The 57431-nt window shown below is 72.2% G+C and carries 49 protein-coding genes, 1 tRNA gene and 2 pseudogenes (1 of these 52 running past the window's edge); 25 read left to right on the top strand and 27 right to left on the bottom strand.

Annotated features, from left to right (window positions below; genetic code table 11):
• Positions 1–68: 68 nt before the first annotated feature.
• Complete coding sequence (locus tag IF43_RS0112855; RefSeq protein ID WP_030198664.1) at positions 69–851, top strand: ECF transporter S component; 783 nt, start codon at positions 69–71, stop codon at positions 849–851.
• Positions 852–1351: 500 nt separating this feature from the next.
• Positions 1352–1759: a transglycosylase SLT domain-containing protein gene (locus tag IF43_RS0112860; RefSeq protein ID WP_030198668.1), complete on the top strand. Its 408-nt coding sequence runs from the start codon at positions 1352–1354 to the stop codon at positions 1757–1759.
• 185 nt (positions 1760–1944) lie between these two features.
• On the opposite strand, the gene IF43_RS0112865 is transcribed toward IF43_RS0112860, so the two are convergent.
• Positions 1945–3114 (bottom strand): steroid 3-ketoacyl-CoA thiolase, encoded by a 1170-nt coding sequence (locus IF43_RS0112865; RefSeq protein ID WP_030198673.1) that lies wholly within the window; start codon positions 3112–3114, stop codon positions 1945–1947.
• A gap of 323 nt (positions 3115–3437) precedes the next feature.
• Here IF43_RS0112865 and IF43_RS0112870 point away from each other — a divergent pair, with 323 nt between their 5' ends.
• The gene (locus IF43_RS0112870; protein WP_030198676.1) at positions 3438–4679 is read left to right on the top strand and encodes a cytochrome P450; all 1242 of its coding nucleotides are present in this window, start codon (positions 3438–3440) and stop codon (positions 4677–4679) included.
• 311 nt (positions 4680–4990) lie between these two features.
• Here IF43_RS0112870 and IF43_RS0112875 read toward each other — a convergent pair whose 3' ends face one another.
• The 3 genes from IF43_RS0112875 to IF43_RS0112885 form a co-directional block, all read right to left on the bottom strand.
• On the bottom strand, positions 4991–6985 hold the full coding sequence (locus tag IF43_RS0112875; RefSeq protein ID WP_051795248.1) for a phosphatase PAP2 family protein: 1995 nt from the start codon (positions 6983–6985) through the stop codon (positions 4991–4993).
• A 362-nt stretch (positions 6986–7347) separates the two neighbouring features.
• Positions 7348–7689 carry an antibiotic biosynthesis monooxygenase gene (locus tag IF43_RS0112880; protein WP_030198682.1) on the bottom strand — a complete coding sequence of 114 codons (342 nt, stop codon included), beginning with the start codon at positions 7687–7689 and terminating at the stop codon, positions 7348–7350.
• A 236-nt stretch (positions 7690–7925) separates the two neighbouring features.
• Positions 7926–8333 carry a nuclear transport factor 2 family protein gene (locus tag IF43_RS0112885; RefSeq protein WP_030198684.1) on the bottom strand — a complete coding sequence of 136 codons (408 nt, stop codon included), beginning with the start codon at positions 8331–8333 and terminating at the stop codon, positions 7926–7928.
• A 107-nt stretch (positions 8334–8440) separates the two neighbouring features.
• Between IF43_RS0112885 and IF43_RS0112890 the strand changes: the two genes are divergently transcribed.
• A complete protein-coding gene (locus IF43_RS0112890) occupies positions 8441–8950 on the top strand; it encodes a GNAT family N-acetyltransferase (RefSeq protein WP_199922720.1) in 510 nt (169 codons plus the stop codon).
• 142 nt (positions 8951–9092) lie between these two features.
• Here the strand turns inward: IF43_RS0112890 and IF43_RS0112895 are convergent, their stop codons facing one another.
• A complete protein-coding gene (locus tag IF43_RS0112895) occupies positions 9093–11147 on the bottom strand; it encodes an MFS transporter (RefSeq protein ID WP_030198690.1) in 2055 nt (684 codons plus the stop codon).
• A 130-nt stretch (positions 11148–11277) separates the two neighbouring features.
• Between IF43_RS0112895 and IF43_RS38000 the strand changes: the two genes are divergently transcribed.
• Both IF43_RS38000 and IF43_RS0112910 read left to right on the top strand, forming a co-directional pair.
• Positions 11278–12552 (top strand): peptidoglycan-binding protein, encoded by a 1275-nt coding sequence (locus IF43_RS38000; RefSeq protein WP_051795250.1) that lies wholly within the window; start codon positions 11278–11280, stop codon positions 12550–12552.
• 305 nt (positions 12553–12857) lie between these two features.
• Positions 12858–13577: an HAD-IA family hydrolase gene (locus IF43_RS0112910; RefSeq protein ID WP_030198692.1), complete on the top strand. Its 720-nt coding sequence runs from the start codon at positions 12858–12860 to the stop codon at positions 13575–13577.
• Between the two features lie 209 nt (positions 13578–13786).
• On the opposite strand, the gene IF43_RS0112915 is transcribed toward IF43_RS0112910, so the two are convergent.
• Positions 13787–14365 carry a TMEM165/GDT1 family protein gene (locus IF43_RS0112915; RefSeq protein WP_030198695.1) on the bottom strand — a complete coding sequence of 193 codons (579 nt, stop codon included), beginning with the start codon at positions 14363–14365 and terminating at the stop codon, positions 13787–13789.
• 643 nt (positions 14366–15008) lie between these two features.
• On the opposite strand from IF43_RS0112915, the gene IF43_RS0112920 reads away from it, so the two are divergent.
• The 5 genes from IF43_RS0112920 to IF43_RS0112940 all read left to right on the top strand — a co-directional run bounded on the left by IF43_RS0112920 (position 15009) and on the right by IF43_RS0112940 (position 20776).
• Positions 15009–15650 carry an HNH endonuclease family protein gene (locus tag IF43_RS0112920; protein ID WP_030198698.1) on the top strand — a complete coding sequence of 214 codons (642 nt, stop codon included), beginning with the start codon at positions 15009–15011 and terminating at the stop codon, positions 15648–15650.
• Between the two features lie 291 nt (positions 15651–15941).
• Entirely contained in the window at positions 15942–18134 is a 2193-nt protein-coding gene (locus tag IF43_RS36405; protein ID WP_158939293.1) for an alkaline phosphatase D family protein, read from the top strand.
• 233 nt (positions 18135–18367) lie between these two features.
• Positions 18368–19024 (top strand): DedA family protein, encoded by a 657-nt coding sequence (locus IF43_RS0112930; RefSeq protein ID WP_030198699.1) that lies wholly within the window; start codon positions 18368–18370, stop codon positions 19022–19024.
• Positions 19025–19465: 441 nt separating this feature from the next.
• On the top strand, positions 19466–20287 hold the full coding sequence (locus IF43_RS38005; protein WP_051795252.1) for a hypothetical protein: 822 nt from the start codon (positions 19466–19468) through the stop codon (positions 20285–20287).
• Positions 20288–20329: 42 nt separating this feature from the next.
• Positions 20330–20776 carry a hypothetical protein gene (locus IF43_RS0112940; protein WP_234332133.1) on the top strand — a complete coding sequence of 149 codons (447 nt, stop codon included), beginning with the start codon at positions 20330–20332 and terminating at the stop codon, positions 20774–20776.
• A 190-nt stretch (positions 20777–20966) separates the two neighbouring features.
• Here IF43_RS0112940 and IF43_RS0112945 read toward each other — a convergent pair whose 3' ends face one another.
• The 3 genes from IF43_RS0112945 to IF43_RS0112955 all read right to left on the bottom strand — a co-directional run bounded on the left by IF43_RS0112945 (position 20967) and on the right by IF43_RS0112955 (position 23576).
• Positions 20967–21254 (bottom strand): DUF2277 domain-containing protein, encoded by a 288-nt coding sequence (locus IF43_RS0112945; protein ID WP_078910119.1) that lies wholly within the window; start codon positions 21252–21254, stop codon positions 20967–20969.
• Positions 21255–21392: 138 nt separating this feature from the next.
• The gene (locus IF43_RS0112950; protein WP_051795253.1) at positions 21393–22025 is read right to left on the bottom strand and encodes a DUF4383 domain-containing protein; all 633 of its coding nucleotides are present in this window, start codon (positions 22023–22025) and stop codon (positions 21393–21395) included.
• A gap of 264 nt (positions 22026–22289) precedes the next feature.
• Positions 22290–23576 (bottom strand): hypothetical protein, encoded by a 1287-nt coding sequence (locus IF43_RS0112955; RefSeq protein WP_037888326.1) that lies wholly within the window; start codon positions 23574–23576, stop codon positions 22290–22292.
• Between the two features lie 76 nt (positions 23577–23652).
• Between IF43_RS0112955 and IF43_RS0112960 the strand changes: the two genes are divergently transcribed.
• Positions 23653–23727, top strand: a tRNA-Val gene (locus IF43_RS0112960).
• A gap of 69 nt (positions 23728–23796) precedes the next feature.
• Here IF43_RS0112960 and IF43_RS36415 read toward each other — a convergent pair.
• Both IF43_RS36415 and IF43_RS39345 read right to left on the bottom strand, forming a co-directional pair.
• Positions 23797–23979, bottom strand: a pseudogene (locus IF43_RS36415) (tyrosine-type recombinase/integrase); the annotation flags it as partial.
• An 82-nt stretch (positions 23980–24061) separates the two neighbouring features.
• Positions 24062–26278: an AAA family ATPase gene (locus IF43_RS39345; RefSeq protein WP_078910120.1), complete on the bottom strand. Its 2217-nt coding sequence runs from the start codon at positions 26276–26278 to the stop codon at positions 24062–24064.
• A 138-nt stretch (positions 26279–26416) separates the two neighbouring features.
• Here IF43_RS39345 and IF43_RS41595 point away from each other — a divergent pair, with 138 nt between their 5' ends.
• On the top strand, positions 26417–26572 hold the full coding sequence (locus tag IF43_RS41595) for a hypothetical protein (RefSeq protein WP_158939294.1): 156 nt from the start codon (positions 26417–26419) through the stop codon (positions 26570–26572).
• An 858-nt stretch (positions 26573–27430) separates the two neighbouring features.
• On the opposite strand, the gene IF43_RS0112980 is transcribed toward IF43_RS41595, so the two are convergent.
• A complete protein-coding gene (locus tag IF43_RS0112980; protein ID WP_030198719.1) occupies positions 27431–27778 on the bottom strand; it encodes a hypothetical protein in 348 nt (115 codons plus the stop codon).
• Positions 27779–27802: 24 nt separating this feature from the next.
• Here IF43_RS0112980 and IF43_RS36420 point away from each other — a divergent pair.
• Positions 27803–28352 (top strand): annotated as a pseudogene (locus tag IF43_RS36420) (UTRA domain-containing protein); the annotation flags it as partial.
• On the opposite strand, the gene IF43_RS36425 reads toward IF43_RS36420, so the two are convergent.
• On the bottom strand, positions 28342–28764 hold the full coding sequence (locus IF43_RS36425) for a DUF6193 family natural product biosynthesis protein (RefSeq protein ID WP_030198722.1): 423 nt from the start codon (positions 28762–28764) through the stop codon (positions 28342–28344). The pseudogene IF43_RS36420 and the gene IF43_RS36425 overlap by 11 nt on opposite strands.
• Positions 28765–29207: 443 nt before the next feature.
• Here IF43_RS36425 and IF43_RS0112995 point away from each other — a divergent pair, with 443 nt between their 5' ends.
• Entirely contained in the window at positions 29208–29429 is a 222-nt protein-coding gene (locus tag IF43_RS0112995; protein ID WP_030198723.1) for a hypothetical protein, read from the top strand.
• A gap of 224 nt (positions 29430–29653) precedes the next feature.
• On the opposite strand, the gene IF43_RS0113000 is transcribed toward IF43_RS0112995, so the two are convergent.
• Positions 29654–30133 carry an SRPBCC family protein gene (locus IF43_RS0113000; protein WP_030198724.1) on the bottom strand — a complete coding sequence of 160 codons (480 nt, stop codon included), beginning with the start codon at positions 30131–30133 and terminating at the stop codon, positions 29654–29656.
• A gap of 399 nt (positions 30134–30532) precedes the next feature.
• On the opposite strand from IF43_RS0113000, the gene IF43_RS43475 reads away from it, so the two are divergent.
• Both IF43_RS43475 and IF43_RS39355 read left to right on the top strand, forming a co-directional pair.
• The gene (locus IF43_RS43475; RefSeq protein WP_051795254.1) at positions 30533–32365 is read left to right on the top strand and encodes a serine/threonine-protein kinase; all 1833 of its coding nucleotides are present in this window, start codon (positions 30533–30535) and stop codon (positions 32363–32365) included.
• A gap of 32 nt (positions 32366–32397) precedes the next feature.
• Positions 32398–32601, top strand: coding sequence for a zinc ribbon domain-containing protein (locus IF43_RS39355; RefSeq protein WP_078910122.1), 204 nt, complete (start codon positions 32398–32400; stop codon positions 32599–32601).
• A gap of 147 nt (positions 32602–32748) precedes the next feature.
• Here IF43_RS39355 and IF43_RS0113010 read toward each other — a convergent pair whose 3' ends face one another.
• The 4 genes from IF43_RS0113010 to IF43_RS0113025 form a co-directional block, all read right to left on the bottom strand.
• On the bottom strand, positions 32749–33408 hold the full coding sequence (locus tag IF43_RS0113010; protein ID WP_030198730.1) for an O-methyltransferase: 660 nt from the start codon (positions 33406–33408) through the stop codon (positions 32749–32751).
• Between the two features lie 4 nt (positions 33409–33412).
• A complete protein-coding gene (locus IF43_RS0113015; protein ID WP_030198733.1) occupies positions 33413–34225 on the bottom strand; it encodes a hypothetical protein in 813 nt (270 codons plus the stop codon).
• Positions 34226–34413: 188 nt separating this feature from the next.
• Positions 34414–37050 carry a phosphoribosyltransferase gene (locus IF43_RS0113020; protein WP_063753323.1) on the bottom strand — a complete coding sequence of 879 codons (2637 nt, stop codon included), beginning with the start codon at positions 37048–37050 and terminating at the stop codon, positions 34414–34416.
• Between the two features lie 338 nt (positions 37051–37388).
• Complete coding sequence (locus IF43_RS0113025) at positions 37389–38564, bottom strand: HpcH/HpaI aldolase/citrate lyase family protein (protein ID WP_030198743.1); 1176 nt, start codon at positions 38562–38564, stop codon at positions 37389–37391.
• Between the two features lie 233 nt (positions 38565–38797).
• On the opposite strand from IF43_RS0113025, the gene IF43_RS0113030 reads away from it, so the two are divergent.
• Entirely contained in the window at positions 38798–39592 is a 795-nt protein-coding gene (locus IF43_RS0113030) for a TerD family protein (RefSeq protein WP_030198746.1), read from the top strand.
• A gap of 19 nt (positions 39593–39611) precedes the next feature.
• Here IF43_RS0113030 and IF43_RS0113035 read toward each other — a convergent pair whose 3' ends face one another.
• The 6 genes from IF43_RS0113035 to IF43_RS0113060 all read right to left on the bottom strand — a co-directional run bounded on the left by IF43_RS0113035 (position 39612) and on the right by IF43_RS0113060 (position 44270).
• Positions 39612–40352, bottom strand: a complete 741-nt coding sequence (locus IF43_RS0113035) for a Tellurium resistance (RefSeq protein ID WP_030198750.1) — start codon at positions 40350–40352, stop codon at positions 39612–39614.
• A 123-nt stretch (positions 40353–40475) separates the two neighbouring features.
• Positions 40476–41618: a DUF475 domain-containing protein gene (locus IF43_RS0113040; RefSeq protein ID WP_030198751.1), complete on the bottom strand. Its 1143-nt coding sequence runs from the start codon at positions 41616–41618 to the stop codon at positions 40476–40478.
• Between the two features lie 23 nt (positions 41619–41641).
• A complete protein-coding gene (locus IF43_RS0113045) occupies positions 41642–42217 on the bottom strand; it encodes a TerD family protein (RefSeq protein ID WP_030198752.1) in 576 nt (191 codons plus the stop codon).
• A gap of 173 nt (positions 42218–42390) precedes the next feature.
• On the bottom strand, positions 42391–42966 hold the full coding sequence (locus tag IF43_RS0113050; protein WP_030198753.1) for a TerD family protein: 576 nt from the start codon (positions 42964–42966) through the stop codon (positions 42391–42393).
• A gap of 204 nt (positions 42967–43170) precedes the next feature.
• Positions 43171–43629, bottom strand: a complete 459-nt coding sequence (locus IF43_RS0113055; RefSeq protein WP_030198754.1) for a peroxiredoxin — start codon at positions 43627–43629, stop codon at positions 43171–43173.
• 206 nt (positions 43630–43835) lie between these two features.
• Complete coding sequence (locus tag IF43_RS0113060; RefSeq protein WP_030198757.1) at positions 43836–44270, bottom strand: DUF3052 domain-containing protein; 435 nt, start codon at positions 44268–44270, stop codon at positions 43836–43838.
• Positions 44271–44714: 444 nt separating this feature from the next.
• Between IF43_RS0113060 and aceE the strand changes: the two genes are divergently transcribed.
• The gene (aceE, locus tag IF43_RS0113065) at positions 44715–47447 is read left to right on the top strand and encodes a pyruvate dehydrogenase (acetyl-transferring), homodimeric type (RefSeq protein WP_030198759.1); all 2733 of its coding nucleotides are present in this window, start codon (positions 44715–44717) and stop codon (positions 47445–47447) included.
• A 174-nt stretch (positions 47448–47621) separates the two neighbouring features.
• Entirely contained in the window at positions 47622–48551 is a 930-nt protein-coding gene (locus IF43_RS0113070; protein ID WP_078910124.1) for a potassium channel family protein, read from the top strand.
• On the opposite strand, the gene IF43_RS0113075 is transcribed toward IF43_RS0113070, so the two are convergent.
• Entirely contained in the window at positions 48532–48924 is a 393-nt protein-coding gene (locus IF43_RS0113075) for a peptidase inhibitor family I36 protein (RefSeq protein ID WP_030198766.1), read from the bottom strand. The genes IF43_RS0113070 and IF43_RS0113075 overlap by 20 nt on opposite strands.
• A 565-nt stretch (positions 48925–49489) precedes the next feature.
• Here IF43_RS0113075 and IF43_RS0113080 point away from each other — a divergent pair.
• The 3 genes from IF43_RS0113080 to IF43_RS0113090 all read left to right on the top strand — a co-directional run bounded on the left by IF43_RS0113080 (position 49490) and on the right by IF43_RS0113090 (position 52520).
• The gene (locus tag IF43_RS0113080) at positions 49490–50140 is read left to right on the top strand and encodes a TetR family transcriptional regulator (protein ID WP_030198768.1); all 651 of its coding nucleotides are present in this window, start codon (positions 49490–49492) and stop codon (positions 50138–50140) included.
• Between the two features lie 225 nt (positions 50141–50365).
• A complete protein-coding gene (locus IF43_RS0113085; RefSeq protein ID WP_030198771.1) occupies positions 50366–51580 on the top strand; it encodes an alpha/beta hydrolase in 1215 nt (404 codons plus the stop codon).
• Positions 51581–51653: 73 nt separating this feature from the next.
• Entirely contained in the window at positions 51654–52520 is an 867-nt protein-coding gene (locus IF43_RS0113090; RefSeq protein WP_030198773.1) for a DUF4429 domain-containing protein, read from the top strand.
• Between the two features lie 43 nt (positions 52521–52563).
• Here IF43_RS0113090 and IF43_RS0113095 read toward each other — a convergent pair whose 3' ends face one another.
• Both IF43_RS0113095 and IF43_RS0113100 read right to left on the bottom strand, forming a co-directional pair.
• Complete coding sequence (locus IF43_RS0113095) at positions 52564–53586, bottom strand: aldo/keto reductase (protein WP_030198775.1); 1023 nt, start codon at positions 53584–53586, stop codon at positions 52564–52566.
• 26 nt (positions 53587–53612) lie between these two features.
• Positions 53613–54053: a MerR family transcriptional regulator gene (locus IF43_RS0113100; protein WP_030198777.1), complete on the bottom strand. Its 441-nt coding sequence runs from the start codon at positions 54051–54053 to the stop codon at positions 53613–53615.
• Between the two features lie 100 nt (positions 54054–54153).
• Here IF43_RS0113100 and IF43_RS0113105 point away from each other — a divergent pair, with 100 nt between their 5' ends.
• Positions 54154–54978: a serine hydrolase gene (locus IF43_RS0113105; RefSeq protein ID WP_030198780.1), complete on the top strand. Its 825-nt coding sequence runs from the start codon at positions 54154–54156 to the stop codon at positions 54976–54978.
• A 178-nt stretch (positions 54979–55156) separates the two neighbouring features.
• Positions 55157–57431, top strand: partial view of a peptidoglycan recognition protein gene (locus tag IF43_RS0113110; RefSeq protein WP_078910125.1) — the 5' portion only. 8 nt of this gene lie beyond the right edge of the window; only the first 2275 of its 2283 coding nucleotides appear in the window; it begins with the start codon at positions 55157–55159; its stop codon lies beyond the right edge, outside the window.

Genomic DNA, 57431 nt, shown 5'->3' on the forward strand with positions numbered 1-57431 from the left:
CCACCGCACCCCCCACCGCCCCCACCCCGAAGCTCCCGGGCCCCGGCTCCCGGGCCCGGCCGCTCCGCATCGGCCCCCGCGGTGCCGCCGCCCTGGTCCTGGTCAGCCTCGTCGGCATCGCCGCCTTCGGCTGGCCGCTGCTCGCCGACGCGCAGTCCGGCCTGAGCCACTCCCGGGACGCGCCCTGGCTCTTCGCCGCGCTGCTCCCCCTCCTCGTCGGCGTCGTCGTCGCGACCCTGTCCGACGGCGGGGTGGACGCCAAGGCCGTGGCCATGCTCGGCGTCCTGGCGGCGGTCGGCGCGGCCCTGCGGCCGCTGGGCGCGGGCACGGCCGGCCTGGAGCCGATGTTCTTCCTGATGGTGCTCAGCGGCCGCGTCCTCGGACCCGGCTTCGGCTTCGTGCTGGGGGCCGTCACGATGTTCGCCTCCGCCCTGCTGACGGGCGGGGTGGGGCCGTGGATGCCGTTCCAGATGCTCGCCATGGGCTGGTTCTCCCTGGGTGCCGGCCTCCTGCCCGCCCCCGACCGACTGCGCGGGCGCGGCGAGCTCGCGCTGCTCGCGGCGTACGGCTTCGCGGGCTCCTTCGCGTACGGCACGGCCATGAACCTGCAGGGCTGGGTGCTGCTCCAGGGCATGTCCTCCGGCATCTCCTTCCACCCCGGCGACCCGCTCGGCTCGAACCTGGCGCGCTTCCTCGCCTACTGCGCCGCCACCTCCCTCGGCTGGGACCTCGGACGGGCCGCGCTGACGGTGGTCCTGACGCTGGCCCTGGGCGGCACGCTGCTGCGCGCCCTGCGCCGGGCCACGCGAAAGGCCTCCTTCGTCGCCCCCACCACCTTCGAATCACCCTAAATCGGACATTTAGAGCACCTCAAAAACAGGTCCATCCCGTGACGGAACGCGACATCCGAGGCCTCCGCCGGTGAGGCGGCCCACAGGACGTACGTCACATACGAAGCGGGTTCGTAGGGCTCCACCCGGGGTCATATGTCCTTTATGCCCCCCATGCTTGCGCCCTGACCTGTACGGATGCGCGTCACGCAGCTCCCTGGGCCTGATCCCCCGGCTCCTACCGGGGCTAGTAGGAGGGGTCGTTGCCAACCCCCGCGGGGCCGCCGTAGAACTGGATGCGTCGCCACGGCGGCCCGGGGCTCAACCCCGGGATCCCGGATCCGCAAGGGTCCACCAGGATCACCCCGCTGTAAGGCAGCCGGCCGGACCGGCCCCCCTGGGAACCCAGGGCCGGGCCCGTCCGGTAACCGGACCGCACGGCCCCCCGTCACCCGACGTGAGCGGCCCCCGCGCGTCCCCGGCCTGCCGCGACCGCCCTGCCCCCTACGGAAGGCCCCTCCGTGTCCTACGCCATCATCCGCCGCATCGCCGCCTCCAAGAAGACCCTCGCGGGCACCGTGGTCGGCCTTGCCGCCGCCGGTTCCCTGCTCGCCACCGTGCCGGCGCAGGCCGCCGCCCCGACGAGCGCCAAGGCGATCGCCCAGCAGATGATCAAGGACCCGGCGCAGTTCGCGGCCTTCAGCAACATCGTCGAGCACGAGAGCGGCTGGGACTACACCGCCACCAACGCCTCCTCCGGCGCCTACGGCCTGGTCCAGGCCCTGCCGGCCTCGAAGATGGCCTCGGCCGGCGCGGACTGGAAGACCAACCCGGCCACCCAGATCAAGTGGGGCCTGGACTACATGAACTCCCGCTACGGCTCCCCGGTCGGCGCCTGGAACTTCTGGCAGGCCAACCACTGGTACTAAGCCACCAGCGGCGAAAGACCCACGAAGGCCCCGGTGGCCGGCCTCCCCAGGCCGGCCACCGGGGCCTTCCCCCATCCCCAGGGGCCCAGAAGGGTCTCGAGGGCGCCACGGACCGCGTCACCCCGCCACGCGACCGCGGCGACGGGGCGGCGCTCGCGCCTCAGAGGCGCTGGATGATCGTCGTCTCAGAGGCGCTGGATGATCGTCCCGGTCGCCAGCGCGCCGCCCGCGCACATCGTGATCAGCGCGAACTCCTTGTCCCGCCGCTCCAGCTCGTGCAGCGCGGTGGTGATCAGCCGGGCGCCGGTGGCCCCGACGGGGTGGCCGAGGGCGATGGCGCCACCGTTCACGTTGACCTTCTCCAGGTCCTGGCCGAAGACCTTGGCCCAGCTCAGCACCACCGACGCGAACGCCTCGTTGATCTCCACCAGGTCGATGTCCTTCAGGGACATCCCGGCCTTGCCCAGCACCGCGCGCGTCGCGTCGATCGGCCCGTCGAGGTGGTAGTGCGGGTCGGCCCCCACCAGGGCCTGGGCCACGATCCGGGCCCGCGGTTTCAGCTTCAGGGCCCGCGCCATCTTCCGTGAGGCCCACATCACGGCCGCCGCCCCGTCCGAGATCTGCGAGGAGTTGCCGGCCGTGTGGATCGCGGTCGGCATCACCGGCTTCAGCCCGGCCAGCGCCTCCATGCTGGTGTCCCGCAGGCCCTCGTCCCGGTCGACCAGCCGCCACATGCCCTGGCCGGCCCGCTGCTCGTCCTCGGTGGTGGGCACCTGCACCGCGAACGTCTCGCGCTTGAAGCGCTCCTCCGCCCAGGCCTGCGCGGCCCGCTGCTGCGACAGCACCCCGAGGGCGTCCACGTCCTGCCTGGTCAGCCCCCGGTTGCGGCCGATGCGCTCGGCCGCCTCGAACTGGTTGGGCAGGTCGACGTTCCACTCGTCCGGGAACGGCTTGCCCGGCCCGTGCTTGGACCCCGAGCCGAGCGGCACCCGGCTCATCGCCTCGACCCCGCACGCGATGCCGATGTCCATGACCCCGCCCGAGATCATGTTGGCGACCATGTGGTTGGCCTGCTGCGAGGAGCCGCACTGGCAGTCCACGGTCGTCGCCGCGGTCTCGTACGGCAGGCCCATGGCCAGCCACGCGGTGCGCGCCGGGTTCATGGACTGCTCGCCGGCGTGGGTGACCGTACCGCCGACGATCTGCTCGACGCAGTCGGCGTGGATGCCGGTGCGGGCGAGCAGCTCGCGGTAGGTCTCGCCCAGCAGGTAGGCGGGGTGCAGGTTGGCGAGCGCGCCTCCGCGCTTGCCGATGGGGGTGCGTACGGCTTCGACGATGACGGGTTCCGCGGCCATGAGCTCGTCCTCTCTGCCTCTCTGCGCGGCAGCGGGCCGTCCCGGCGACCCCTGCCTTCAAACTAGTACGCGTTCTAGTTCTCCCCGCAGTCTTATGACCGGAACCCCCGCTCCGCAAGGGTCTTGCGCGGGACTCGCACAGATTCCGCACGCGCACGCGCCTGGCGTGACCCCTCGCGCGGCGCAACAGTTGACGCCGGAGGCCTTGTCACTTCTAGAACTCGTTACTACCTTTCGAGCCAACTTCTGATGGACCGTCAGAATGAAGGCAGCGACCGTACGGACTGCACGGATCCATGACGAGTCGGACTTTGGAGTTGCCGATGCCCTGCCCCGCGCTTCCCGAGGGGTTCGACGCCACCGACCCCGACCTGCTCCGAGCCCGCGTCCCGTACCCCGAGTTCGCGCTGCTGCGGCGGACCGCTCCCGTCTGGTGGTGCCCGCAGTCCCGCGGCGTCACCGGCTTCGACGACGAGGGCTACTGGGCCGTCACCCGGCACGCGGACGTCAAGTACGTCTCCACGCACCCGGAGCTCTTCTCCTCCCGCACCAACACCGCGATCATCCGCTTCAACGAGCACATCCAGCGCGAGGCGATCGACGCGCAGCGGCTGATCATGCTGAACATGGACCCGCCCGAGCACACCCGGGTCCGCCAGATCGTCCAGCGGGGCTTCACCCCGCGCGCCATCCGCGGCCTGGAGGACGCGCTGCGCGAGCGGGCCCGCCGGATCGTCGCGGGGGCGCGCGCCGCGGCCGGGGACGGCGACTTCGACTTCGTCACCCGGGTCGCGTGCGAGCTGCCGCTGCAGGCCATCGCCGAACTCATCGGCGTACCGCAGGAGGACCGCTCCCGGATCTTCCACTGGTCGAACCAGATGGTCGCGTACGACGACCCCGAGTACGCCATCACCGAGGAGGCCGGCTCCAACGCGGCCGTCGAGCTGATCGGTTACGCGATGAACATGTCCGCCGAGCGCAAGCAGTGCCCGGCCAAGGACATCGTCACGCAGCTCGTGGCCGCCGAGGGCCAGGGCAACCTCAGCTCCGACGAGTTCGGCTTCTTCGTCCTGCTGCTGGCCGTCGCGGGCAACGAGACCACCCGGAACGCCATCAGCCACGGCATGCACGCCTTCCTCACCCACCCCGACCAGTGGGAGCTGTTCAAGCGCGAGCGCCCGGCCACCGCGGCCGAGGAGATCGTCCGCTGGGCCACACCCGTGGTCTCCTTCCAGCGCACCGCGACCCAGGACACCGAGCTGGGCGGCCAGAAGATCCGGGCCGGCGACCGGGTCGGACTGTTCTACTCCTCCGCCAACCACGACCCCGAGGTCTTCGCGGACCCCGACGCCTTCGACATCACCCGCGACCCCAACCCGCACCTGGGCTTCGGGGGCGGCGGACCGCACTTCTGCCTCGGCAAGTCGCTGGCGGTCCTGGAGATCGAGCTGATCTTCAACGCCGTCGCGGACACCCTGCCGGACCTGCGCCTGACCGGCGACCCGCGGCGGCTGCGGGCCGCCTGGCTCAACGGCATCAAGGAGCTGCGGGTCAGCCACGGGTAGCGACGCCCGGCACGTCGGGGTCGGCCGGCGCGGGCCGACCTCCGTGTCCCCCAGGTGTCCGGGTCGGACCGCGCTCCAGGGCAGCCGGCCGGCCCGGGTCCCGGGCGGCAGGGGCCGCTCTCCTCCCACGCTCCGGCCCCTGCCGCCCATCCGGGTGGCGGCCCGCCCCGATCGGGGCCATCCTGACTGGACGCGGCGATCCACCCGAAAGGGCGCCGGGGGCACCTGTGGTGCACCCCGGCGCCCTTTCGGCCGCGAGCCCGTGCCGCTGCGCGGCGGGGGGCCGGCCGCTCCTCGGCGGCCCCGGCGGGCTACTTCGTGAGCGCGCGCTCGGGGCGGCCGGCGTCCCGCTGGGCGGGCGGCTTGGGGCCGCCGGCCGACTCCCGCAGGGCCTCGTCCCGGGGGCCCGCACTCCGTACGTCCGCACCCCGTGCGGGCGCAACGCGTCCGTCCGCACCGCGTTCGTCAGCACCCCGTAAGGCCGCACCCCGTACGGCCGCAGCGCGTTCGTCCGCGCCGCGTTCGTCCGCACCCTGCACGCCCGCGCTCCGCGGCCCCGACAGGACGTGCACGAGCCCGAAGCCCGCGGCGACGACGGCCGCGCCGCCGACCGCGTCCAGCACCCAGTGGTTGGCGGTGGCGACGATCGCGCACACCGTGACCAGCGGGTGCACCAGCCCCACCGCCTTCTGCCACCGCCGGCGGGCCAGGACGAAGACGACCACCCCGCACCACAGCGACCAGCCGAAGTGCAGCGAGGGCATCGCCGCGTACTGGTTGGAGATCGCGGTCATGGCGCCGTACTGCGGGTTCGCCAGGTCCTGCGGCCCGTGGACGGTGTCCACGAAGCCGAGCCCGGGCATCAGCCGCGGCGGCGCCAGCGGGTAGAGCCAGAAGCCCACCAGCGCGATGACGGTGGCCAGGCCCAGGGAGGCGCGCGCCCAGCGGTAGTCGGCGGGGCGGCGCCAGTACAGCAGGGCCAGGATCGTCAGCGGCACCACGAAGTGGAAGGAGGTGTAGTAGAAGCCGAAACCCCCCTTCAGCCAGGGGTGGCCCACCACCCACCGGTTGACGCCGTGTTCGATGTCGAGGCCGAGCGCACCCTCCAGGGCGTGGATCTGCCGGCCGTGGCCCTCGGCGAGGGCCCGGCCGTTCGGGACGGCCGCCCGGATCAGCGAGTAGATCGAGTAGCCGACCCGGATGAGCAGCAGCTCCAGCAGGAGGTTCGGGCGGCTGAGCGCCCGGCGCCAGAAGGGCGGCAGCGGTATTCGCGACCACCTCGCGGGGGTGGCGGCGGGGACGGCGTACCGGGTGGGGACGGGGCGGCGCCAGTGCGGGGACGTGCGCCTGACGAACGGCACGGCGCAGGCGGCGGCGAGGGCGGCGACGAGCAGGGTGTTGTCGCGTACGGGGGCCAGGGCGTCGAGCTGGGGCAGCAGCATGTCGCCGGGCAGGGTCACGACCAGCGCGACGGCCACCGGCCACACCGCGCGGTCGGCGGCCCGGGTGCCGACCTTGCCGACGGCGGCGAGGAGCACCCACAGCAGCTGGTGCTGCCAGCCGGTGGGCGCGACGGCCGCGGCGACGCAGCCGGTCAGGGCGACGGCCAACAGGTGCTGGCCGTCCTGGGCGTACCGCACGGCCCGGCGCAGGCCGAGCCCGCAGACGACCGCGGCCGCCACCGCGAACAGCGCGGCCGCCGCCGGGCCGGTCAGCCCGAGGCGCAGCAGCGCGCCGTGCAGGGACGGGTCGGTGAGGGGGCCGGGGCGGCCGCCGGGACCGGTACCGGCGAGGTGCTGGATCCCGTACGCCCACGGCCCGTGCGTCCACGGCCCGTGCGTCCACGGCGCGTGCGTCCACGGCCCGTGCCTCCACGGCGCGTGCGTCCACGGCCCGTACGCCTGTGCCGCCCAGGCGAGGCCGGTGCCGGCGGCGAACGTGACGGCGGTCGCGCGGGCCGCGCCGCGGCGGCCGGTGGACCACAGGAGCGGGACGAAGAGCAGCAGGGCGGGCTGGAGGGCGGCGGCGCTGCCGACGAGGGCGCCGGAGCCGCGCTCGTCGGGCACGCACAGGCAGCCCAGGAGGACGAGGAGGACGAGGAACACCGGGACCGCGCCCGTCCGGTCCAGGAGGAAGGTCCCGGGGCCCGGCAGCACGACCAGCAGCAGGCTCGCGCCGGCGAGCCCGAGCAGGACGCGGGCGGCGGGCAGCCGGTCGGTGGTCGGGGAGCCCGTCGCACCCGCCCGTACGCCTATGACCCGGGCGCGTACGGTCGCCGCTTCGCTGTGCTCCGCCGCATTCGCCACGCGCCGTCGGCCTCCCGCCGTACGCCCGGCCCGCGTGCCTCCGGGCGCCGCGGACCACGGCAGCCGCGGTCCGCCCGGCTGCCGCTCCGGATCTACCCGGACGACGATAGTGCGGAGCCCGGGCGTCCCGGGCCAGGCTCTCTGCCGGGTCCGGACCGGTTCGCGGCGCGAGCGGACGCCCCCGTTCCGGGGCGGGTCCGGCCGGAGCGGGCGGAACGCCCCGTCACGGTGGGGCTGCGGCCCCCGGACGGGGCGGGGACGCGGGTGCGCCGGGCGCGGGGGCCGGCCCGGCGCGCGGGCCGGCGACGTCCTCGCGGACCATCCGTTCGGGTGCCCCGCGTTCCGGAACTCCCGCTGCCGCGCTACTGCTTCGGGGCGGCCTGCTGCACGACCTCGAACGACCAGAGGGTCGAGCCCGACGCGGCGGGCTTCGGCCGCTCGCCGCCGCCGTGGCCGCCCTCGCCGCCCGCCGCGCCCTGGTGCGCGGCCTTCATCGGCCCCTCCATCCAGGCCTGGAACGCGGCCTCGTCGCGCCAGCGCGTGTACACGAGGTACTGGTCGGTGCCCTCGACCGGCCGCAGCAGCTCGAACCACTCGAAGCCGTCGGAGTTCTCCACGGAGCCGGCGCGCGCGGAGAAGCGCTTCTCCAGCACCTCACGCTGCTCGGCCGGCACGGTCAGCACATTGATCTTCACGACGGACACGCAGGACACCTCTCGGGAGACACCGGCCGGGCCCGCCCGGGCCCGGCCTTGATCAGGTGCCAGCAGTCTCCTACATCTCCCGGTCAGGGCGCCGTGAGGACCGGCCCGCGCCGGCGGGCGGCGGGGCCTGCGGGGCCGACGGGGCCGTCAGGCGACGGCGGGGGCCGCCGGCGGAGGCCGCGGGTCGGGGGCCGCAGGCACGTGCGACACGTCGGGGCGGCGGGAGGCCGGGAGCGTCAGGCGGCGGCCGGGCCCCAGAAGGCGTTCTCCTCGTCGATGTCCTCCGTGCACTGGTCCATGTCCGTGATCTTGCCCCCGACGATCGTGAAGAAGATCCCTTCGCGGATCTCGATGCCGCGGTCGCCGCGGTCCGCGCGCACGGTGTGGAAGGCCATGACGTGCCCGCGCCCGTCGGCGAGCACCGACTCCAGCAGCACCTGCATGGTCCCGTTGGTCTCCTGGCCGAGCCGCCGGTAGAAGTCGAGCACGTGCTCGCGGCCCTTGTGGTGCCCGGAGAACTGGTTGTCGCCGGGGACGTGGTGGATGACGTCCGCGGTCATGAGCCGCGAGAGTTCGTCCATGTCCCCGTTGGAGAAGGCGAGGTACCCGCGGCGTACGAGGGCGGCGTCCGGATGCTCCGACATGGCGGTTCACACCCCTCAATCCCTGGAATTGACGGTTTTTCCTATCATCCGTCCGTGCCTGTGGATATTCCACGTGGCGGGTCGGCGAAAGTCGGCATCATGGCGGCATGACCGCACAGCACACCCAGAACACAACCCTGACCTGGACCGTTGCCCCCGAACCGCTGACGGGTCCCGACGCGGGCGCACTCGCCCGGGACTACCTCGCCGAGGTGGCCGGCCGCTACTGGAACCGGCCCGTCACGGAAGCGGAGCTGGACGAGTTCATCGCCGACGACCCCGGCTCGGAGCTCGTCCGCCCGACCGGCGAGTTCCTCGTCGGCCGGTACGGCGGCGAGCCCGGCGCGTGCGCGGGACTCCGGCTCCTCGACGCCCGGACCGCGGAGCTGACGCGCGTGTACGTACGCCCCGCCCTGCGCGGCACCGGCGGCGGCGCCGCCCTGATCACCGCCCTCGAAGAGGTCGCCAGGTCCCTGGGTGCCGAGCGGATACGCCTGGACACGCGCACGGACCTGGTGGAGGCCCGCAACCTGTATGCGAAGCACGGGTACGCCGAGATACCGGCGTACAACGACGGCCCGTACGCCCAGCACTGGTTCGAGAAGCGGCTCGTCTGACACCGCGGCGCACGCGGCCGTGACACCGCGGCCGCACGCGGCCCGTGACACCGCGGCGGCACGCCGGCCGGCCGTGCCCCGTGCAGGCGCCTGCACGGGGCACGGCGGGACCGGAGCCCGCCCGCGCCTCAGGGCGCGCGCCTCAGGGCGCGGCGTGGTCCCGGGCGGACAGGGCGTCGTACGGCTCCTCGGCGTCCGACCCGCACAGCTCCCGGTTCAGCTCCTCCACGAGCCGGATCAGGTCCGTCGGGCGGTCCGGGCCCCACCAGTCGCCCAGCAGCTCCGCGAGGGACTCCTGCCGGGCGGCGGCCAGCCGGTCGGCGGCCACCCGGCCGGCGTCGGTGAACACCAGGGGCAGGCCCTCGCGCACCGCGAGGCCGCGCTCCTCCAGCTGCCGGGCGGCGTCGGTGATCACCCGCAGGGGGACCGAGGTGCGCTCGGCGAGCACGGCGGGCTCCGCCGAGCCGTACTTCCGGATGCGTAGCAACAGCCAACTGGAGGCGGGCAGCAGGTCGTAGCCGGCCTTCGCGGTGACCTTCTCGTAGATGTGCTTGCGGCCCTGGTGGGTGCCCAGGACCGAGAGCGCCCGGGCCACCTCGTCGTGGGAGGAGCGCTGCACGGGATTGGAGGCGAGCGTCTCGCTGACGTCCGGGGCGGTCACCGAGGCCCGCAGCGTGTCCTCCTTCAGGAACCAGGACACGGCGAAGGCCACGAGCACCACCGGCACCGCGTAGAGGAACACGTCGGTGATGGCCGTGGAGTAGGCGTCGAGCACCTGTGGCTGCAGGTTCGGGGGGAGGAGGGAGATGGCTCGCGGGTCGGCCTCGAGCTGCGGGGTTCCGGTACCCGGCGGCAGTGTCTGGCCGGCCAGGGTGCGGGCGAGCGTGTCGTCGAGGCGGTTGGTGAAGACCGTTCCGAAGATCGCCACGCCGAAGGAGGCCCCGATCGACCGGAAGAAGGTGGCTCCCGAGGTGGCGACGCCGAGGTCGGCGTAGCTGACGGCGTTCTGCACGGCCAGTACCAGCACCTGCATGACCAGGCCGAGGCCCGCGCCGAAGACGAAGAAGTAGACGCTCATGGTCCAGGTCGAGCTGGTGCGCTCCAACTGGTGCAGGAGCAGCAGGCCGACGGCGGTGACGGCGGTGCCGGCGATGGGGAAGACCTTCCAGCGTCCGGTGCGGCTGACGATCTGTCCGGAGGCCGTGGACGTGATCAGCATGCCGAGCACCATCGGCAGCATGTGCACGCCGGACATGGTGGGCGAGACGCCCTGGACGATCTGGAGGAAGGTGGGGAGGTAGACCATCGCACCGAACATCGCGAAGCCGACGATGAAGCTGATGACCGAGCACAGGGTGAAGGTGCGGATACGGAACAGCTTCAGGGGGAGCACCGGTTCGGCGGCGCGGCGCTCGACGAGGACGAAGGCCACCAGCAGGAGCACGCCCACCACGGCCAGCGAGACGATCATCGGCGAGCCCCAGCCCCAGTTGCCGCCGAGGGAGGCGACGAGCACGAGGCAGGTGGCGACCGAGGCGATGAGGAACGTGCCCAGGTAGTCGATGGTGTGGCGTTCGGAGCGCACCGGGATGTGCAGCACCGCCGCGATGACGACGAGGGCGACGACCCCGATGGGGAGGTTGATGTAGAACACCCAGCGCCACGACAGGTGGTCCACGAACAACCCGCCCAGCAGCGGGCCGAGGACGCTGGTCGCGCCGAAGACCGCACCGAACAGGCCCTGGTACCGGCCGCGTTCGCGCGGCGGGACGATGTCGCCGACGATCGCCATCGAGAGCACCATCAGCCCGCCGCCGCCCAGGCCCTGGAGCGCGCGGAAGCCGATGAGCTCCGCCATGTTCTGGGCCAGTCCGCACAGCGCCGAGCCGATCAGGAAGAGCACGATCGCGCCCTGGAACAGCTTCTTGCGCCCGTACTGGTCGCCGAGTTTGCCCCAGAGCGGGGTGGCCGCGGTGGAGGCGAGCATGTACGCCGTCACGACCCAGGACAGATGGTCCATGCCGCCGAGGTCGCTGACGATGGTCGGCAGCGCCGTCGAGACGATGGTCTGGTCGAGCGCGGCGAGCAGCAGGCCGAGCAGCAGGGCTCCGATCGCGACCATCACACTGCGTCGGGTGTGCTCGGCCGCGGGTCCGTCGCCGGGGTCCAGGGTCGTGGGGGCCACTTCCTGAGCCATGGACTCCTCCTAGGGGCGCCGATGACATTTCCATCCTGGGGGGTCTGTCCGGTTATGGCCTGTCGGGCGGTTGGGCGGACCGCCGCGGGTCTGCATAATCGCTGGCAGTTCTCAGGGAGGGGATCCATCGGTGAGCGACGAGCGCTGTCCGGATTGCAACGCCGCACGGTCGGCGGGCTGCGCCTGCGCGCCGACGACCGGCTTCGACCCGCTGCGCATACGCCCGTACGTGACGCGCCCGAACCGCCCGGCCGGCGCCTCCGACTGGTCCCCCACCGGCACCGGCCGCACGGAGCACGGCTCGACGGGCCCCGCGGCCCCGGGTCCCGGCACCGCCGCGCCCGGCACCCCGGGCTTCGGCGCGACCGGACCGGGCCTCGCCGGCCCCCACGGCACGCCCGACGCGGGCCGGAGCGAGCCGCACCCGGTCCTGGGCGTGGTGCAGCCCCCGAACGCCATGACCCAGCCCTTCCCCGCCTACGGGACCCCGGAGCCGCCCCCGTACGACCCCGCACCCCTGCCGTCGGCGGACGTCCACCCCGCGGGCGCGCCCGGGAGCCGTCCGGAGCGGAGCCCCTACGACAGCCCCACACCCCCGCCGCACCCGGACGCCCAGGCCCGGCCGGCCGCGCCGGGCGAGGAGTACGCGACCCAGCCCCTGCCGGTCACGCCGGAGGCCACGGAGCACGACCCCGCGCACGAGCCCGGCGGGGACACGATGATGCTGCGCGCGGTGGCCCTCCCGCACGGCCCCCAGGGCGTCGACCCCCAGGCCCCCGGCCCGCGCGCCGCAGGCCGGGGTCAGGGCCGCGGGCGGCGGTCCGGCCGGGAGGGCCGGCCCGTTCCGCTGATGGCCGGCGCGGCGGTCGCGGTGCTCGCGGCGGCAGCCCTGGTGGCGTTCATGGTGCCGGGCGACGAGGACGGCGACCGGGCGGTGGCCCGCACGCTGCCTGGGCGGACCTCGGGGGCGAACGCCTCGACGGACGCCGACTCCCCCGGCGCCTCCGCCTCCGCCGCCGCCCCGTCCGCGGACCCGGAGGCCTCCACCTCGCCGGAGGCGTCCGCCACGCCCTCCCCGAGCGCGTCGGCGGCCCCGACGGAGAGCCCGTCGGCCGACCCGAGCACGCCGGCCACGACCCCCTCCCCGCGCCCGACGCGCTCCAAGGCCGAGGACCCGGGAGGGCCGACCCTCAGCACCGGCGACGCCGGCGCCGAGGTCACCGAGCTGCAGCGCCGGCTGGCGGAGTGGGGAACGTACCGGGGCCCCGTCAACGGCCACTACACGTCGAAGCTGAGGTCGGCGGTCGCCGACTTCCAGGACTCGGCCCACGTCTCCGGCGACCCCAGCGGCGTCTACGGCCCCGCCACCCGCCAGGTCCTCGAGAAGGTCACCCACGAGCCGTAGGAACCCCCGGAGGGGCCACGCCCCCGGAGGGCCACGCCCCCGGAGGGCCACGCCCCCGCACGCCCCGCCGCCACGCGCGGGGCGGGCGGGGGCGTTCGCATGCCGCCCCGACGACGCCCGCGGCGCACACTTCCCGCCCGGACGGCCGGCTGAGAACCCTGCCGGAGCCCGAAGAGGAGACCGACTGGCGCAACCCGACCCCGGTTTTGTATCGTGTGGGAACAAAGTGGTTCCGTCCGTACTCCCTGACCGGCGGACGGAACCGCTCTGTCCTCTTTCCGCGCCCCGGAGCCTGGAGCACACCGATGCCGGCCAGCACCACCGCCCCCGAAGCCGCCCCCGCCGAGCCGGTCGTCCTGACCGCCAAGGCCCTCCTCCTGGACATGGACGGCACCCTCGTGAACTCGGACGCGGTGGTGGAGCGCTGCTGGCGCGACTGGGCCGAGCGGCACGGCCTGGACCCCGACGAGGCCCTCGAGATCGTCCACGGCCGCCAGGGGTACGCCACGATGGCCATCCTGCTCCCGGACCGCCCCATGGAGCTCAACCACGCGGACAACGCCGCGATGCTCGCGCGCGAGACCGCCGACATGGACGGCGTCGTCCCGGTACCGGGCGCGCCCACCTTCATGACCGCGATCGCGGCCCTTCCGCACGCCCTCGTGACCTCGGCGGACGAGGCCCTCGCCACCGCCCGCATGGCCGCTTCGGAGCTGCGGATGCCCGAGGTGCGGGTGACCGCCGAGCACGTCGGGGCCAGCAAGCCGCACCCCGAGGGGTTCCTGAAGGGCGCCGCCGAACTGGGCGTCGACCCGGCGGACTGCGTCGTGTTCGAGGACTCCGCAGCCGGCATCGCCGCGGGCCGGGCGGCCGGCATGCGGGTGGTGGGCATCGGCCCCCGCGCGGGCGCCCACGGGCCCACCGTCCACGTCGCCGACCTCACCGAGGTCGAGGTCACGCCGACCGCCGACGGCACCATCCGCCTCACGGTCCGCCCGTCGCACACCGCACCCACCGCCGCCTGACACCTCAGCGGCCTGTGCCACGGCGGCGAGGCAGCCGCGCCCACCACTCTTCCGATCCGGGACCGGAGCCCCGGCGACCACCTCCGGAAACCGAGGGCTCGGCGGCGACGGGGTTCCGCCGCGACACCCACACCCACGCTCCGACGGACGCGCGCCACCGGATCAGCCGCGAACCGGCCGCGCGGCACGGCCCCGGGCGGCCGCGGGCGTCAGGCGACGGCCTCGTACAGGCTGAAGGCCGCCAGGGCGCCCATCACCACGGCCGCGACCTTCGTGACCAGCCGCAGCGGCACCCGCTTCATCAGCGTGCGGCCGCCCAGGATGCCCAGGCCCGCCACCGCCCACAGCGCCAGCACCGCACCGATGCCGACCGAGACCGGGTCGTCGTACCGGGCGGCCAGGTTGGCGGTCATGATCTGCGTCAGGTCGCCGAACTCGGCGACCAGGATGAGCATGAAGCCGGCCGCGGACACCTTCCAGAAGGACTGGTCCTTCGGCGCCCTGACGGCCTCCTCGCCCTCGCCCTTCTTCAGCAGCAGCATCGCCGCACCGATCAGGAAGAGCACACCGACGAACGCCTGCACCAGCCGGTGCGGCAGCAGGCTCAGCACGCTGCCCGCGGCGATGGCGAGGCCCACGTGCACGGCGAACGCTGCGGCGACACCGGCGAAGACGTACGAAGCGCGGTAGCGGGTGCCCAGCATGAGCCCGGCCAGCGCCGTCTTGTCGGGGAGCTCGGCGAGGAAGACGACGCCGAAGGCGATCGCCAGGATGCTGAAGCTGATCACGGAGTGGAACCTCAATCGGTCGGGGCGGGACGCCACCGGCCGAGAGACCGGACCTGCACTGTTCCAGGGGTCGCTTCGGCTCGACAGCGCCCCGTACGCAAGGACAGACGAAATACGTACGCGGAACTGTGGCCGAAGGTCTCGCTGGCCGACCCGGCACCCGTGCCGTGGCCTGCCTCCGGGCGCCGGCTGGGACTGGCCCAGCAGTATGTCGACGCTCCGGCGAAGAGCTACTCCCCTTCTGCTCCCCCCAGCATACGGGACGCCGAATCCCCACCCTCAGGGACTTTGGTCCCGAACCGGCCGCCCGTGCCCGACGCCCCCGCACCCGCCCACTCCCCGTCCGCCACGAACCGCCCCCACCCCGCGCGCCCACCGACGCGCACCCACCCCACCCACCGACTGCACCCACCCACCCCCACCCCACCCCACCCACACATCACCAGAACTCCATAAATCACCAAAAAGCACCAGACAGACCGTCACTTTCCGGCCAGCAGAAGCGTGTTCAGCATCTTGTTGTGACGTGGCCATGTCGCCACCCTGTTACCTGGCGCCCACCGCCGGGTAACCCCGCGGCGCCACCATGACCCGGGCCCCCGCAAGGGGCCGCCCGGCCATCCCCCCGCATCAAGGAGCTCTCATGTCCGGTGTCTACGCGCGTCGATTTGGCATGCTCGCGGCAGCAGCCACGGTCGCCGTCACCGCCCTCATCAACGCTCCGGCCGCCCAGGCCGCGCCCCCCGCCCCGATCAGCGCCGCCGCAGCCCGCGCCTACCTCGCCACCGTCACGCCGAAGGCGGACGGCTCGTCCAGCGGGTACAGCCGCGACCTGTTCCCGCACTGGAGCACCGTCTCCGGTACCTGCAACACCCGCGAGACCGTCCTCAAGCGCGACGGCGTGAACGTCGTCACCGACTCCAGCTGCGCCGCCACCAGCGGCTCCTGGTACTCCGCGTACGACGGCGCCACCTGGACCCTGGCCTCCGACCTCGACATCGACCACGTCGTGCCGCTCGCCGAGGCCTGGCGTTCCGGGGCGAGCTCCTGGACCACCACCAAGCGCCAGCAGTTCGCCAACGACCTGACCCGCCCGCAGCTCATCGCCGTCACCGACAACGTGAACCAGGCCAAGGGCGACCTCGACCCGGCCAAGTGGATGCCGTCCCTGGCCTCGTACCGCTGCACCTACGCCCGCATGTGGGTCAACGTGAAGCAGTACTGGGGCCTGAGCATGGACTCGGCCGAGAAGACCGCGCTCGTGAACACCCTCAACGGCTGCTGAGACGAACCGTTTCAGCTACGTCCGCCACGACCGGTCGTCGCGTTCCCGGATCCGGGACGCGCGCCCGGCCGCCCAGGACACCGGGGCCCGGGCACCAGGAAGCCCGGGCCCCGGCCCCTCCCGGCGCGCCGCGGCCGCACTCCCAGGGCCCGCCGGCCCCCACCTCCCCCGACACGCTCGCGTGCCGGATTCCGGTCACTGCGGCCGAGCCGGAACCACACTCCCCCTTCCGGTCGTAATTTCTCCGAGGGGCTTCGGAAGAGGGGGAGTTGCGTGACCGGGTTGACTGGGATGCCCGCATCCAACGACAGGACCGACACAGGGACGGGCACCGGGACCACGGCACGTCCCCGACCGGAAGCGGCAGCCGAACCGCCCGTCCCCACCACCACCGACGTCCCGACCACGGACGCCCCCACCCTGGACGTCCCCACCCCAGACCTCCCGGCCTCGGACGCCCCCACCCTGGACGTCCCGATCCTGGACGCCCCGACCCTGGACCTCCCCACCCCAGACGTCGGCACGCTGGACCTCCCCACCCCAGGCGCCAACGCCCCCGGCCTCCCCGCGCTGCGGCTGGGCCCGCTGCTGCGCCACGTCGACTGGGCCACCGGCACGACCGCCACCGTCTGGGTCGAGACGGACCGCCCCGGCGCCGTCGAAGTGCGGTGCGCCGACGGGCCGGCGACCGGCACCGAGCGGACGTTCACGATCGCCGGGCACCACTACGCCCTGATACCGGTGACCGGACTGAGGCCGGGGACCACGACGGCGTACGAGGTCCTGGTCGAGGGGCACCGGGTGTGGCCGCTGCCCGACAGCCCGTTCCCGCCGAGCACCATCACCACGCCCCGGCCCGCCGCCCCGGGTCGCCCGGCGCCGCCGGTGCGCGTGACGTTCGGCTCGTGCCGCCAAGCCGCCCCGCCCGTGGCCGACGCCCCCCGGCCGTCCCCGACCCCCCACGCCCGCGACCACGCAACACCCCACCCCCCTGCCGCACCCGACCACCACCAGCACCACCAGCACCACGAACACAACGAACACGACGAACACCGCCTGCAGCACCTCCACCGCGAGCGCGCCCAGGGCCAGGGCCCGCACGGCCCCGACGCGCTCGACGCGCTCGCCGCACGCCTCGTCGCCCGTCCCGACGCGCCACGCCCCGACGTGCTCGTGCTCCTCGGCGACCAGGTGTACGCCGACCAGGTCACTCCCGCGACCCGCGCCTGGCTGGCCGCCCGCCGGGACCTCGGCGTACCCCCGGGCGCGCAGGTGGCGGACTACGAGGAGTTCACGCACCTGTACTACGAGTCCTGGCTCGACCCCGAGGTCCGCTGGCTCCTCTCCACGGTCCCCAGCTGCATGATCTTCGACGACCACGACCTGATCGACGACTGGAACACCAGCGCCACCTGGCTGGCGGAGATGCGGGCCGCGCCGTGGTGGCGCGAGCGCGTCCTCAGCGGCCTGATGTCGTACTGGGTCCACCAGCACCTGGGGAACCTCTCCCCCGCCGAACTGTCCGCCGACCCCCTGTACGCGGCCGTACGGGCCGCCGACGACGCCACGGCGGAGCTCCGCCGGTTCGCCGCCCGCGCCGAATCGGCCCCGGGCGACGTGCGCTGGAGCTACCGCCGCGACTTCGGGCGCACCCGCCTCCTGATGGTGGACACCCGCGCCGGCCGCGTCCTCGACGAGCACGCCCGGGCCATGATCGGCCCGGCCGAACTCGCCTGGCTGCGCGAGAACGCCCTGGAGGGCCACGGCGGTTACGACCACCTCCTGTTCGGCGTCTCGCTGCCGTGGCTGCTGCCGCCGCTGATCCACGACGCGGAGGCGTGGGACGCGGCGCTGTGCCGCGGCGTACGGGGGCCGCGCTGGGCCCGGATCGGCGAGGACCTGCGGCGGCGCAGCGATCTGGAGCACTGGGCGGCGTTCCCGCAATCCTTCACCGCCCTCGGCGACCTGGTCGAACAGGTGGCGACGGGGCCGCGGGCACCCGCGACGGTGTGCGTCCTGTCCGGGGACGTCCACCACTCGTACGTGGCCGAGCCGCGGCTCGCGACCACGTCCGGGGTGTTCCAGCTGACCTGCTCCCCCGTGCACAACTCGGTGCACCGCCTGGTGAACCTCGGCTTCCGGTTCGGCTGGAGCCGGGCGGGACGGTCGCTCGGCCGGATGCTCAGCCGGCACGGCCGCACCGGCCGGCCGCCGCTGACGTGGCGTCGCACGGGCGGCCCGTGGTTCGGCAACCAGCTCATGACGCTGGTCCTGGAGGGGCGTACGGCCCACCTCACCCTGGACCGGGCCGCCGGCACCGGAAGGTGGCGGCGCCGCCGCCCGGAGGGCGCCGCCCGCCTGACCACGGTCGCGCAACGCTGGCTGGCGGCGTCCGGCCCGGACCCCGAGCCGCTGGTCCCGGCACAGACCCAGGGGACGGCCTCAAGGGGCCCGGTCCCGGACACGACCGGCCGCCCCGGCTGACGGACCCACCGGAGACCGCCCGAACCAGCTCCCCTCGAACCACCGCACCCCGACTGACGTGCGAGGGTGTCCCCGCAGGGGCGAAGCACCGCCCGGCTGACACGCGGGGACCCGGGCAGACGCCGGTCGAACTCCGGGCGTACGCTGTATGGCTGTCAAGCCGCCCCTGCCGCTCCCCCGCGACGTCGCGGCCTGTGGCCGAAGTACACGCGCCGGAGCCGGGGAGTCCCGTTTTGCTTGAGATGGTGGGGTCGTTGACCGCGTCCCCCTGGATCTACGCCCTCGTCGTCCTCTCCGTACTCCTGGACGTCTTCCTGCCCGTCCTGCCGAGCGGCGTCCTCGTCATCACCGCCGCGGCCGCGGCAGCCGCCGCCGGGGCAGCCGTGGGCGGCGCGGGGGCCGCCGTCGCGGGAGCCGGGACCCGGGTCGCGCCGCCGGGGCCCGACATCCTCCTCCTGCTCCTCTGCGCGGCCACCGCATCGGTCCTCGGCGACCTGGCGGCGTACCGGCTGGCCCGGCGCGGCGGGCCCCGCCTGGACCGCGCCATCGCGCGCTCGCGCCGCCTGACGAAGGCCCAGGAACGACTCGGCCTCGCCCTCAGCCGCGGCGGCGGTGCCCTGGTGGTGATCGCCCGCTTCGCACCGGCGGGTCGCTCGGTGGTGTCGCTGGGTGCGGGAGCGGCGCGACGCGAGATCCGGAAGTTCCTGCCGTGGTCGGCCCTGGCGGGGCTGGCGTGGGCCGGCTACAGCGTGGGGCTCGGCTACTTCGGCGCGCAGTGGCTGGGGGCGACCTGGCTCGGTACGGCCGTCTCCCTCGTGGCCCTTTTCGCGGCGGGCGGCCTGGCCGCGTACCTCATCCGCCGCCCCCGCCGCACGCCGGCGACCTCCTGAAGCGACGATCCGAGGGGACGCACCCGGCGGACCCGCGGACCTACGCCCCACCCGGCGACCCACAACCCGTGGACCACGGACCACGGGCCCCTCGCCCCCACGAAGCGCACGCCCGCCCACCCCCGCGCCCCACCAGCTCCCGCGACCCCCACCGCTGCCACCGCCGCCACCGCCGCCACCTCCCGCACCCCCGCCACCACCACCCGCACCCCCGCCACCACCACCACCCGCACCCCGCCCCCCACCTCCCCCACGACACACCGCCACCTCCCCCACCCGGCGTATCGCTCTCACCCGTTCACTCGACCCCGATCGCCGCGCGGCCCCGCCGCTCCTAGCGTCCAAAGCACGGTGCGCAACCGAATCCCGCGTCACATCCGTGCCCTGGCCGCACCGTTCCCGAGGAGTTCGGGGAGTACGAGGAGTGCGAGGAGTTCCGCCATGCGTCTCAAGAAGGCCGCGGCCGCCACCGTCCTGACCGCCGTCACCGTCATGCCCCTGGCCCTCGGCCTCGCGGGCCCGGCCGCCGCCGACGACCCCTTCGACCGGGGCGAGCAGAGCGACCCCTTCGACCGAGGTGAACGGGGCGACCCGGACCCCGGCCGGGACCCCTTCGACCCCGGCAACGGCCGCGACCCCGACAGCGGCCGGGACCCCGTCGACCGCGGCGAACAGGGTGACCGGAACGACTGGGACAACTGGAACAACTGGAACGACCCAGGCGACCGAGGTGACCGGGGAGACCGAGGGGATAGGGACGACCGCGGTGAACGTGGTGAACGGGACAACCGCGGTGAACGCGGTGACCGGGACGACCGCGGTGACCGGGACGACCGCGACAACGGCCGGAACGACAACCTCAGCCCCATCGCCAGCGTCTCCCCGAGCACCGCTGCCCCGGGCCAGCGCGTGACGCTCAACATCAACGGCTGCGGCACCCGCACCGGCACCGCCACGTCGAGCGCCTTCGGCACCTCGCGGCTGTCACCGGGCGGTCGCGGCGCCGACGACCTCACCGGCACCGCCACGGTCTTCGCCAACCTCACCCCCGGCTCGTACCCGGTGACGTTCCAGTGCGACGGCCTGGGCGGCCGCCGCGTCACGATCACCCTGCGCGTCGGCCCGGGCGCGGCCCGCGGCGGGCTCGGCGGCAGCATCGGCGAGCTCAGCCCCGGCCGGATCGCAGTCGGCGGCGCCCTCGTGGCCGGTGCGCTCGGCGCGGGCGTCTGGTACTTCCGCCGCCGCGCCGGCAGCACGTCGTAGCCGCGCGGGGCGGCACTCGGGGCGCCCCGTACGCTCGCGGGCATGCACACCACTCTGACGGAGCACGCCCGCTGCCTCTACGGCGACGAGTACGGCCCGAAGCCCGTCTGTGACGGCGAGCATGCCGAGTTCTACTTCGCCGAGGAGCTGACGTTCGCCGACGCGGACACGATCCTCGCGATGCTGGACGCCTTGTGCCCGCAGATGGTCGACGGATTCCTCCCGGTGTGGATCCGCAACCTCGCCTACCGACTGGTCCTGCTCCAGCGGCCCGACGAGCCGGCGCTCATGCGGCGGGCGGCGCTGAACCTGGAGCTGTACGGGCCGTCCTGGGACGACATCGCGGCGGACCTGTACGCCCGGGCCGACGCCGTCGAGGCCGCCGGCCACCCCGCGGCGGCCCCGCCCGCGAACCCTCCCGAAGCCCGAGCCCCGACCGGGGTACCCGACGGCCCCCGGACCGGGCAGCCCGGCGACGACCCCAGGTGATCGGCGGGCCCCCGGACCGGGCAGCCCGGCGACGACCCCAGGTGACCGGCCCGACACCCCCCGGAACCCCGGGCGCCGACCCACCCGCGGCAACATTCACCGCCCGGCCTGGCCGTAACAACAGCTCGATGCCCGGCCTGGCCGTACCCACAGCGCCGTCCCCCAGCCCGTCGCGTAACCCCAGGTCAAGCTAAGCCGACGCACTGGCGACAGCGGCTACGGAGGCGTCCCCGTGGGCGTGAGCATGCCCATCGCCCGGGGCCTTCTTCGCGCCCCGCACTTCGATCCCGTCCAGCAGGTCGCGCGTGGCCTCGGCAACGGCCTCCACCGCACGTTCGAAGACCTCGCGGTTGTGCGCCGCGGGCGCGCGGAACCCGGACACCTTCCGTACGTACTGCAACGCGGCCGCTCTCATCTCGTCCTCGGTGGCCTTCTCGGGGATGGCGGGCGGACGCAGCGTCTTGATACTCCGGCACATACTCCGATTGTGCGCCCGGGCGGAGGCGCCCGGGGGGCGAACCGACCCGACCGACCCAGCCGCCCGCGAAAGCCACCCCTCAGCACCTCGCAACCTCAGGCCCTCACAACCGCAGGCCCTCGGGCCACTCCCGTCCGCCTATCGAGATGCCCGGCCCGCGCCCGAGCCCCCGGCCGAGCCCCCACCCGAAGGAGGCTCGTGCCACATACCCATCCCCTCCACCGCCCGCATCTCCGGCGTGCGGTGCCGGCCCTCCTGCTCGGCCGCCTCGGGGTGGCGCGCCCGCCAGTACGGGTTGTCGTGCGGGAGCGCGCTGCCCACCCGCCCGTACATCCCGAACCACATCAGCATCACGCCCACCACGAAGCTGAACAGCACGTTCTGGATCTTGAATGCCAGGAAGTTCAGGCCGGTGTCCAGCAGCGCCAGGTTGATGAAGCCGCTCGCGATGAAGGCCAGCCCCAGCACGATGTTGAGCGACGAGGCGAAGTTCCCGCCGATGAACATGCCCACCATCAGCAGCAGCCCCACACAGATCGACAGCACGCTCAGCGCGCCGTTGGTGTTGAGGCCGACGACCTTGTCGCCGCCCGTGCTGAAGAAGCCGATGTTCTGGGTCAGCCCGAGCACCCCGAAGACGATCAGGAACAGGCCCATGAGGCCCGCGCCGACCCGGTAGACCATGCTCAGTTTGTGGTCCATCGGCAGGTGCTCGTCGAGCCGGGCCCCGATGCCGATCGGGCGCCGGATGCGTACCGCGTGAGTGGCCATCGCGGCCTCCTCGGGTCGGGCCGCCGTTCGGGCGTACGTACGTCGAGTCGTACGGACCCCGGCGACGCGCCCCGGCGCGCACCCGGCCCGTACCCGCGGCGGAACCACCGCACCTCCCAGCATCCGCCGCCCACGCACCCCGTACAACCGCGCCGCCCCGGCACACCGACGCAGAACACCGGAGGTAGAAGGGTCCAAGACCAAGGGACCGGGCACGAACAGACAAGAAAGACCAAGAACCGCAAAACCCGAAGGGAACCCGCCCTAACGCCCCGACGGCGCCGGGCCACCCCTCTGGGACCGGATGTCGTTCACCACCCGCCCGACCGCCTCCCGCACGGCCTCCGTCTCCCGAAGGAAGTGCCAGTAGTCGGGGTGCCGGCCGGTGAGGCCCGCCACCGCCCGGTCGAGCCGGGCCACGGCGTCGTCGAGGGGACGGGCGTGGCGCGCGTCCGGGACGCTGCGGCCCTCCATCGCCAGCCGCTGCGCGTCGCGGACCACGAACCGGGTGCGGTCGATCTCCTCCTGCGGGTCCTCGGCCACCGCGTCGAGGACCCGCAGCCGCTCACCCGCAGCCGAGACCGCCTCGTCGACGGAGTCGAGGAGCGCCCGCACCGTGGCGAACAGGGCCGTGGCCTGCGCCCAGTCCTGCGCCTGCCGCGCGACCCCCGCCTCGGCCAGCCGCTCCTCGGCCTGGGCCACCTGCTGCGCCGCCGCGTCCGGCACGTGCTGGAGGTCCTGCCAGCAGGCGGCACTGAAACGCCGCCGCAGCTCGCTCAACACCGGGTCGACCCGGTCGGCGCGGTTGCGCAGCGCCTGGGCGCGCGTCCGCAGACTGACCAGCCGGCGGTCCATCTCCGCGGCCCGCTCCGGCAGCCGCTCCGCCTCCGCCTTGATCGTCCCGGCTTCCCGCGCCAGCCGGTCGGCGCGCTGCACCGTCTCCTGCACCCCGTGCCGGGCCGCACCTTCGTTGAGCAACGTCAGCTCCGGGCCCAGCGCGGCCAGCCGCGCCGCCAGGTCATCGGCCCGCATGCCCGTCGCCCGCACTGCGTCGAGGGCCTCGCTGGCCCCCAGCAGCGCCGCCCGCGCCCGCTCCCGCGCCGGGGCCACCAGCGCCAGCTGCGACGCCGCGTGCTGCAGCAGCGGCTCCAGGCCCTGCGCGAAACGGTCCAGCTCCCCCTTGACCCGTACGAGCTCCTCGCGCGCCCGCTCCAACTCCCCGCGGGCCCGGCCGGCCACCCCGGCGTCCAGCTCGGGACGGTCCAGGTCGTAGCGGTCGACGGTCTCGATGTAGACGTGACTGACCTGGTCGATCCGCTGCCCGAGCGCCTCGAACCCGTCCCGGGCCTGCCGCGCCGCCGGCGACCCGTCCGCCGCGGCGATGGTCTCGATGGAGATCCGCAGGTCCCGCTGCGCGGTGTCCAGCTCGTAGAAGGCCGCCGCGGCATCGTCCTTGGCGGCCTGCGCCGCGGCCCGCCGGCTCTCGTCCCGCCCACCGAACCACCGCCGGGATGTCGCCGTCACAGTCCCTCTCCCGTACGCCTCCGCCATGCCCGGTTCATTCTCCCTCACCAGAACGCGTTTGCGTCAGGGGCGTACGGGCCCTGTAGGCTGTCTCCTCGTCCACGGGTGCGTAGCTCAGGGGTAGAGCGCTGCTCTTACAAAGCAGATGTCGGCGGTTCGAAACCGTCCGCGCCCACCAGCACAAAGGCCCCTCGCCGATCATGGCGGGGGGCCTTTGACAACCATTTTTGACAACAACGGGGGCGGATCAGGGGCGGGGTCCTCGCCCAAGCAGCCGGTCCATCCGCCCGACCGCTTCCCGCTGTGTCTCCTGCACCACGTGCGCGTAGACGTTCATGGTCACCGCGATCTGCGAGTGCCCGAGGATCTCCATCACGACCCGCGGCGGCACCCCGGCGGCAGTGAGCAAGGTCGCCGTCCCGTGCCGCGCCCGCCGCCCAGCTCGCCGCCCGCACCCACCGCTGCCGCGTCCGCTGACCCGCCGCACCGCTGAAGGAGAACTCCGTCCTCGCCTACTGCACGAGATCTCGGATGAGGCTCCTGAGCTCTTCAGGAATATCCTCCTCCTGCATAAGAGAAGCGATTTCGACACCATCGCGCTTCTTATTGAAGCGCAGGCCATGCCGAATAAAAACCCCGTCGAGGATCTCGTCTCCTGGGATTAGCTCAGACTTCCTGAGCCCCCATTCCGCCTGAATGCTCGACCTTGCTTCTTCCATAAGACGCGGGATGGACTCTGAAAGTTCGCTCAGCCGTCGGATTGAATCATCAAGTTCAGACTTGATGGAGTTTTCAAACAGCTCTCCGTCCGCACGCTTGAGGATTAGCTCTCGTCGCGGAATAACTGGTCGACAGGCATGCTTCAGAACATTGCGCTCGACTGCCAATTCGAAGAGCTGCTCACACACTTCATTGATTGATGATGCCACGTCGAGCGGGGAAACGTCCACCGCGCCCTTAGATTTAACCTTTAGACACCTTGAGATAGCCGCAGGGCAAAGCAAATAGTTCTCCATTTCGCGACGGCGAAGAACCTTCACTTCACTCATCCCCTCGACTCTGCTCTTCAAGGCATCAATATCACCCCCGTCACGCTCATCCCTATCCAGAACGAACACAGTTCGCACGTTCCGCTTACGCAGAAACGACAGGGTGGAGGCAGTGGCGTAGTGAGTGAAGTTTCTGGCTCCACCGGTTGTCACAAACCCTAGTGCAGCCTGCCCAAAACTAACTCCCATGGCTGACGCAAACAAGCGAAGGATGTGCTCATCCGACGGACCTTCAACGAAAGCCAGCCTGTCGAACATAAACAGGGAGCTCAGTCGCAGTCCGAGCTCTTCCGGGATGGCCGCTTCAGCTTCATCCACATCGACACTTTGAACGCACGTCTCTTGCGTTTTGCGAATAAGGTAAACATTTTCAAGCGACCCGACGTCCAAAAAGTTGGTCGAGTGAGTGGTGAGGAATATCTGACAGTCGCTACTGACTTCCTTGAGGTATTGCATGAGAGAAATTTCAAGAGCCGGGTGCAAGTGCACCTCCGGCTCCTCCACAAGCAGGATGTCAGGACGTTCAAACTCGCGGTCCAGGATGAGACGCAATGCCTCGCGAATGCCGGACCCATTAAGCTGCACCAGGAAATCGTCTACGTCAAGCTCCGCCGGCATTCCATCATTTCGCCGAGAAGAAGGCAGTGCACGCCGCGCCATTTGTGGGTCATCCGCACTGAACGCATCAATCTGAACTCCGAGAAGGCCAGAAACGACCGATTGAATCCCTCGGAGGACGGCGCCTTGACCGCGGCTCGTTTTCAGCTTCAGGATGCGACTTGCCTCTACTTGACCGATAGGAGCCCTCTGCTCTGCAAGCACGTGGACATTCAGCCCTGAGATTTTTTTCAAGAACGAAGTAATGTAACCAGGAACACTGGTTGCACTTCCGGAGAATGTAGAGATGGGATGCTCGAAGGGTGACGTGCTCGCCTTTTCTCGCCTTTCCGCAAGCTGCTGGGAGCGATTGCGGCAAATTGCCTGGAATTCGGAGAAGCTTGAGGAGGCCCTGGCGTACTTGAGTAGAGATTCTGGAACCTGGGGGCCACCGCCGAGCGTTCTTGTAATCCGGGCGGACGGGGGCATATACCCCCGCTCTCTCACCCGCTTCCAGTCATCCTCATCGAATTCACTCAAAACCGAGTCCAGCAAAGCAAATTCTTCAGAGTATGCATCCAAAGAGGCGGAAGTTTGCGCCATTTCGATCGCACTATCCCGACTTACGGACAGGATCTCTCCATCTTCCGCACCATGCGCCCCGAATGCAATCTTTGAGACGTAGGCAACCATCGGGGAAGCGGGGAGAAACTTCAAGTCGACGGTGACAAGATGACTGAGTTCGGCACCTGCGAGAGCGTTCCTAACCTGGGGAGTTTCAGAGACAATCGAGTCGCGCAGATCTTCAATTTCGAGCTCACCAAGAGCTAGAGTCACCGAAATCTCTATGGATGACGATGTGTTTTTGAGGTACCAGTCACTCGGTTCCCTCATATCCGGTGAGAGCGTGGCCACCTTACCGTCGGCTGCCGCGAAGTGCGCGAAGAACTTCTTGATGGCAGCTAGCAGGTTAGACTTCCCGGAATTGTTTTTCCCGATCAGGACGTTTAGATTTCCGCACGAATCTAGTGAAGTACCCTTAATGCTACGAAATCCGGCAACTCGGACTGAATCGATGTGCACGTCTCCACCCCTCCCAACCCGTTAGGTTGCAGAGGGTAGTCGAGTGAGAATCTCTGTGCCACGACTCCGGCCAAGGTCCTCATGGAGCGCATGCGCTCCTCTCGAAGCGCGCGTCCGTCGTCGCCGTGCGGACTACCCGTGAAGCTGCCCGAAGTCGGCAGGAAGCAGACCGAAGCCCTGATCAACGTGATGCTCGATACCGGCGCTGGCATCGGCGGTCGGGACGATGCATCAATGGATCTCTACGAGGCGGATGACGAGTGTGCACGCCGAGCGCTTCCTCCGGGTGGCTAGCAATAATCAGACGCCCTGGGCGGTCCCGGCGAGCGAGGCCGAGTCGCTAGTCGGGCAGACTGCTTCGAGGGCCGGGTACCTCCTGTCGGGGATGGAGCAGGCGCGCCTAGTGCCCGTTTCGCGGCAAGAAGCGGCAGGAATACGACACCCTCTGCCTGCCCGTGACAGGCAGCCTTCGGCGTCTACCGCTTACAACCACCACCGTGGATGAGGACAGGAGACCACGTGCGCTGACATGTGCCTCCGTTGCGCCTCACATGCTCCCTTCTAGTGTGAGGCATACGCCGTTACGTTCCGGTGTGCATGAAGGGCTTCGGGAAGTACTGGGGATGGGCTGTCTTCGCAGTCCTGTTGGCTGGTTGGCTCACGTCCGACTTCGGCCCAGGCCTGCTGTTGGCGTTATCCGGTGTGTGCACGGTCTACTTTTTCTTTCTCGCTCCGGCCTGGTGTGGGGCGCTTGGGCGAGACGGCGCGTGCAGAAACAACAGCAAGGGCGCCATGATGGGCTGCCACATTCGGCAGCACAAGTGGCAGAAACTCCAGGGCGTTGTAGTTAGAAAGCGATGGCGTGATCTGCGGCGTGAGCTCTTCCCGAACGCCACTACAGCTCTGACGACCCTGGGCGGAATACTTGGGCTACTGTCGGCCGTAGCAGCCTCGCTTCAGCCCATCTTCGGTGGCGGCTGGTAGAAGGCCTGTGCCTCCACGCACTATTCGCGGACGGCGAGCCGTCCATGAAGACCCAGATGGCCTCCGACTAGCAGAAACGCGTGAGACACACGGGGCCTGCGGAGCCGCGTGCCGAACAACCGAAGGCCCCCGTGCAACTGAGGGCCTTCGGCATGGGTGCGCGATCTGTCAGCTTGGTGGCGGCTCCGATGGGCCAACGCCCTCTGCCCAAGACGGGCAGGGCGGTAGGTCTGGAGGCGGCAAGCGGTGGCCGCGGCTGTGGGCGACCGTGAGGGTCTTGGACAGGGAGTGCGCCAAGCCCGTCGCCAGGAGGCGGAGTTCCTCGAGGTCTGCCTCCTCGTCGGCCAGGACCTCCGAGGCGTACTCCGTGAGTTTGGCCGCGACGCCCAGCTCCACCGACTCGATGGCGTCCGCCAGGCGGGAGAGGCGGCTGCTGGCGTTGTCGGCGCTCAGATAGCAGGGCTTGTCGTCGGGGCCCGACCACGGCAGGAGCCGAAGATCCTCGTGCGCTGTCATTTCGGGGCGCTCCTTTCGCTCGTGGTGGCCGAGCCCCGGCGGCGCGTGCGAGTGGTCCGTTCCTCAGCGCGCGAGCATCGCGAGGAGTCGCCGTTTCGTGCAGACATGCTGGCGGCAGGGAAGCGGGGCGGCTGGGAGAGCCGGACCGAGGCCAAGGTGCCGGCACCGGCCGAGATCGCGGCACGGCTCGGCATCGGCGAGGGCGAGCTGTGCGTCCGCACCGCGTACGAGTTTCTCGCCGACGGCAGGCCCGTCCAGTTGTCCACGAGCTGGGAGCCGTATGACCTGACGGCCGGGACGCTCGTTGTCCTGCCGGAGGGCGGGCCCCACGCGGGGATCGGCGTCGTGAACCGCATGGCCGAGATCGGGATCGTCGTCAGCCACGCCGTGGAGCAGCCGGAGCCCCGGCAGGCGACCGCAGAGGAGGTGTGACTCCTCGGGATCCAGAAGGCCTCGCTTCCCTCATATCCGACGGACGTACTACAGCGATGAGGGCCGGCCCGTGGAGACGGCGGACATCATTGTGCCCGCCGCCCTTTGCGAGATCGTTTACGAGGTTCCGATCAGTCGGTAGCCGGGAGGCCCCTACTGCGCGCCTTCTCGTGGGCAGCGAACTCGTCCGAGGTACCGACGAACGCTGGGCCGCACTGCGGTGGCAGGCGGTCGATGACCATGGCTACTGCGGCCACGGCGCTGTCCGTCTCCGCGATCCGCGGGCTGCTTCGGTGCGGCCCCTCGACGTAGTACCGGCCGTCGCCCGTCGTGCCGATGTAGGGGAGGTCCCAGGTCCACCGCTTCTCCGTGCAGCGGCTGAAGTGCAGCTCCCACATCCCTGTCCAGGGGTAGAGCTGACGGAGCAGCGGCTCTCCGCGTGCCACCCGGACCAGCTCGGCGAAGCGTCCCGCAACGAGTGATTCCCCCTCCCGGGTCCGTCCCTCGGCGACGGTGAACATCTCCTGCCAGGCGGCCTCGACTACGTGGGTCATGCGGTGATTATTCAGGTCCGACGGCGCCCCAACAACGTGCCGGGAGGTGCGCTCACTGACAACCAAATCTGACAACAACGAGGGTGGACGCGGGCGGTTGCCAGCGTGTCCTGCAGAGCCTTCGCCTCGCAGGTCAGGGCCCCTGCGCCGCCCCTCCGGGCGAGCTTACAAAGCGGATGTCGGCGGTTCGAAGCCGTCCGCGCCCACCAGTGCAAAGGCCCCCAGCCGATCACGGCTGGGGGCCTTTGGCACTGTCGTATAGGGCTGGCGAAGCCGAGGTCGGGGAGGGTGGGGGTGGGTCCGGACGGGCCGGTAGGGCGGGTGTCGGCGGGGCGGATCCACTGCGGGCCTTCCCGTCTCCGAGCCCGAAGACGCGGGATCGGGTCCGAACGGTGATGTGCGCGGCGGTCCGGTCGGCGCCCGGCGGGCGCATACTGGGCTCAATGACAAAGCCAGCTGCACCGAAGCGTCATCTGCCGAGCAGCCCCTTCAAAGTCCCGACCGCACCACCCCCCAAGCACTTCGTGGTGGGTGACCAGGTCACACACGATGTGTACGGACTCGGCCGAGTGATCGGCGTCGAGGACGGAATCGCGACGCTCGTCGATTTCGGCTCGGCACGAGAACGGATCCTGAGCCCGTACGCCAAGATGATCAAGCTCTAGCACCGTTGTCCCGGACCGCTCGTCGCCAGCCCCGATGGGGGCGGGCAACGCAACAGTCGGCACGTCCACACCGTCCGCACCCACCAGTGCGAAGGCCCCCAGCCGAGATCGGCTGGGGGCCTTCGCCATCCGCTTTCGACATCAAGAGGAGCGGAGCCGACGAGCGGGCACGTCGCTCTGCACGGCGGGTGCGGGGCGGCGGCCCGCGGCCGGCCCGACCGAGGTCAGGGCTCCGTCCCGAGGGTGTGTAGGGCGCCCCGGCCACCTGTGGCGTGCTCGCGCACCGCGATCCGCGCCAGCTTCGTGAGCATCATGCCGTTGCGGACCGCGACGACGTAGTCCACGGGCAGGCCGTGCATCCGCGTGCCGGGGCCCCGGAGGGGGTGCCAGTCGAGGGTGAACAGGGTGTTGGCGCCCCACGGGGTCAGCTTCATGGCGATGCGAGCTGCGCCGAAAGGTCCTGCCTTCGCTTCCAGTTGGAGGCGGTGGGGCGGTTCGGAGATGCGGACGACGCAGGTGTCGTCGAGGGTGAGGGGGCCGGCACCGACGCGCACCCTCAACCGAGCGCCGACCTCTGGCCAGTGCGGGTCCACGGCGAGGACCTGCTGGGTCCCGGTCACCCACTCTCCGTAGCGGTGGCCGTCGGACAGCAGGTGCCAGACTTCGGACGGCGGGCTAAGGATCAAGCGGCGGTTCCGGGCCATGGTCACGCTCCTCGTCTCCAGCGTCATGGCGAGCGCGCCGGTTGGACAGTCCGAGCCGTCCAGACGGGTGAGGTTCCGGCAAGCGTCTCGTCTTCGGGGGGAGAGAGGGGCGGGGCACGGACGTAGGGCGAGCCCCCGAGGTGAGGTCGTCATCGAGGCTCATCGGGGGCGCCGGGCCGTCGGGGAACCCGGCGGCGAGGGCGGCGACGAGCGGCGGCTCCTCGGTGGGGGGACGAGCGTTCGCCCGGCTGGGCGGCGTTACCAGTGCACGGCCCTGAGCTGCTGAAACGATGCCGTCGATGCTCTGCGTGCGCTCTTGCGCACGTTCCGTTCCCGGGAGGGGCGTGGCGCCCCCATACTTCCCTTCGGGTGACCGACTCGCGGGCGAGGGGGCTGTGCATGCACCGGCAGGGGGACACGGTGGACGGGCGCTACCGGCTGGAGAAACCGCTCGGCGCCGGCGGGATGGGCGAAGTCTGGAAGGCGACGGACCTCAAGCTCGGGCGGAAGATCGCCATCAAGCTGCTCATCATGCCCCGGGACGCCGACGACATCGACCCTGCGGTGAAGCGGTTGGGCAAGGAGGCGCGCGCCCTCGCCCTCGTGGGCCACGAACACGCCGTCACCGTGCACGACTGCGGCGGCGGGGCCGGGGTCTTCTACATCACGATGGAACTGCTGCGCGGGGAGACCCTCCAGACGGTGCTGGAGAAGGCACGCAGCGAACTGGCAGAGGGAAAACCGCTCGACGCGTCCCTCCCGGCGCTGAGCGACGTCGTCGCCTGGGCCGATCAGATCTGCGACGTGCTGGAGAGCGCGCACGCGAACGACATCGTGCACCGCGACATCAAACCGTCCAACGTGATGGTCACGCAGCGCGGTGCCGTACGGGTGCTGGACTTCGGCATCGCGAAGCTGCTGGAGGAGAGCGGCCAGACCAGGCCGGGAACGGTCCTCGGCACACCGGCGTACATGTCCCCGGAGCAGTTCCGTGGAGCCGCGGGCCGGCAGTCCGACCTCTACTCGCTCGGGTGCCTCATGTACGCCCTGGTGACCGGCTGGCCCCCGGAACGCGGAGACGGCGTGGGGGTACCCGAGCCGGGACGCCTGCGCCCCGGGCTGCCCGCCGCGCTCGACCACCTGATCGTCCGCCTGCTGGAGACGGATCCCGCGGAACGGCCGCGGGGCGCGGGAGAGGTGCGGCGGATCCTGGAGGCGGTACTGGTCCAGCCGGGGGCCGGCCCGGCCACACCGGTTCCCCTGCAGGTGCCGGTGCAGGGCCCGCTACCGACGTCGGTGCCAGCGCCGGGGCCGCCGGTGCCAGCGCCGGTGCCGGTGCCGGTGCCAGCGCCGGTGTTGCCCGGTGATCGCGGGCCCGCGCCGGTGGAGCCGCTGTACGAAGCCGAGTTCGAGCTGGTGGAACCGTACGACCCCGAGTTCGAGCCGCCGGACGAGGACGGGGAGCCGAAGGAGTCGGGGTGGTGGGAGGCCCTCTACGCGCCGCAGCCGGAACCTGAGCCGCGACCACAGCCCCAGCGGCAGCCGCAGCCCCAGCCGGCGCACGTCGCCCGACGCCCCCCACGCCGCGACCTCCCCGCTCCCCGACCCGTCACGACCCCGGCCACCGCGATCGAGCGGCGGGAGCCGGTCCGTCACGAAGGCCTCGAGGCGGTCACCACCGTGCTCCTCACCTGGGGGAGCACCTTCGGGCTGGTCCGGAGCACGACGGAGCTGGGCTTCGTCCTCTCGGCACTGTGCGGGGCGACCGCCGCGGGACTCGCCATAGGGGTCCTCATCGTCGTCGACGAGTTCGAGCTCTACGCGCACGGCTTCCGGGGCGGGTACTCCGCCAGGCACACCAAGGGCGAGGACCTGGCGGCCGGGGCTGCGGTCACCGCCTCGTTCATCGTCCTGGGCGGCTGCATCTGGCTGATGGTCTCCCAGGCCGACATCCCGTGGTGGGCCGACCTGCTCGCCGGCGCCGGCGAAGCGCTGGGCCTGATCGCAATCGCCTCCGCCGCCTTCTTCTCCATGCTCGAGGACGGGAGCTTCAGGAACCCGGGCCAGGTCCTCTTCAACGGCACCATGCTCGGCGGGATCGCGTTCGGGCTCTTCCTCGCGGTACTGGACATGGCCTGGTGGACGTCGATGATCGCCGCGGTGGGCGTCTGGGCGGCCATGTCGTTCGTGAGTGCGCTGCTCGATGCGGCACTCGCCATGCGCAGGGCTTAGACCGGGGCGGGTCGGGTGGATAGCCTGGGGGCATGCCTCGTTACGAATTCCGCTGCCGTGCCTGTGGTGACTCCTTTGAGGTGAGTCGGCCCATGGCCCAGTCCTCCGACCCCGCCGTGTGTCCCCAGGGCCACGAGGACACCGTCAAGCTGCTGTCCGCCGTCGCAGTGGGCGGGTCCGCCGCCGCTCCCGCGCCGTCGGGCGGGGGGTGCTGCGGAGGCGGCGGCTGCGGTTGATCCACGGCTGTTGATCCACGGCTGTTGATCCACGGCTGTTGATCCACGGCTGCTTATCCCCGGCTGCTGATCCACGGCTGCTGATCACCGCGGCCGGATCCCCGGGCCCGGATCCCCGGGGGTCGGCCGCCCGCCGCGGCGGCGGTGTCAGCGTTTGCGGGAGAGGGTCAGGCCGTCCGAGATGACGGTCAGGACGCTGTCCATGCGCGCGTCCCCCGCCACGTGGTCGTTGAACCTGCGGATGCCCGCCACCGCGCCCGTCGCGTCCGGGTCCACCACGCGCCCGTGGAAGAGCGTGTTGTCCGTGACGATCAGGCCGCCCGCCCTGATCCGGGGCACCAGCTCCTCCCAGTACGCGACGTAGTTCTCCTTGTCCGCGTCCAGGTACGCCAGGTCGATGTGCGGCTCGTCCGACATCGCCCGCAGCGTGTCGAGCGCGGGCGCGAGCCGCAGCTCGATGCGGTCCGCGACCCCGGCGGCCTCCCAGGCCTCCCGGGCGACCGCCGTCCACTCCTCCGAGACGTCGCAGGCGATCAGCCGCCCGTCCGGGGGCAGCGCCTGCGCCATCGCCAGGGAGGAGAAGCCCGTGAACGTCCCGACCTCCACGATGTGCCGGGCCCCCACCATCCGGACCAGCCACGCCAGCAGCGGTCCCTGCTCCTCTGCCGACTGCATGCCGGCGGAGTCGGGGTAGCGGGCGTACGTGGTCGTGACGACCCCCCGCTGCACCGGGTCCAGCGGGGGGTTGTGGGCGAGCATGTACGCGTACAGCTCGTCCGTCATGCGGGTCGTGTTCCCCTTGCTCATACGGTCAGTCTGCCCGAATCGGCCGTCCGCGACGGGCGAACTGCCGGACGATCTCCTCCCCCGCCAGCACCCCGGCCACCCCCAGCGCCGTCACCCCGGGGGCGGTCCAGGCCGCGTCCGCCAGTTCGCCGTGCCCCGGCCGCCAGGCCCGGTCCGCAGCCAGCAGCAGGTCGGCGTCGAGGAGCGAGTCGCCGGCCGCGAGGGTCGTGGCGGCACCCGTACGCCGGGCCACCTCGCGCATCGCCGCGCTCTTGGTCAGCGGCCGCGGTACGGCGTACACCTTGCGGCCCTGCAGCGACACCGTCCAGCCGCGCGCCTCGGCCCACTCCGCGAGCGCCTTGAGCCAGTCCTCGGGCAGCAGCGCCCGCTCGACCACGAGGTACGCGAAGAGGTCCTCGGCCACCCGCTCCTTGCGCAGCCACGCCGGGTCGGCGGTGGCGAGCAGGTGCGCGCGTACGTCCTCCAGCGGCGCGCACTCGGCTTCGAGCCGGCGCGCGACCAGGCGCCGCCAGTCGCGGTCGGCTTCGCCGTCGACGAGCAGCTGGCCGCCGTTGGCGCAGATGGCGTAACGGGCCGGGGGTCCGGGGAAGCGGATGCGCTGGTACTGCTTGCGGGTGCGGGTGGTGGTCGGGACGAAGACCACCTCCGGGTCCGCGGCCAGCTCGGCGAGCAGGGCCGCGGCCGTCTCGGTCATGAAGGAGAGCGGCTTGCTCTCGTGCACCTCGACGCAGAGGAGGCGGGGCGCCCGCGGGTCGGGCATCGTCAGGCCGAGGGCGGCGGCGGAGTAGATGAGGGTGCGGTCGAGGTCGCTCGCGATGAGGACCGGGCCGGAGGCCGGGGCGGGGGCCGGGGCGGGGGCCGCGGTGGGGGTGGGAGTGGGGCTCGGACTCGGGTTCGGGCTCGGGTTCGAGCTCACGTGGGAGATGGGTGCCCCTTCGGGTGCGGGTGCCGATTCGGGTACGGGCGCAGGTGCCCTGCCGGGCGCCGGTGCCGTGCCGGGCGTGGTCACGGTGCCGTCACCGCCTTGCCGTCGGCGCCCGTGGCCCCGCGCGTGTAGTGGGGGTGGATCAGACCGACGCAGGTGTACGGCAGCCCGTCGACCTCCTCCACCGGTACGCCGCGCTGCTCGGCGAGCAGGCGTACGTGCCCCAGGTCGGCCCCGGCACCCCGCTTGGCCAGGATCTTCCAGGGCACCCGGCGCAGCAGCACCCGGGTCGTCTCGCCGACGCCGGGCTTGACCAGGTTCACGTCGTGGATGCCGTACTCCTCACTGATCCGCTCGACCGCGGCCCAGCCCTCCCAGGTGGGCCTGCGGTCCGCCGCCAGCAGCTCCTTGACCTCCGCGTCGACGGCCTCGGCGACCTCGCCGAAGTGGGCCGCCACGGTGTCGACGAACTCCGCCGAGACGTCGGCCCCGGCCAGCGCGCGGTAGAACTTCGCGCCGTGGAAGTCGTCGGGCCCGACCAGGTCCGCACGCAGCACGGTACGCGATATGAGGCCGGAGACCGTGGAGTTGAGGCATGCGGAGGGGATCAGGAAGTCCTCGCGCGTGCCGTACGTGGCCACGCAGCCGCCGGGGTCGGCGAGCACCACGATGTTCGGGTCGAACTCCGGGAACTCCGCGAGTGCGGCGGTCAGTTCGCGGGTGATGGCGCCCTTGCCGGTCCAGCCGTCGACGAACACGACGTCGGCCGGGTCGTGGTGGGCGGCGAGCCAGCGCAGGGCGTTGGCGTCGATGCCGCGGCCGCGCACGATCGAGACGGCGTAGTGCGGCAGGTCGAGGCCGTGCCGGTGGCCGGCCCAGCGGCGCATGAGGACGCCGACGGGGGTGCCGGCCCGGGCCAGCGACACCAGGACGGGGCGCGGGGAGCGCTCGGCCAGCACGGTCTCGGTGACGGTGCCGACCGCGCGCGCGACGCGGGCGGCGGAGGCGGCCAGAGCGGCCTGGTAGAGCTCCTGGTACTGGGCGCTGGGCTGGTACTCGACGGGCAGCGACTCGGCGTAGTGGGCACCGCCCGCCTGGATCGCCTCCTCACGCTCCTCGGTCGGGGCCTCCAGCGCGACGTCGGACAGGTCCTGGAGCAGCCAGCCGACGTCGTCGGCGGCGTAGGAGGAGAACGCGGGGCCGCGCAGGGGCTGGGGAAGGCCCGCGGGCGGTCCCTGGTGCTGCGGCTCGGACATGATCGGCTCCTGCCGGTCGTCGGTGGCGGGGCGGTGCGGGGGGTTCGGCGCGTGGGGGTACGTGCGGGGGCGTGGGTGCCCGTGCGGGTGCCCTTGCGCCTGCGCCTGCTCCGGGGTGGGTTCGGTGCGGGTCGCGCAGGCCGGTACGTACGCCGGTACGACGGCCAGCAGGACCCGGCCGGCCTGGGCGGCGAGGTGGGCCAGGAGGCCGTCGGGGGCGTGGAGTTCGGGGGTGTCGCCGGCCGTGTCGACGACCGCGACGACGGCGTCGAAGCCGGCGCCGGCGACGTTGTACGCGTAGCGCTCGCCGGGGCCGTCGGCGGGGTCGTCGTGCGCCGGGAAGACCAGGCGGGTGCGGATGGCGTAGCCGGGGTCGTCGACGGCCAGGACGGGACTGCGGGTGGTCGTGGAGTACCTGACCAGGGCCGCGGGGGGCTGGGGGGTCCGGGGGGGCTGGTCGGACCCGGGGGCGTCGAGCGCTTCGGGAGTGGAGGCGTGGGGGTGGCGTGCCGCGAGTTGCCGTTCCAGTTCGCGGGCCAGGGCCAGGGGGGCGTACATGAGCTCCTCGGTGCCGAGTACGAGGACCCGGCCCGGGGTGTCGCCCAGGGCCTCGGCCAGGCCGGCCGCCATGGCGGGGAGGGCCGCGGCGAGGGTCTCGCGGTGGGCCGGGGTGAAGCCGTGGCGGCCGCCGTCGGGGACGCCGGCCGGCCATGCGAGGGCGACCCGGGTCACGCCGGACGCCCCGGGGCTGCGCCCCGCACCCCGCGCCTCGAACGCCGGCGGGGCCGGAGCCTCCGCACCCCGGGTCGGCGGAGCCGCAGCACCCGCTTCCTGGGCGGCGACCAGGGCCTGGCCCTTGGCGAGGACGTCCGGGGGCAGGGCCACCGTGCCGGTGGCCAGGGCCACGAGGTCCACGCGCGCGCCCAGCGACGCGGCGAAGGCGGCCAGGGCCTCGCGGTCGGCTGCGGAGCGCATGTCGACCAGGGCCACCACCACGTACCAGTCGCGGGGGTGGCGGGCGTGCAGGTCGCGGATGGTGTTGCGGACGGTGTTGCCGGTGGAGAACTCGTCGTCCACCAGCACCAGCGGACCCGGGCCGGCGAGCAGCTTCGGGTCCTCGGGCAGGAGCAGGTGGGAGGTCGCGTGCGAGTGGGACTCCTCGAACCCGCCCGCGGTGTTCACGCCCGGCACCGGTCGCCGCGTCGAGTGCAGGTACGGGGCGCTGCCGAGGCCGTCGGCGACGCAGTGGCCCAGGGCGGTGGCCGTCTCGGCGTAGCCGAGGACCACGGCGCGGGCCGCCTCGTCCGGGCCGAGCAGGTCGCGCACGCGCCGGCCGAGACCGTAGCCGGCGTCGTAGACGGTCGACGGGGACTGCGGGACGTGCTTGCCGAGGACGTTCGAGACCAGGAGGTGGGCCCGCTTGGGGTTGCGGCGCAGGGCGAGGCCCAGGAGGTCGCGCAGCGCGGGGGCAGGGGCCGGGGCGGAGGCCGGGGCGGAGGCCGGGGCGGCCGCTGCCGGTCCGGCCCCGGCGCCTCGGTCGGGGTCACGGGCGGCGTCGGAGGTCGCCTCGGAGGCGGTGTCGGGGGTCGGACGCGCCTCGGGCCGTTCGTCCCGCCCGCCGTCGTCCGGCGGTCCGTCCACGAGCTCCACGCCGAGCCGTTCCGCGACCCAGGTCCCGGACCACACCACGTCCTCCACCACTCCCTCTGCCGTTCCGCCGGCTGTTCCGTCGGCGGTTCCGCCGGCCGTCTCGTCCACGGTCCCGCCCGCCGTTCCCTCGTCCAGGGTCCCGCCGTCCGTCACCCCGAGAGCCCCGCCGTGAGGAGGTCGACGAAGCCGACGTCCTCACGGGCCACGCCGAAGACCTCGGCGCGCAGCATGGTGCGCTCGGCCCAGGCGCGGTGGGGCTTCACCTCGTTCATCTTGTTCGTGTACGCCGAGCGCATGACGCCGCCGCCGCCCCGTTCGGGCCGCAGGATGTCCTGGGCGTCGCTGAACTCCTCGTGGGAGACCACCGACAGGGCGTGGACGGGGGTCACGTGCGCGGGGTGGATGCAGGTCTTGCCGAGCAGGCCGTTGGCGCGGTCGAGTTCGATCTCGCGCAGCAGGCCGTCGAGGTCGTGCTCGATCAGGGCGGTGCGGAGTTCCTCCGCCTGCCCGTCGAGGAAGGGGCTGCGGCGCAGCTGGGGCTTGAACTTCCGCTCCTGGTGGCGGAAGTACTCCCAGACCGGCCCGGTGACCGTGAAGCCGGTGCCGTCGGCCCGCGAGAGGACGTTGACGACGTCGGCGATGACCCCGGCGACGATCTGGACGTCGTAGGCGGTCATGTCGGGGGTGCGGCGCAGCCCGTACGCCGAGCAGAAGTCGGTGACGCCGAGGCGGAGCGCGAGCACGCGGTCGCGGTACTTGTCGACGGTGCGGGCGATGCCGGCGAGTGCGAGGGGCCGGGTCTCCAGGTGGAGCAGTTCGGGTGATTCGAGGACCGGCATGGCGAAGAGCCGCTGTCCGGAGGCGGACTCGGCGCGCGCCACCGCGTCGAGGAACGCGACCCCGCGCTCTTCCGTGAACTTGGGAAGTACGAATCCGGCCAAATGCCGGACGGAGGCTCCGAGGCGGGCGACGAGGTCCGGGATCTGCTCGGGCAGCCGCACCCGGATGAAGAGCAGCGGCAGCTCGCTCCCCCCGTCGGCGGCCTCCCGGTCGAGGTCGGCGAAATGCCGGACGAGGTTCTCCTCGCCGGCCGTGACGTCGCCGTCGCTGATGGAGTCCTCCAGGCAGATCACCATGGAGACGACGCCGCGGGCGGCCTGCTTCCGGATGTCGTCGGCGAGCCGGGGCCGGGTGGCCGGGCTGTAGAGCGTGGCGCCCAGTGCCGCGGAAAGGACGCGGGCCGGGGACGCGAGGGTGAATTCCGCGGGCTGCTGGTGGAAGAGGTGCTCACGGACCGCAGGCGAAACGTGCCCGAAATGACGCATGTGCTTCCCCCGTACTGCCTTGGCGGCCCAACTGACGTGGCCGGTAATAGTACGTACGAATGAGTGTCAAGAGTTCCCCAAGCCCATGAATTTCAGGTAACCCTCTTGCACCATGCCCAGGCTCCGCCCCGCCGACAAGAGGCGGCGCACGGGTCCGGCGGACGATGCGGCACGCAACCGGCAAAGGGGGGCCGCATTGTCCCGCTCCGCCCGCAGGGGGCAGGATGACGGGCATGACGCACGCGATGCAGAAGGGTTCGAACATCCCCGTGGCCACCTCGGCGGTACGGGCGGTGCTGCGCTGGACGGACGGACCCGACGTCCCGGACGTGGACGCCTCGGCCCTCGTCCTGGGCCCGGACGGCCGCGTGCGCTCGGACGAGGACTTCGTCTTCTACAACCAGCCCCGGCACCCTTCGGGCGCCGTGTGGCGGCTGGGCAAGAAGCGGCTGGCCGGGGACGCGATCACGGATGCGGTGCAGGCCGACCTGACCGCCCTCGGACCGGCCGTCGACCGGGTGCTGGTGGTGGCCTCCGCCGAGGACGTCCCCTTCGAGCACGTCCCGGACCTGCGGATCCTGCTGTACGACGCCTCGCCGGCGGCCGGCGGCGACCCGCTGGCCTACTTCGACGTACGGCCGGAGACCGGCACCGAGACGGCGATGATCTGCGGCGAGCTGTACCGGCGCGGCGAGGGCTGGAAGTTCCGCGCGCTGGGCGAGGGCTACTCGAACGGCCTGGAGGGCCTGGCCACGGACCACGGCATCTCGGTCGACGAGAACGCCGCGGAGGCCGCCGAGGGCGGCGCGCCGGGCGAGGACCGGACCCAGGCGATGCGGCAGCCCGCGCCGCCGGTGCCCGCGGCACAGCCGCACACCCCGGCCCCGGCCACCCAGGCGCCGCCGACCGCACCGCCCGCGTACGGCTACCCGCAGCCGGTCTCCCCGCCGCCCGTGCCCGTACCGGCCCCGGGCGGGGACCCGGCGTTCCGCCTGCCGCCGCAGGGGCCGCAGTTCATGCGGCGCTGACCGGCTCCGGCGGGCCGGCTCACGCCTTGGTCGTCTTGTACCCCCGCCCCCACTGCAGCCCCCATCCGTAGAGCCGGTCGAGCTCCGCCTGGAAGCCGTACACGAACTTCACCTCGCGGCGCACGATCAGGTCGCCCTTGACGTTCTCGATCGTCAGCACGGCGCAGGAGCGCGCCTCCGGCGCCCGCTCGTCGAGGGCGATCTCGATGCGCGGGCCGGTGGCGGGGTAGAGCGTGACGAGGGCGTGCGTGCGGTCGAAGGCCGGCGTCTGGTCGTAGATGTAGACGAACACCAGCAGCCGCTTGATCTCCTCGGCGTGGTCGAGGTTGACGAAGAGCGTCTCGCCCGAGGGCGCCCCGAACCGGTCGTCGCCGCTGAGCTTCACGTACGGCGGGGTGTTGATGTCGCCGAGGAAGTTGCCGAGCGGCTGGACGACGCCCTTGCTGCCGTCGGCCAGCTCGTAGAGGCAGCCGATGTCGAGGTCGACGTTGACCATGCCCTGGGTGTGGGCCTGGACGATCTCGGGTTTGAACAGCTTGAACGGATGGCGCAGCAGCTGACTGCTCTGGCCGGACGGGCCGCCGATGTCCGAGGTGCGCATCCGCCAGGACAGGTTCACCCGCAGGTTGCCGCTGACCGCGCCCTGTTTGGTGAGCGAGATCGTGGGATGCCGCCGGGTCAGCTCGATCGCGTTGGACGAGGCGCTGCCCGAGTCGAACTGCGCCGCCCGGCCGCCCCTGAGGCCGTCGAAGAACCCCATGTCTACCCCCCATGTCGTGTGGCGAGGCCGCGGAGGCGGCCGCACGTGCCGCGGGGCGGCCGCCGGGTCCGTTGGAACCCGTCCGGCCGCCCCGCTGAGAAGCGTTCCGCATTCCCGCCCGGATCACACCCCGGACGGGACCTCCGCCTTCTCGCCGTCGCCGGCCCCGCCCTCGGCCGCCAGCCGCTTGTTGCGGCGCACGGAGGACCAGAAGGACCAGGCGATCAGGATGACGCCGACGAGGCCGGTGACGACCTCGTTGATCTCGTACTGGATGGTGACGAGCAGGATCACGGCGAGGGCGCCGATGGCGTAGTGCGCGCCGTGCTCCAGGTAGACGTAGTCGTCCAGGGTGCCCTGGCGGACCAGGTAGACCGTGAGCGACCGGACGTACATGGCACCGATGCCGAGGCCGAGGGCCATGAGCACGATGTCGTTGGTGATCGCGAACGCGCCGATGACGCCGTCGAAGGAGAACGAGGCGTCGAGGACCTCGAGGTAGAGGAACATGAAGAAGGCCGCCTTGCCCGCGAGGGCGACGGCGGAGACCTGCTTGCCGCTGCGCTTGGCCTCCTCCTCGGCCTCGTGCTCGGCCTCCTCCTCTTCCTCCAGCTTGTTCTCGAAGTAGCCGGACAGGCCGCCCACGATCAGGTACGTGATCAGGCCTGCGATGCCGGAGACGAGCACGGTCTGTGCCTTGTCGACGTGGGCGCCGCCGTGCTGGTGGGCCTGGGTCGCGAAGGTCATCGACGTGATCAGCAGGGCGATCATGGCGATGCAGACGGACAGCATGTCGACCTTGCCGAGCTTCGCCAGGGGGCGCTCCAGCCAGGCCAGCCACTGGATCTCGCGCTCCTCGAAGATGAAGTCGAGGAAGATCATCAGGAGGAACATCCCACCGAACGCGGCGATCGACGGATGGGCGTCCGTGACCAGTTGCTCGTACATCTCCTTGTCGTTCAACGCGAGGTTGACGGCGTCGATCGGGCCGATCTTGGCGCTGATGGCCACGATCACGACGGGGAAGACCAGGCGCATGCCGAACACCGCGATGAGTACACCGACGGTGAGGAAGATCTTTTGCCAGAAGGCGTTCATCTTCTTCAGGATTCCGGCGTTGACCACGGCATTGTCGAAGGACAGCGAGATCTCGAGAACGGAGAGGATCGCCACGATCCCGAAGGCGGTCCACCCCCCGTAGAGCACCGCTGCGGCGAGGCCGAGCGCAGTGACTGCGAACGACCAGCCGAAGGTTTTCAGAACCACAGGTACCTCATCCGGACGCGGCTTTACGAAACGTTGACCCCGAAGTCTAGAGCGATGCCCCGGAGACCCGACGCGTACCCCTGTCCCACCGCCCGGAACTTCCATTCGCCGTTGTAGCGGTACACCTCGCCGAAGATCATCGCGGTTTCGGTGGAGGCGTCCTCGCTGAGGTCGTAGCGCGCCAGTTCCTGGCCGTCGGCCTGGTTCACGACGCGGATGAACGCATTGGTGACCTGCCCGAACGTCTGGCGGCGGGCGTCGGCGTCGTGGATGGAGACCGGGAAGACGATCTTGTCGACCTCGGCCGGCACGAGGGTCAGGTCGACGAGGATCGACTCGTCGTCCCCGTCGCCCTCACCGGTGAGGTTGTCGCCGGTGTGTTCGACGGAGCCCTCGGGGCTCTTGAGGTTGTTGTAGAAGACGAAGTACGGGTCCCCGAGCACCCGCCCGTCGCGGCACAGCAGGGCGCTGGCGTCGAGGTCGAAGTCCGCCCCCGTGGTCGAGCGCGCGTCCCAGCCGAGCCCGATCATCACGCGGGTGAGGTTCGGTGCGGCCTTGGAGAGGGAGACGTTGCCCCCCTTGGCGAGTGTGACGCCCATGTTCGTGGTCCTCCCCGGACTTCGGTGTGGTGACAAAGCCGTCCGGCGCCGCACACACGGGGTGCGCGGCGCCGGACGGAGGGTGCTTCGGGCTGCGCCGGCGGCAGGCCGGCGCGGGACGTCGGTCGTACGGCGACGCCGGGCGACGGTCAGACCTCGACGCCGGGCGTCGGTCAGACGTTGACGCCGAAGTCCTGCGCGATGCCGCGCAGGCCGGAGGCGTAGCCCTGGCCGATCGCGCGGAACTTCCACTCCGCGCCGTTGCGGTACAGCTCGCCGAAGACCATGGCGGTCTCGGTCGAGGCGTCCTCGCTGAGGTCGTAGCGGGCCAGCTCGGCGTTGTCCGCCTGGTTCACGACGCGGATGTAGGCGTTGCGGACCTGGCCGAAGCTCTGCTGGCGGGTCTCGGCGTCGTAGATCGAGACCGGGAAGACGATCTTGGCCACGTCGGCGGGCACGCCGGTCAGGTTGACCTTGATCTGCTCGTCGTCACCCTCGCCCTCACCGGTGATGTTGTCGCCGGTGTGCTCGACCGAGCCGTCCGGGCTCTTCAGGTTGTTGAAGAACACGAAGTTCGAGTCGTTGGTGACCTTGCCCTGATCGTTCGTCAGCAGGGCGCTGGCGTCGAGGTCGAAGTCGACCCCTGTCGTGGTGCGAGCGTCCCAGCCCAGGCCGACGATGACCGCCGTCAGGTTGGGGGCGGCCTTGGTCAGAGAGACGTTGCCGCCCTTGCTGAGGCTGACTCCCACGGGTCCTCCAGTGGTTTGTGTGGGGCGGGGCCCCGTCGTGCGTTGCTATCCGGATCAACGCTTGGATCCTAGTGACGGGTTCCCGTCCGCACCGGATTTTCCCGGGTCGCCGTGGCCTGATTCCCACCCCTGCGGGCGTTGAACCGGCCGCGCGGCGGTCGTTCGGCAGTCGTTCGGCAGTCGTTCAGCGGTCGTTCGGCGGCCTCAGAGGCTCTCGAGGGCCTTGATGTACTCGTTCAGGTCGCGGGCGTCGGGCAGGCCGTTGACGACGGTCCACCGGACGATGCCGTCCTTGTCGACGATGAAGGTGCCGCGCACGGCGCAGCCCTTGTCCTCGTCGAGGACGCCGTACGCGCGCGAGGTCTCGCCGTGCGGCCAGAAGTCGGACAGCAGCGGGTACTCCAGGCCCTCCTGCTCTCCGAAGACGCGCAGGGTCGGCACGGAGTCGTTGGAGACGGCCAGCAGCTGGGTGTCGTCGTTGACGAAGCGGGGCAGCTGGTCGCGCAGCTCGCACAGCTCGCCGGTGCACACGCCGGTGAAGGCGAAGGGGTAGAAGACCAGGACCACGTTCTTCTCCCCGCGGAAGTCGGAGAGCCGGACGGTGGCGCCGTGGTTGTCCCTGAGTTCGAAGTCCGGGGCCTTGGTGCCGACCTCGATGGCCATCGCTCGCGTCCCTTCGTTGGGCTGTTCGGGGCTGTTCGGGGCTGTTCGGGGCTTTGGGAGGCTCCCAGCCTATGACGGCCGCACGGGCCCGCCGCACGGCCCGGCCGGACGGCCCGGGAAAACCGCGGGACCCCCCGCCGACCGTGGTCGGCGGGGGGTCCCGTCCGCTGGTGCCGCCGCGCGCCGCGCGGCGGGGGGCGCCGGGATCAGCGCTTGCCGGACTTCGCGGCCTTGGGGGTCTTCAGGCGCTGGGCCGACCACTCCTTGCCGATGCTGAAGCCCTTGCCGGGCGTCAGACCCGCGGTCTTGGCGGCCTCGCTGATGTCGCTGGCCTCCACGAAACCGGCCCGGCCGGTCTTCGGAGTCAGCAGCAGGATCAGCGCCTCCTCCTCGACGAGCTCCGTGGCGTCGACGAGCGTGTCGGTCAGGTCACCGTCCTCGTCGCGGAACCACAGGAGTACCGCGTCGGCCACATCGTCGTAATCCTCGTCGACGAGGTCATTGCCGATGAAGCCCTCGATCTCCTCGCGGAACTCCTGATCGACGTCGTCGTCGTAGCCGATCTCCTGGACCACCTGGTCGGACTGGAAACCCAGCCGGGCGGCCAGGCTGCTCTCCGCGTGGTCCGCGGTCGCGCTCACGGGGTGCCTCCTGCTCATGTTCGGTGAATGTCTTCTGGCCGCGCGTGCACGCGCAGCATTGGGCGTAGTCCACACGGGAGCGGCGGATCGCGCAAGTACCCGGCCGCCGAGACCGTCGAAACGGTGACGATTACGGTCGTCTCGCCGCAAGTCCAGGCATGCTCCTGCCACTCCTCCGGTGATCCATGCCACACCATTCTCGGGTATTCGGAAGCTCTTGATGACTTTCCTACCTCTTTGAGGGACGAACGGCCTTACGAACCTCCTAAACCTCTTGGGCGTAAAGTTGCGAGATGTCCGGACCTGTCCCCCACGGGTGACGGACACTCGCTCGAAGTTCCACCGGTTACCGTGCGGTAAAGGTGAAGATCCGGACCCCGCGGTACACGATGGGAGCCGGTGTGACCCATGGCACGAAGACTCCCCCGAGAGTGAAGGAACAGCGTGGCTTCCGCATCCGATCGCAACCCGATCATCATTGGCGGCCTCCCGAGCCAGGTTCCGGACTTCGATCCGGAAGAGACGCGGGAATGGCTGGACTCCCTGGACGCAGCCGTCGACGAGCGCGGCCGTGAGCGGGCCCGCTACCTCATGCTGCGCCTGATCGAGCGCGCCCGCGAGAAGCGCGTGGCCGTGCCCGAGATGCGCAGCTCGGACTACGTGAACACGATCGCGACCAAGGACGAGCCGTTCTTCCCCGGCAACGAGGAGATCGAGCGCAAGGTCCTCAACGCCACCCGGTGGAACGCCGCGGTGATGGTCTCGCGGGCCCAGCGCCCGGGCATCGGGGTCGGCGGCCACATCGCCACCTTCGCCTCCTCGGCCTCCCTCTACGACGTGGGCTTCAACCACTTCTTCCGGGGCAAGGACGAGGGTGACGGCGGCGACCAGATCTTCTTCCAGGGCCACGCCTCGCCGGGCATCTACGCCCGCGCCTACCTGCTCGACCGGCTCTCCGAGCAGCAGCTCGACGCGTTCCGCCAGGAGAAGTCGAAGGCCCCGTACGGCCTGTCGAGCTACCCGCACCCCCGGCTCATGCCGGACTTCTGGGAGTTCCCGACCGTCTCGATGGGCCTGGGCCCGCTCGGCGCGATCTACCAGGCCCGGATGAACCGGTACCTGGAGGCGCGCGGGATCGCGGACACCTCCGCATCACACGTGTGGGCGTACCTCGGCGACGGCGAGATGGACGAGCCGGAGTCACTCGGACAGCTGTCGCTGGCCGCCCGCGAGGGCCTGGACAACCTGACCTTCGTCGTGAACTGCAACCTGCAGCGGCTCGACGGCCCGGTGCGCGGCAACGGCAAGATCATCCAGGAGCTGGAGTCGATCTTCCGCGGGGCCGGCTGGAACGTCATCAAGCTGATCTGGGACCGCTCCTGGGACCCGCTGCTGGCCCAGGACCGCGACGGCATCCTCGTCAACCGGATGAACTCGACGCCCGACGGCCAGTTCCAGACGTACGCCACCGAGACCGGCGGGTACATCCGCGAGCACTTCTTCGGCGACGACCACCGGCTGCGCGCGATGGTCGAGAACATGACCGACCAGCAGCTGCTCCACCTCGGGCGCGGCGGCCACGACCACAAGAAGATCTACGCGGCGTACGCGGCGGCCAAGGCACACAAGGGCCAGCCGACGGTGATCCTGGCGCACACGATCAAGGGCTGGACGCTGGGGCCGAACTTCGAGGGCCGCAACGCCACGCACCAGATGAAGAAGCTGACGGTCGACGACCTCAAGGGCTTCCGCGACCGCCTGCACATCCCGATCACCGACGCGCAGCTGGAGGGCGGCCTGCCGCCGTACTACCACCCGGGCCGGGACTCGGAGGAGATCCAGTACATGCACGACCGCCGCAGGTCGCTGGGCGGCTACGTGCCGACCCGCGTCGTGCGCGCGCGGCCCCTGCCGCAGCCGGAGGACAAGACCTACGCGGCCGCCAAGAAGGGCTCGGGGCAGCAGTCGATCGCCACGACCATGGCGTTCGTCCGCATCCTGAAGGACCTGATGCGGGACAAGGAGATCGGCAAGCGGTTCGTGCTGATCGCGCCGGACGAGTACCGCACGTTCGGCATGGACGCGTTCTTCCCGAGCGCCAAGATCTACAACCCGCTGGGGCAGCAGTACGAGGCCGTCGACCGCGACCTGCTGCTGGCGTACAAGGAGTCGCCGACCGGCCAGATGCTGCACGACGGCATCTCCGAGGCGGGCTGCACGGCCTCGCTGATCGCGGCGGGCTCGGCGTACGCGACCCACGGCGAGCACCTGATCCCGGTGTACGTCTTCTACTCGATGTTCGGTTTCCAGCGCACCGGTGACCAGTTCTGGCAGATGTCCGACCAGCTGGCGCGCGGTTTCGTCCTGGGTGCGACCGCCGGCCGAACGACCCTGACCGGTGAGGGCCTCCAGCACGCCGACGGGCACTCGCAGCTGCTGGCCTCGACCAACCCGGCCTGCGTCGCGTACGACCCGGCGTACGGCTTCGAGATCGCGCACATCGTCCAGGACGGCCTGCGCCGGATGTACGGCCCGGAGTCCGAGGACGTCTTCTACTACCTGACGGTGTACAACGAGCCGATCCAGCACCCGGCCGAGCCCGCGGACGTGGACGTGGAGGGCATCCTCAAGGGCCTCCACCGCTTCAGGGCCGGCGAGGCCGGCGCGGTCCCGGCGCAGATCCTCGCCTCCGGCGTGGCGGTCCCCTGGGCCCTGGAGGCCCAGCAGATCCTCGCGCAGGACTGGAACGTCCGGGCCGACGTCTGGTCGGCGACGTCCTGGAACGAGTTGCGCCGGGACGCCGTGGAGGCCGAGGAGCACAACCTCCTCCACCCGGAGGAGGAGCAGCGCGTGCCCTACGTGACGCGCAAGCTGTCCGCGGCGCAGGGCCCGTTCGTGGCGGTCTCGGACTGGATGCGCAGCGTCCCGGACCAGATCGCGCGCTGGGTGCCGGGGTCGTACACCTCGCTGGGTGCGGACGGGTTCGGCTTCGCCGACACCCGCGGGGCGGCCCGCCGGTTCTTCCACATCGACGCCCAGTCGGTGGTCCTCGCGGTGCTCACCGAGCTCGCGAAGGAGGGGAAGGTCGACCGTTCGGTGCTCAAGCAGGCGATCGACCGCTACCGGCTGCTGGACGTGGCGGCGGCCGACCCGGGCGCCGCGGGCGGCGACGCGTAGGGACCGACCCGTAGGGCCGACCCGTAGGACCGTACACGGCACCGGAGGACGCGCCGCGGGCGCGGGGGCGGGCCGCCCCTGCGCCCGCGCGTGCCCCGCGGTGCTCCACGGAGGAGCGGGTTCCGGCGGGGCCGGGGCCCGCTCCGCCGCGTCCGCGTCCTTACGATTCCGGACATGAAGGAAGTCCCCCCGCAGGTCCGCTGGGAGCGGCGGACCCAGAATCCGCTGCTCGCCCTCGCGGTGCTCTTCGCCGTGGCGTACGCGGTTCCGATCGTGCTGCCGGACGCGAGCCCGGCGCTCCACCGGGCGTGCACGCACGCCGAGTGGGTCGTGTGGGGGGCCTTCGCGGTGGACTACCTCGTCCGGCTGGTGCTGGCCACCGACCGCCGGGTGTTCGTCCGCACGCACTGGCTGGACCTGGCGGCCGTGGTACTGCCGCTGGTGCAGCCGCTGCGGCTGCTGCGGCTGGTGGCCACGCTGATGCTGGTCGGGCGGCGGGCCCGGATGGCGCCGCAGGTGCGGCTGACCACGTACGTGGCGGGCGCCGTGGTGGGGCTGCTGATGTTCGGCTCGCTGGCGGTGCTCAGCGTGGAGCGGGACGCCCCGAACGGGAACATCAAGAGCCTGGGCGACGCGGTGTGGTGGTCCTTCACGACCATGACCACCGTCGGGTACGGCGACCACTCCCCCACCACGGGCCTGGGCCGGGTGCTCGCGGTCGGGCTGATGCTGTCGGGGATCGCGCTGCTCGGTGTGGTGACGGCCAACATCGCCGCCTGGTTCATCTCCCGCTTCGAGCGCGACGACCAGGAGGAGCGGCGGCAGACCGCGGCGATCGCGGCCCTGGCGGACGAGGTGCGGTCGCTGCGGGCGGAGGTGGCCCGGCTGTCCGCGGGCGCGCCTCCCGCGGACACGGGCGTCGTACGGCCGGAGGCCGCCGGGTCCACCGGGTCCGCCGGGCCGGAGGGCGTACGACCGGAGGACCCCGGGCCCGCCGGGCCTGCCCGCGTACGCCCCGGGGTCGCCGCGCCCGCCGACGTGCTGCCGGGGCCGGACCCCGCGCGGGATGCGGCCCCGGCGGACCTCAGCGCTCCCAGACCTTGAACGCGCGGACCTGGTGGGGCGATTCGGGCAGCCAGACCCCGTCCCCGGGATAGGTCTGGAACTCGCCCGTCTCCGCGCACTCGGCCGACTCGTACGTCGTCACCGGCCGCCGCATCCGGTTGGCGAGGGCCTGCACGGTCTTCCCGGCCGGCAGCGCCACGCAGCTGTCGACGTCGACGGACTTCAGCTCGTGGACCTGCCGGGCCCCCTGGAAGCCGGCCCGGGCCCACAGGCAGAGCTGCCCGGGATCGCACCGGCCGAGGGCGGGCGGGGGCGGGGCCGCGGCCCGGGCGCTGGCGGGTGCCGCGGCGGGCAGCAGCGCGCTGCCGGCCAGCAGGGCGGCGGCCAGGGCGGTGGTGGCGTACGTGCGCATGTTCATCACTCCCGTGGGTCGGCGCGTGGCCCGTACGGGTGGCCCGGTCGGACCAGCGGCCCGTACGGAGCGCCGCACCCCCACGCTGACCTGCGGCGATGCCGGGGCGGAAGGGGCTTCGGCAGGGTCCACCCGGATAGGCGACGGCCCCGCCGGATGCGTGCGGCGGGGCCGTCGGGGGGCGCGGGGTTGACGCCGGTGCGCGGTGCGGTCGTACGGGCGTGGGGGCGCCGCGGTCCGGGTGCGGCCCGGGTCGGACGTGCCCCGTCCCGGCCCCCGCCCCGGCGTTGGCGCCGCGCTCGGTCAGGGCCGCGACGGCGGCGGCGAGCAGGGCGACGGTCCCGGCCACGGTGACGGCGGGGCCCATGCCCGACACGAACGTGTCACGGACCACCTCCGCCACGGCGCGGGTGACGGTCGCGGGGGTGCCCTCGGGGGACGGCGGGGCGTAGCCCACCTCGACGCCCTTCTTGTATTTCTCCAACGGGTCAACGGGTTGGCTGCTGTTGCCTGCATCACAGGTATCGTGGGCCAGCTCCGGCCGGGAGAGAGGACATACCGGGTGATGACGGAACCGCGCACCGCCCCGGGCGTCACGCCCGGCCTGCGGGAACGCAAGAAGCGGCGGACCAGGGACGCGCTGCTGCGCGCCGCGCTCGTGCTGTTCACCACCAAGGGGTACGAGCAGACGACCGTGGACGAGATCACCGAGGCCGTCGCCGTCTCCCAGCGCACGTTCTTCCGCTACTTCGCCAACAAGGAAGAGGTCGCCTTCGCCGTCCAGGACGTCGTCGAGTCGCACTTCGTGGCCGCCCTGCGGGCCCGGCCCGCGGAGGAGAACCCCTTCGCCGCGCTGCGCGCCGCCGTGCTCGACGCCTGGGACACCATCGAGGAGGCCATCGCCGACGTGGTCCCCGTCGACCTGCACATGCGGACGTACCAGCTCATCGAGTCCACGCCCGCCCTGCAGTCCGTCCACCTGCGGCGCTCGACGGAGCTCGAGGAGGAGATCGCGCGGCTTGTCGCCGGGAGGGAGGGCCTCGACGTGGACCGCGACCCGCGCCCGCGGGTGGCGGTCGCCGCCTTCTCCGGGGTCATGCGGATGACCGGCCGGATGTGGGGCAGGGGCGAGGACACGAGCGTCGAGGCGATCCGGCGCATGACCGTCGAGTACCTCGACCACCTCGCGCCCGCCCTGGCGTCCGACTGGCGCTGATCCGCCGCCCTTCCCCTCCTCGCGCGTGCGCCCGGGGAGCGGTGCGCCACCACGGCCCACCCGCGCCGGAGGGCGCCGCGCGCTCCTCACACCGGCCTCCGGCCAGCGGTGAGTAACGGGCGGCGGACGCGGTGTCAGGAAGCCGCCCCGGGCGCCGTGAGGCTGCTCACGCAGAGGGCCACCCGGCGTGCCCCGGGGCCCCAACGCCTCCTACAGTGTCCCGAAGTGACCTCCACCGACACCCCCGCCGGCACCCTCACCGCCGTGCGCGCCCTCCTCGCGCTCACGGTGGTCTTCATCATGCTCGCGACGACCGGCTGGACCACCCTGCACCAGTCCGGCCGGGAGCCCTCCGCGCGGGTCGCCGCCCTCGCCCTGTGGGCCCGCGGCACCGTCGACGGGCGTCGGCTGCCCACCGCCGAGACCCCGGCCCCGGGCATCAGGGCCTTCTTCGCGACCCTCGACGGTGCGCAGCGGGCCCGGCTCGCCGACCGCTACCCCCTCGTCGTGGGCAACCTCGACGGCGCCCCCGTCACCCTGCGCTACCGCGCCAACCGGCGGGCGATGGTCCAGGCGCGCGCCGCCGAGCGGGCGCGCGCCAAGGACTACCGGCTCGCCCCGGCCGGGCGCGACGAGGCGTCCCGCCGGGCCCACCGGCTGGACTCCCTGCTGACCCCGGACCGCCGGATCCTGGCCTTCGACCCGGCCGGCGGCGGCCGGGTGGCCGAGGTCTTCGGCGATCTCGACACCGCCCGCCGCGTCTCCGTGGTCGTGCCCGGCGTGGACACCGATCTGCTCACGTTCGAGCGCACCCAGCGCCGCTACTCGGCCCCGGTCGGCATGTCAGAGGCCCTGTACGAGGCCGAGCGCGCGGCCGACCCGGCGTCCCGCACCGCCGTGATCGCCTGGGCCGACTACACCACTCCCACCGGGGTGGGCATGGACGCCGCCACCGGCCGGCTGGCCGCCGACGGCGCCGTCCGGCTGCGGTCGATGGTCGCGGGGCTGCCGGGGAACTCCCGGGTGGAGCTGTTCTGCCACAGCTACGGCTCGGTGGTCTGCGGCGTGGCCGCGCACGGGCTGCCCGCACGGGTGACCGACATCGCGGTGGCCGGCAGCCCCGGCATGCGCAGCCAGTCGGCCGCGGGGCTGGGGACGACGGCCCGGGTGTGGGCCATGCGCGACCCCGGGGACTGGATCGGGGACGTGCCGTACCTGGAGCTCGGCGGCCTGGGCCACGGGGCGGACCCGGTGTCGCGGGGCTTCGGTGCGCGCGTGCTGTCCTCCGCCGGCGCCCAGGGCCACACCGGCTACTTCACGCCGGGCACGGTCGCGCTGGCCAACCTCGCCCGGATCGGCGTGGGTTCGTACGCCTCGGTGGTCTGCCGGACCGGTGGAAGTGCCTGTTCGGAGCCGGTCGACGGGACGGATGGGGCCTGACCGGTCCGAAGTGCGGGAAATTCGCCCACGCAGCGAGGGGACGCCGGAGCGGGCGCCGCTTACGATGAGCCGCATGGGTGACGTACTGGCCGGAAATCATGCCGTCTGGGAGTTCGGTTCGGACTCGGTGGTCATCCGCTTCGAACGGGGGATCAGGACACCGCGCCTCTGGGGCGCACTGGGCCAACGACGCGTGCCCTACGCGGCGTTGTCCGACGTCACGCTCACTCCCGGGAAGCGGGACACGCTCGTGTGGCGCGCCGTGCCGCGTCCGGGTGCCGATCCGCTGGTGGAGGCGGCCGCGGGCCAGCTCAGGGAGACGGGCGACCCGTACCGGCTCGTGCTGCCCGCCGACCGGGCCGAACCGGCGGCGGGACTGGCCGAGAACCTGCGCTCCGCCCTGGGGTCCGACCGGGACGAGGCGACGAATCGTTTCCTCGTCGAACCGCCCGAGGGACCCCGGCAGTTCAAGGGGTACGACGCACGGGCCGCGTTCGACGGCTCCGCCGTGACCCTGCGCTGGTCGCGCACCGGGGCCTCCAGCACCAAGTGGAAGGCCGGCGACCAGTACGTGCCGCTGGAGGCGCTCTCCGGCGTCGAGTGGCGCTCCCCCGAGGCCCCCGGCGGGCACCTGCGGCTGGTCCGGCGCGGCGGTCCCGCCGCCGGGGACGCCACCGTCCCGCCCGACCTGGACCCGGACACGGTGCTGTTCGGGATGGGCGGCGGGGCGGTGCACGAGTCCCTGCCGTTCGCCGCGGCGGTGCTGCACGCGGTACGGGCCAAGGGGCCGGCGCTGCCGGTGGCGGCGGTACGCCCGGGGCGGGGCGACCCGGCCGACATCGCCGACCGGATCCGCCACCTCGGGGACCTGCACCGCGCGGGGCTGCTCACGGACGACGAGTTCACGGCCAAGAAGGCGGAGCTTCTCGCTTTGATGTGAGGGGCCGGGGATCCGGGCGGGCGGACTGGCCGGGTCGAGGGGGTCAGCCCTGCTCGCGCGCCAGGGACGTGAACGTCATGTCCGGGTAGCGGGGGCCCGTGACCTGGTCGGCGACGGGCTCCAGGAGCGCCAGCTCCGCCGCGCTCAGCGTGATGCGGGTCGCGGCCGTGTTCTCCAGCAGGCGGGTGCGCTTGCGGGTGCCCGGGATCGGTACGACGGCCAGTCCGTGCACCTGCGCCCGCTGCTGCACCCAGGCCAGCGCGATCTGCGCCGGGGTCGCCCCGTGCGCGGCGGCGACGGTCCGGACCGGCTCGAGCAGGGCGGCGTTGGCCTTCGCGTTCTCCCCCGTGAAACGCGGCTGGCTCCGCCGGAAGTCGCCGGCCGGCAGCTCGGTGCCGGCGTCGGAGAAGGAGCCGGTCAGGAAGCCCCGGCCGAGCGGCGAGTACGGCACGAGGGCCACGCCCAGCTCCGCCGCCGCGCCCACCGCGCTCAGCTCCACGTCCCGGCTGAACAGCGACCACTCCGACTGCAGCGCGGCGATCGGGTGCACGGCGTGCGCCTCGCGCAGCTCCGGACCGGTCACCTCGCTCAGACCCAGGTGCCGCACCTTGCCCTCGGCCACCAGCTCGGCCATGGCCCCGACCGACTCGGCCAGCGGCACGGCGGGGTCGCGGCGGTGCATGTAGTAGAGGTCGATGGTGTCGGTACCGAGCCGCTTCAGGCTGGCCTCCACGGCCCGCCGGACGTACGCCCGGTCGTTGCGGACGCCCCGGTACGCGGGGTCGTCGGCGCGGCGCTCGATGGCGAACTTGGTCGCCAGCACGACCTCGTCGCGGTGCGCGGCGAGGAAGGGCGCCAGGAACTCCTCGTTGGCCCCGAGGCCGTAGGTGTCGGCCGTGTCGAAGAGGGTGACCCCGACCTCGAGCGCGGCTTCGAGCGTGTCGCGGGCGGCGGTCTCGTCGGTGTCTCCGTAGAACTCGCTCATGCCCATGCAGCCGAGTCCCTGCACGCCGACCAGCGGGCCGTGCGCGCCGAGCGCGACCCGGCCGATCCCGTTCTGCTCCATCTGCTCCATCTGCTCCGTCCGCTCCATCAGGGCCGTGCCTTCCCGTAGATGACGTCGATCTTGTAGTCGAGCGAGGCGAGCGCGTCGGTCAGCTCCGCGATGCGCGCCGTGACGTCCCGGCGGGTCCGCTCCAGCAGTTCGCGCCGCTCGTCGACGGTGTGCCCGCCCTGGCGGACCAGCTCCGCGTAGCGGACCATGTCGGCCACGGACATGCCGGTGGCGCGCAGCTTGCCGACGAAGGCGAGCCAGTTCAGGTCCTTGTCGGTGAACCGCCGCTGCCCGGAGTGGGTGCGGTCCACGTGCGGCATCAGGCCGATGCGCTCGTACCAGCGCAGGGTGTGCTGGCTCAGTCCGGTGCGCTCGGCCACCTCGCGGATGGTGTAGCGGGCCTCGGTCAGGCCGGCACGGGTCCGGGTCGGGCTGGGACGGGTCTCGGTCGGGCTGCGGCGGGTCTCCGTCAGGCTCATGGCTTCACGCTAGATCCCTAGAGCGCACTCCAGGCAAGTGCCACCGGCGGGGGATCGGGCGGGACCTTGCGGGCGCGGGCGAGGAAGTAGGCTCGGCGCCATGGAGAGCCTGCGCATCATCGACACCTGGCCCGTGCCCACCGCCGCCGCGGCCGTCGTCCGGGCGGACGGGACCGTGGCCGGTCGGCACGGACCGGTCGACCACCGCTTCCCGCTGGCCTCCGTCACCAAGCCGCTGGCCGCGTACGCCGCGCTCGTCGCGTACGAGGAGGGGGCGATCGAGCTGGACGAGCCGGCCGGCCCCGAGGGCTCCACGGTCCGCCACCTGCTGGCCCACACCAGCGGCCTGGCCTTCGACGAGCACCGCGCGATGGCCCCGCCCGGAACGCGCCGGCTGTACTCCAACGCCGGCTTCGAGGTGCTGGGTGACCACATCGCCAAGGCCACCGACATCCCCTTCGCCGAGTACCTGCAGCAGGCGGTGCTGGAGCCGCTCCGCATGACCGCGACGACGCTGGACGGCTCGCCCGCGAAGGACGGCGTCTCGACGGTGTCGGACCTGGTGCGCTTCGCCGCCGAGCTGCAGGCCCCGCGGCTGCTGGACCCGCGGACGGTGGCCGCGGCCACCACCGTGGTGCACCCGGGCCTGAAGGGCGTCCTGCCCGGCTACGGCAGCCAGTCCCCCAACGACTGGGGCCTGGGCATGGAGATCCGCGACGGCAAGTCGCCCCACTGGACGGGCGCCGCCTCCTCGCCGCGCACGTTCGGGCACTTCGGCCAGGCCGGCACCTTCCTGTGGGTGGACCCGGACGCGCGCGCCGCCTGCGTGGCGCTGGCGGACCGGGCCTTCGGCCCGTGGGCGGTCGAGGCCTGGCCGCCCTTCACGGACGCGGTCCTCGCCGAACTGCGCTCCGCGGCGCGCTGAGGCGGTACGCCCGCGCGTGCGACGGTCCGGCGCTCCACGTCACGGTGACATAGTTCACACGGTCATCTCCTGACGGTCTGCCGGGTTCCGCCGGAAAAGCCCCATTGCCGCCCACCGACGGATCGCTAGATTCCGGTTCTCATCAGCCACCCCCCACTGGCCGAGAGAAAGAGAACCGGTGCGCACGCGCAGAATCTGGATGACGGCCGCGGCCGTCACGGCAGGGATCACCGGCGCCCTCACCCTGTACGGGGTGACCGGCACGGGCGGACTCGACGAGGGGCCCGCGGACGCGCGGCCGCCGGTCACCGGGCCCGTGGTGTCCGAGGTGCGCACCTCGGCCCTGACCGTCTCGGGCACGGAGGCGTCGTACCGGGACGAGGACACCGCGCCCTTCTCGATGCTCGCGGTCTCCTGGGACGACCCGCACCGCCGGGTCCCGGGCACCATCAGGGTCCGCGCCCACTCCACGCGCACCGGCCACTGGACGAAGTGGCTCACCCTCGGTTCCGAGGACGGGGCCGCCTCCGACGGCGCCGGCCGCCCCGGCCTGCGCGGGGTCTCCGAGCCGGCCTGGACCGGACCCTCCGACGGGGTCGAGGTCCGGGTCGCGGGCCGCGGCGGCGCCCTGCCCGCCGGGCTCCGGCTCGACCTGGTCGACCCGGGCAGCTCCCGCGTCGTACGCGCCGAGCCCGCCGCGTACGCCGTGGACACCGTGGACACCGTGGACACCACCGGCGACCCGACCGCCCCGCCGACCGCGGACCAGCCGACCGCACCCACTCCCGACGCCACGGAGACCGCCGGGGCCACGGAGCCGCCCGGGGCGACCGCCTCCCCCACCGCACCGGAGCCCACCGCGCCCGGGCCGACCGCCACCACCGCGGCGCCCGGCGGCAGCCCGACCCCGACCGCGTCGGCCCCCATCCCCAGCCCCACGCCCACCGCCCCGGACTCCACCGCCCCGCGCCCGGACATCGTCACCCGCGCCCAGTGGGGCGCCGACGAGACGATGAACGACGAGGCCCCGCAGTACGGCTCCGACGTCAAGGTCGTCTTCGTCCACCACACCGCGCAGACCAACGACTACGACTGCGCCGACTCCGCGGCGATCGTCCGCGGCCTGCACACGCTGCACGTGAAGACCAACGGCTGGAAGGACCTCGGCTACAACTTCGTGGTCGACAAGTGCGGCACGGTCTTCGAGGGCCGCAAGGGCGGCGCCGACCTCCCGGTCATCGGCGCCCACACCTACGGCTTCAACACCGACACCACCGGCATCGCCGTGATCGGCAACTACACCGACGCCGACGCTCCGTCCCCCGCCAAGGAGGCCGTCGCCCGCATCGCCGCGTGGAAGCTCGGCCAGTACCGCCACGACCCGCTCGGCACCACGACCATCACCGCGGCCATCGACAACGGCAAGTTCAAGCCTGGCACGAACGTCGTGTTCCAGCGGATCTCCGGCCACCGCGACGGCTTCGCCACCGAGTGCCCCGGCACCGTCCTGTACGGGCAGCTGCCCGTCGTCCGCACCTGGGCCGGGGGCCCCGTGGCGGGCCTGGCCGTCCGCTCCGTGGGCGGCGCGAACCTTTCGGGGAGCACGTACTACACCAGGGGGCAGGTGACGGTCGGCTGGTCCGCCACCACCCCGGCCGCCCTGGTGTCCGGCTACGAGGTGCTCGTGGACGGCAAGTCCGCCGCCGGCGCGCCCGGTTCGGCCGCCTCCGCGGCCGTGGCGCTGGCCCCCGGCAGCCACCAGGTGCAGGTCCGCGCCACCCACCTGTCGGGCCGGACCTCCGTCTCCGCCCCGGTCACCGTGGTCGCCGAGACCACCGCTCCGACCTTCCCGACCGCCCCGTCCCTCGCGCTGCGCACCGGCACCGTCAACACGACCGCCGTACCGCTCACCCTCGCGTGGAAGGCAGCCGACGACGCGGCGCTGCGGTACGTGAAGCTGACCGCCCCCACCGCCGTCACCTACCTCCCGACCACCACGAGTTCGGCCCGCACCGCGCCGGCCGGCACCGCCACCACGTTCGCGATGACGGCGTACGACCGGGCCGGCAACACCCGCACGGCCTCGGTCGCCGGCACCCCGGTCGTCCTCCAGGAGACCGCGGCCGTGAAGTCCGGGAGCTGGAGCAGCCGCGCCAACTCCTCCTACCTGGGCGGCACCTCGCTCTCCTCGGCCACCCCCGGCGCGAGCCTGAGCTGGACCTTCACCGGCCGTTCGGTGGCGTGGACGGTCTCGCGCGCCACCGGCTCGGGCCAGGCGTACGTGTACGTCGACGGGGTCAAGGCCGCCACGGTCGACCTGCGTTCGGACACCGTGAAGTACCGGGACGCGCTCTACACCAGGTCCTGGGCCACCAGCGGCACCCACACCTTCAAGGTCGTCGTCGTGGGAACCGCCGGCCGCCCGACCGTCACCACCGACGGCATCGTCTACC

The sequence above is a fragment of the Streptomyces sp. NRRL S-87 genome (assembly GCF_000719335.1).
GTDB lineage: Bacteria > Actinomycetota > Actinomycetes > Streptomycetales > Streptomycetaceae > Streptomyces.

Excerpts from the sequence above, each read along its gene's own strand:
- IF43_RS0112865 (WP_030198673.1), bottom strand. The coding sequence starts at position 3,114 with ATGGCCGCGGAACCCGTCATCGTCGAAGCCGTACGCACCCCCATCGGC.
- IF43_RS0112870 (WP_030198676.1), top strand. The coding sequence starts at position 3,438 with ATGCCCTGCCCCGCGCTTCCCGAGGGGTTCGACGCCACCGACCCCGAC.
- IF43_RS0112885 (WP_030198684.1), bottom strand. The coding sequence starts at position 8,333 with ATGTCGGAGCATCCGGACGCCGCCCTCGTACGCCGCGGGTACCTCGCC.
- IF43_RS0112890 (WP_199922720.1), top strand. The coding sequence starts at position 8,441 with ATGACCGCACAGCACACCCAGAACACAACCCTGACCTGGACCGTTGCC.
- IF43_RS0112895 (WP_030198690.1), bottom strand. The coding sequence starts at position 11,147 with ATGGCTCAGGAAGTGGCCCCCACGACCCTGGACCCCGGCGACGGACCC.
- IF43_RS0112910 (WP_030198692.1), top strand. The coding sequence starts at position 12,858 with ATGCCGGCCAGCACCACCGCCCCCGAAGCCGCCCCCGCCGAGCCGGTC.
- IF43_RS0112920 (WP_030198698.1), top strand. The coding sequence starts at position 15,009 with ATGTCCGGTGTCTACGCGCGTCGATTTGGCATGCTCGCGGCAGCAGCC.
- IF43_RS36405 (WP_158939293.1), top strand. The coding sequence starts at position 15,942 with ATGCCCGCATCCAACGACAGGACCGACACAGGGACGGGCACCGGGACC.
- IF43_RS38005 (WP_051795252.1), top strand. The coding sequence starts at position 19,466 with ATGCGTCTCAAGAAGGCCGCGGCCGCCACCGTCCTGACCGCCGTCACC.
- IF43_RS0112940 (WP_234332133.1), top strand. The coding sequence starts at position 20,330 with ATGCACACCACTCTGACGGAGCACGCCCGCTGCCTCTACGGCGACGAG.
- IF43_RS0112945 (WP_078910119.1), bottom strand. The coding sequence starts at position 21,254 with ATGTGCCGGAGTATCAAGACGCTGCGTCCGCCCGCCATCCCCGAGAAG.
- IF43_RS0112950 (WP_051795253.1), bottom strand. The coding sequence starts at position 22,025 with ATGGCCACTCACGCGGTACGCATCCGGCGCCCGATCGGCATCGGGGCC.
- IF43_RS0112955 (WP_037888326.1), bottom strand. The coding sequence starts at position 23,576 with ATGGCGGAGGCGTACGGGAGAGGGACTGTGACGGCGACATCCCGGCGG.
- IF43_RS0112980 (WP_030198719.1), bottom strand. The coding sequence starts at position 27,778 with ATGACAGCGCACGAGGATCTTCGGCTCCTGCCGTGGTCGGGCCCCGAC.
- IF43_RS36425 (WP_030198722.1), bottom strand. The coding sequence starts at position 28,764 with ATGACCCACGTAGTCGAGGCCGCCTGGCAGGAGATGTTCACCGTCGCC.
- IF43_RS0112995 (WP_030198723.1), top strand. The coding sequence starts at position 29,208 with ATGACAAAGCCAGCTGCACCGAAGCGTCATCTGCCGAGCAGCCCCTTC.
- IF43_RS0113000 (WP_030198724.1), bottom strand. The coding sequence starts at position 30,133 with ATGGCCCGGAACCGCCGCTTGATCCTTAGCCCGCCGTCCGAAGTCTGG.
- IF43_RS43475 (WP_051795254.1), top strand. The coding sequence starts at position 30,533 with ATGCACCGGCAGGGGGACACGGTGGACGGGCGCTACCGGCTGGAGAAA.
- IF43_RS39355 (WP_078910122.1), top strand. The coding sequence starts at position 32,398 with ATGCCTCGTTACGAATTCCGCTGCCGTGCCTGTGGTGACTCCTTTGAG.
- IF43_RS0113010 (WP_030198730.1), bottom strand. The coding sequence starts at position 33,408 with ATGAGCAAGGGGAACACGACCCGCATGACGGACGAGCTGTACGCGTAC.
- IF43_RS0113025 (WP_030198743.1), bottom strand. The coding sequence starts at position 38,564 with ATGCGTCATTTCGGGCACGTTTCGCCTGCGGTCCGTGAGCACCTCTTC.
- IF43_RS0113030 (WP_030198746.1), top strand. The coding sequence starts at position 38,798 with ATGACGCACGCGATGCAGAAGGGTTCGAACATCCCCGTGGCCACCTCG.
- IF43_RS0113035 (WP_030198750.1), bottom strand. The coding sequence starts at position 40,352 with ATGGGGTTCTTCGACGGCCTCAGGGGCGGCCGGGCGGCGCAGTTCGAC.
- IF43_RS0113045 (WP_030198752.1), bottom strand. The coding sequence starts at position 42,217 with ATGGGCGTCACACTCGCCAAGGGGGGCAACGTCTCCCTCTCCAAGGCC.
- IF43_RS0113055 (WP_030198754.1), bottom strand. The coding sequence starts at position 43,629 with ATGGCCATCGAGGTCGGCACCAAGGCCCCGGACTTCGAACTCAGGGAC.
- IF43_RS0113070 (WP_078910124.1), top strand. The coding sequence starts at position 47,622 with ATGAAGGAAGTCCCCCCGCAGGTCCGCTGGGAGCGGCGGACCCAGAAT.
- IF43_RS0113075 (WP_030198766.1), bottom strand. The coding sequence starts at position 48,924 with ATGCGCACGTACGCCACCACCGCCCTGGCCGCCGCCCTGCTGGCCGGC.
- IF43_RS0113080 (WP_030198768.1), top strand. The coding sequence starts at position 49,490 with ATGACGGAACCGCGCACCGCCCCGGGCGTCACGCCCGGCCTGCGGGAA.
- IF43_RS0113090 (WP_030198773.1), top strand. The coding sequence starts at position 51,654 with ATGGGTGACGTACTGGCCGGAAATCATGCCGTCTGGGAGTTCGGTTCG.
- IF43_RS0113095 (WP_030198775.1), bottom strand. The coding sequence starts at position 53,586 with ATGGAGCAGAACGGGATCGGCCGGGTCGCGCTCGGCGCGCACGGCCCG.
- IF43_RS0113100 (WP_030198777.1), bottom strand. The coding sequence starts at position 54,053 with ATGAGCCTGACGGAGACCCGCCGCAGCCCGACCGAGACCCGTCCCAGC.
- IF43_RS0113105 (WP_030198780.1), top strand. The coding sequence starts at position 54,154 with ATGGAGAGCCTGCGCATCATCGACACCTGGCCCGTGCCCACCGCCGCC.